This window comes from Bradyrhizobium nanningense, from assembly GCF_004114535.1.
In the GTDB taxonomy this organism is placed as follows: Bacteria; Pseudomonadota; Alphaproteobacteria; order Rhizobiales; family Xanthobacteraceae; genus Bradyrhizobium; species Bradyrhizobium nanningense.
In genome coordinates this window covers 186,361-244,031 of sequence record NZ_LBJC01000031.1, presented here as the reverse complement: position 1 = coordinate 244,031, position 57,671 = coordinate 186,361, and the positions used below count along the sequence as shown (strand labels likewise).

Genomic DNA, 57,671 nt, shown 5'->3' with positions numbered 1-57,671 from the left:
TTCACGCCGGCCGGACGCAAATGGCTCGACGCGTTTCGCGACGCAGTCGACATCGCCGAGCAGGAGATGCGCACCGAGCTCGGCAAGGCCACGATGGACGCGATCCTGAAGGGGCTGGCGGTCTATGGCGCGAAGTTCGACACGTTGGACGACGTCGAATAGTCAGGTTACTTGACTATATCGTCAGGCTTCCTTACCATGCAAGATAATGCTGGTAGGGAGAAGGGTCTTGGAAACACGTCTGACAGCGTCGGTGCTCATCGTGGGCGGGGGGCCTTGCGGGCTGATGCTGGCCAACGAACTCGGCCGGCGCGGCGTGTCCGCGCTCCTGGTCGACGAGAAGCCGGGTACCGCGTTCAATCCGCAAGCCAACGCGACGCAGGCGCGCTCGATGGAGCACTATCGGCGGCTGGGTTTTGCGGACGAGATCAGGCGGGAGGGCTTGCCGGCGGACTACCCGACCGACGTTGCGTATTTCACTCGCTATGCCGGTCACGAACTGGCGCGCTTTGCGCTGCCGTCGTCGTCGCGCGCGGGTGAGCTCATCAAGGGCCTATCCGGCTCCTGGAGCGCGGCAGAGCTGCCGCATCGCGTCTCGCAGAAATATGTCGAGGCGGTGCTGCGCCGCCATGCCGAGCGGCTTGCCGGAATCCAGCTCCACTATGGCCACCGGCTCGCCGGTTACACCGAAAGCAATGACGGCATCGTCGGCGAGGTCGAATGTCTCGATGACGGCAGCCGCTTTCAGGTCCAAGCCGACTTCCTGGTCGGTGCGGACGGACCGCGCTCGATCGTCCGCCAATCGCTCGGCATCGTCTATGGCGGCGAGACCGGGACGCAGCGCGATTTCATGGGCGGCCGCATGCTGGCGGTGTATCTCCGCGCGCCGGACTTCTATGCGAGCATCCCGCACGCCAAAGCGTGGATGTACAATTGCTTCAACGGCGACCGCCGCGCCTTCATGGCGTCGGTGAACGGGTGCGACGAATTCGCGTTTCACACGCAGCTTCGGCCGGGTGAAGACGAGAGCGCAATCACCATCAACGAAGCCAAGGCTGCGTTCCAGCGTGCCTGCGGCGCGCCGATTGATTGCGAGGTGCTGTCGTTCCTGACCTGGACCGCCGGTCACGCGCTGGTCGCGAACGCGATGCAGCGGGGCAGGGTCTTCCTCGGCGGCGACGCGGCGCATCTGTTCACGCCGACCGGCGGTCTCGGCTACAACACCGCGATCGAGGATGCAGTCAATCTCGGCTGGAAGCTCGCAAGTGTCGTCAAGGGCGTGAGTCCGGCGACGCTGCTCGACAGCTACGAGATCGAGCGGCGGCCGGTGGCGCTCCGCAACACCGACTACGCACGGCGGTTCGCGGACTCCCTTGGTCTCTTCGCGCCGGCGCCGGAGATCGAGGACGCCACGGACGAGGGCAGCGAGGCGCGGCGGGCGGCAGGCCTCTATCTCGAGCAGCACGCCCGGGCCGAATTCAACATCCCCGGCATCACCTTCGGCGGGCGTTACGACGGATCTCCGATCATCGTCTCCGATGGCAGCCAGCCGCCGCCCGATGCTGCGAATGTCTACGTTCCCAGCGCCTGTCCCGGCGGCCGCGCGCCGCATGCGTGGCTGGAAGACGGCGCCTCCTTGTATGACCTGTTCGGGTTCGAATGGACACTGCTCCAGTTCGGCGACACTGCGTCGGCTCACGCAGGCATGACTGATGCCGTCCGTGGGCTCGGGGTCGACTTGAAGCTCGTCACGCTGCCGGCGTCCTTGCGCGACCTCTATGACGCCGACCTCGCTTTGATCCGACCGGACCAGATCGTCGCTTGGCGCGGCAGTGCGTCGCAGGCCGGGACGATCGGGCGCGTCCTTGCCCGCGCGCTCGGACGCGATGCGAACGACGGCGCGCGGCTGGCAAGCTGACCGATTTCCGCCGCCGCACTCAACGCGGCGGTGCGCCAACGATAACAAGACGACGACAACACCGGAGGAGGACAACATGGCGACAAGAGCATTTGAGGATTACGACGATCATGCCGCCACTGCTCTCGGCGTCGAGCAGACGGCGAGCAGCCGCCGGCGCATCCTGATCGCCGGCACCATCGGCACCGCGATCGAATGGTACGATTTCTTCATCTACGGCTTGATTGCGCCGCTGGTGTTCGATCAGCTTTTCTTCCCCAAGTTCGACCAGCTCACGGCCACGATTGCGGTGTTCGCGACATTTGCCGTCGGATTCTTGGCGCGTCCGCTTGGCGGGCTCGTGTTCGGCCATTTCGGCGATCGCTTGGGACGCAAATCCGTCCTGTTGTGCACGCTGCTCCTGATGGGACTTGCGACCATGTCGATCGGACTGTTGCCAACCTACGCCAGCGCAGGCGTTATCGCGAGCGTCGCGCTCGTCGCATTGCGCTTCCTGCAGGGCTTTGCGCTCGGCGGCGAGTCCACCGCGGCAATCCTCATGGCCATCGAGACGGCGCCCGGACACCGGCGCGGCTTCTCGGCGGCGGTGATCCAGGCCGCGGGCCCCATCGGCGTCGTGCTCGCCTCGTTTGCCGCGCTCGCGATCTCGCGGCTGCCGGAGGCGGATCTGCTGTCATGGGGCTGGCGCGTTCCGTTTCTGATCAGCGCGGTGCTGGTCGCGCTCGGCGTCTATATGCGCTGGCGCATCGAGGAGAGCGCGACGTTTCGCGAGGCGGAGGAGTCCGGGGCGGTGCCGGCCGTCGAGGCCATCAGGGGACATTGGCGGCCGATCCTCATCGTGTTCTTCGCGGAGATGGCGCAGACCTCCTATTTCTACCTGACGGCCATCTTCACCATCTCTTTCGCGACACGTCAGCTCGGTGTTCAGAAGGACGTGATCACGCAAGCCGTGTTGTTCGCCAACCTCGTCGGGCTCGTGGCCATGCCGCTGATCGGGGCGTGGTCGGACCGGATCGGACGCAAGCGTCTGTTCCTGGCGGGCGTCGTGCTCGCGGCCGCCTCGATGTTCGCGTTCTACGGCATGGTCGCGAGCCGCGACACGCTGCTGATAACGGGTGCGGTGGTCCTGGCTGCGGGCGTAATCCATCCCCTGATGTTCAGCACCGAAGGGAGCTATTTCCCGGAACTGTTTCCAACCCGCATCCGCTTCACCGGCGTGTCGATCGGAAAACAGCTCGGCACGGTGCTCGGCGGCGGTATCGCACCGCTCGTCGCCACCAGCCTGTTCGCGCAGACGGGCTCGACTTACGCAATCACCGGATACTACGTCGCGCTCGCGCTCGCGGCGATGATCGCGCTCGGCTTCGCGCACGAAACCAGCAAATCGCGGCTGCTCGGCTGAGCTCGGCCAAGGCAGCAGAAGGTCATCAGGGAGGTTCTCATGGACGTCAGTCTTCTCATCAACGGACAAGATCAGGCCGCTTCGACCGGCAAGGTGTTCGAGCGGCGCAATCCGCTTTCGCAGGAGGTCGCAACCCGTGCGGCCGCCGCGACGGCTTCGGATGCAGACGCCGCGGTGGCGTCGGCTGCCGCCGCATTGCCGGGGTGGTCGGCGCTCGGCCCGAACGCAAGGCGCGCTCTGCTGCTGAGGGCGGCCGATGCGCTGGACGCCAAGCGCGACGCCTTCATCAAGATCATGATGGCCGAGATCGGCACGACCGAGGTCTGGTCAGCCTTCAACGTCAAGCTCGCATCCGGCATGCTGCGCGAGGCGGCGGCGCTGACGACGCAGATCGCGGGCGAAGTGATCCCGTCCGACAAGCCGGGATGCCTCGCGATGTCCGTTCGCCAGCCCGCCGGCGTCTGCCTCGGCATCGCGCCGTGGAATGCACCGATCATTCTCGGCGTCCGCGCCGTGGCGGCGCCGCTCGCCTGCGGCAACACGGTGGTGCTCAAGGCGTCCGAGATCTGTCCGGGAACGCACCGGCTGGTCGGTGAGGTATTCAAGGACGCAGGCTTCCCGCCCGGCGTCGTCAACGTTCTGACCAATGCGCCGGCCGACGCGCCCGCATTGGTCGAGCGCCTCATCGCCAATCCCGCGGTACGGCGGATCAACTTCACCGGGTCGACGCGCGTCGGCCGCGTCATCGCCGAACTCGCCGGACGCCACCTCAAGCCGGTGCTGCTCGAGCTCGGCGGCAAGGCGCCGCTGGTCGTGCTCGACGATGCCGATCTCGACGCAGCCGTCGCGGCCGTCGCGTTCGGCGCCTTCATCAACCAGGGGCAGGTCTGCATGTCGACCGAGCGCGTGATCGTCGATGAAGCGGTGGCGGCATCCTTTGTCGAGAAGCTCGCGAAGAAGGCGAGCGCGCTTCCGGCCGGGGATCCGCGCTCCGGTCCGGTCGTCGTCGGCTCGATGATCGACGAAGCTCCGGCCAGGCACGTCGTCGCACTGATCGACGACGCCATCGGCAAGGGCGCGGTCAAGCTCGCGGGTGGCGAGCGCGCCGGCACGGTCGTTCCGGCAACCGTGCTCGACCGGGTCGCGCCCGGCATGCGCATCTATACCGAGGAGAGCTTTGGACCCGTCGTCTCCGTGATCCGCGCGCGCGGCGTCGACGAGGCGGTGCGGCTCGCCAATGACACCGAATACGGCCTCTCGGCCGCCGTGTTCGGACGCGACGTCGCCCGTGCATTGACGGTGGCGCAGCGCATCGAGAGCGGCATCTGCCACGTCAATGGCCCGACCGTGCATGACGAGGCGCAGATGCCGTTCGGTGGCGTGAAGGGATCGGGCTACGGCCGCTTCGGCGGCCAGGCCGGGATCGCCGAGTTCACCGATCTGCGCTGGATCACCATCGAGACGCAGCCCCAGCACTATCCGTTCTGATGGGCCTGAAAGCGAAGCACCCAAGGAAATCTTCCAATGAACTCCAAAACCCTGACGGTCCGGGAGGCGACTCTCGGCGTGCTTCGCTCCTTTGGCGTCGACCGCGTCTTCGGTAATCCCGGCTCGACGGAGCTCGCCTTTCTCGGCGACTGGCCCGATGACATCGACTATGTCCTCGGCTTGCAGGAAGGCTGCGTCGTCGGCATGGCCGATGGCTACGCCCAGGCCACGGGGCGGCCGGCTTTCGTCAATCTGCATTCGGCGGCCGGGCTCGGCCACGCGCTCGGCAATCTCTTCACGGCGTTCCGCAACAAGACGCCGATGGTGGTGACGGCGGGGCAGCAGGCGCGCAGCCTGCTGCGAATGCGGCCTTATCTGTTTGCCGAGGACGCCGAGCAGTTTCCAAAGCCCTATGTGAAATGGAGTGCGGAACCTGCGCGCGCAGAGGATGTCCCAGCAGCGATCGCGCAGGCCTTCCTCATCGCCATGCAGCATCCACGCGGTCCGACCTTCGTGTCGGTGCCGTCGGACGATTGGGCGCGGCCGGCGGCCGCTCCGCCGGTCCGTTATATCGCGACGGAATTTGCGCCTGACCCGGCGGCGATCGTTCGGCTCGGTGCGGCCATCGCAGCGGCCCGGAAACCTGCCTTCGTCGTCGGCCCCGACATCGATCGCAACGCCTGCGTCGGGGCGATGGTCGCGGTTGCCGAACAGGCGAGGGCGGCCGTGTGGGCAAGCCCGATGTCGAGCCGTTCGAGCTTTCCGGAATTGCATCCACAATTCGCCGGCTTCCTTCCGGCAGCTCCCGGTGGGCTCGCGCGCGCCTTGCGCGGGGCCGATCTGATCGTCGTGGTCGGAGCGCCCGTGTTCACCTTCCATGTCGAGGGACAATGCGATCTGCTGGACAACGGAACCCCGGTTTGGCAGATCACCGACGATCCGACTGAAGCCGCGTCCGCGGCCGTGGGTAATAGCATCATCAGCACGCTTCCAAAGGCGCTCATCGCGCTTCAGTCGGCGCTGCCCGACATCGCGAACCGCGAGATGCCGGCCGCGCGGGCACGGCCCGGCGCGCCTCCCGCACAAAATCCGATTCCGCCGGCCTATGCGCTCAGCCGGTTGTCGGCGCTGATGCCGCCGGATGCGATCGTTGTCGAGGAGGCGCCATCGCATCGGCCCGCAATTCAGCAATTCATGCCGCGGCCGGGCACGGACAGTTTCTACACGATGGCGAGTGGCGGACTTGGCTACAGCCTGCCGGCTTCGGTCGGCGTGGCGCTGGCGCGGCCCGGTCGCCGCATCGTTGCCTTGATCGGCGACGGTTCGGCGATGTACTGCATCCAGGCGATCTGGACGGCGGCGCAGCGCAGCTTGCCGGTCACCTTCGTGATCATGAACAATTCGGGCTATGGCGCAATGCGCGCCTTCAGCCAGCTCATGCAGGCGCATCGCCCGCCCGGAATCGATCTGCCCGGGCTCGACTTCGTCGCGCTCGCCAAGGGAATGGGCTGCGTAGGGCAGCGCATAACCGATGCCGGCGATGTCGACCGCATCTTGAGCGAAGCGCTGGCCTCACGCGGTCCCGCGCTGGTCGAGATCGCGGTCAACGACGCCACGACGGATCTGTTCAGCCACCCGCGCTAGCCGGCGGTGTATGGGCTGGTTCGCGGAGACGAGGTGGCCGATGGAAATCTGGTCGTGAAGGCGCGGGTCTTGAGTTGGACGTGCGAGCCGTCGATCAGCTCGAGCCGGCCGCAGCGGTTCAGGGTGTGGAGCTTCCTGCCGGGCCATACCGGTCCGGGCTTCAACGAATGGCGCACGATCTGCCTGAAGGCCGTCGGCGACAGTTCGACCACTTCCGCCAGCGCGAGCGCCGCGCCGTATCCGTCGGTGCAGTTCTGGACCGGGCGCCACAATTTGTCGTTGATCGTGATGAAATTCCCCGCCGGCCGCGTGCTCGCGCGGTCGATCAGGACCGGATTGCTGGCATGGGGCAACCAGGGCCCCAGGAGGTGCTCCGCGTAATAGATCGCCAGCGAATCCGAGTAGCCGGCGGTCCCGTCGCGCCAGGCGCCGAACAGATAATGAAGGCCGTTGTGTCGCGTGATCGTCACGTCAGCCAGCTCGAGGCCTGACAGTAGCGTCGCGTGCCGCTCCCATTTGTCCGGGAACCGGACGCATTTGTAGAGGGCGACGTCGCCGTGGGTCGAGCTCTCCGGGATCATCCACAACGCGCCGCCGTCTTCGATCAGAAACGGATAGGAGAGGTGCCAGGGCTCCTCAAGCACCGGCACGGCCTCGCCGACCGGTCCGTTGTCGCCGAACTCGATCGCCGAAATGATGCCTTTTCCGACGCGGTGGTCGAGGTCTTCGAAGAAGACGAATGTTCGCCCCTGCCACGTGATCGGAAAGGGATCGGCGTAGAAGTGGTTTCCGGGATCTTCCAGGACGTTCCAGCTCGGACCCGATAGATCGCCGGTTTGACAGACGCCCGCGCCGTCATTGAAGCGCCATCCGATATGCCAATGCGGGGCATAGCAGCAGAGACGATAGATCTCCTTGGCAATCGATACGGCCAGGCCGCGCGCGACGTAGCCAACCGGTCCGCGGTGCGGGCCGTTTTCAGCGGGGCGCGCCAGCTGCGGCACAATACGCGGCCTTCCCGACAGGATCGCCGCCACCATGGTCAGGGTTCGCGCCATGACGGTTTCGAGTGCGCCGCTGAGACCGGCGGCAATTTCGCCGGATGGATGGCCGCGATCCATGATAGAGCCGTCGGCCTCGTTGACGATGTCGATCACCGGCAGGTCGCCGGCCAGAATGGCGGCAAGGGCGGCGTTTTCGCCTGCAACGCCGTTGAACAGCGGACGGAGATACAGCCGGGCGGAGCTGCTCGGATCGCGCGCGCCGCCGGTGAAATCGACGATCACGTCGGGGGTTTCGGTATGAACCTGCGTCCGCTGCGGAATGATGTCGAGCCTGTTGCCGCCGCTGGGCTTGCCCTTGTGCAACACCACGCGTTCGAGCTCGAACAGGGCGTCGAGACCCGCGGGCCGCGGCTCGGCCGTGGCCGCCCACGCGATCTGAACCGGAACATCCCGGCCGTCGATCGTCAGCGTCTCGCGGTCCATCCACCGCCGCGCGTACTCTCGTTCACAGCGAAACTCGATGATCATGTCGAGCCCATTCCAACGTGTCAGGTCAAATGACCTGGCCGAGAATACGAACGTATTCCTCCACCATGGCATCTACCGAATAGCGCAGCCTCAGGCCTTTGGCGTTTTGTCGCAGTGCCTCGCTCAGATGTTGGTCCGTCAGCAGCCTGGAGACGGCTGCCGAGAGCTTCGCAGGATCGGAGGCATCAACGAAGAGCGCAGTCGGCTTGCCTTCGCAGGACAGCACTTCGCGCAGGACGGGAAGATCGGTCACGACGGAGGGAACACCGGCATTTGCAGCCTCGACCGCGGCCAGACCGAAGGTTTCGGCCTGTGTCGGGAACACGAACACGTCCAGACAGGCGAGAAAGTCCGCCATTCGGCTGGGGGGAATTTCCCCGAGCAAATGCAGTCTGTCCGACACCTTCAACTCGTCCGCCAGTTGCCTCAGCCGGGCCTCGTCGGCGCCCTGGCCGGCGAGCGCAAGGTGCCAGGACGGCTGATCCGGTAACAGGCGTATCGCCATGTCGAGCCGCTTGTGCGGATGCAGCCGCGCCGCGCAGCCGAGCAAGACGCGATCCGGCGGCAGATTGAACTTCTGTCGTGCGGCGTCCTTCGACAGGGTGAGGGCCTTGTCATCGAAGCCGTGCGGCACATGCACCATGCGCGAACGGTAGGCCGCGGGGTAACGCGAATACTCGCGTTCCATGTCCTGCGAATTGAGCGTGATGCTGTCGAAGAAGCCGAGGCTGCCCATGACGATGTCGGCGGTGCGGACCGGCCAGCTCATCGCCAACGCGGATGAAACCTGATTGGCGACCACAGGTGCGCGGCTGACGAGGCGCGTCACGCCGGCGCCGATGACGTTGCCGAAATGCTGGAATGTCAGGACGGCGTCGGGCCTGATGGTCCTGATATGGCGAGCGAGCGTCCACAGCATCCGCAGCAGCGCGAATGGATTGCCCGGCCGGCTCGGCGCGCAGTACAGCGTATCGGGGGGCTCGTCGAAGGAATCCGATTTGCGGAAGAAGAACAGATTGGTGACGCGATAGCCGCGCGCGGTCAGCCCGGCGCCGAGCAGCCTGGAGATCTCCTGCGCACCGGCGTTCTCGGCCTGCGTTTGCGCGAGAAGCACATGCGGCTTCCGTTCGCTGCCGTTTGACCACGCGGATGCTGCCGCGGTCGTCTCGCCCAATTCCTTGTTCGGCTGATAATGCAGCACGGATCCCGACCCGCTAGAGAAACGAAATCTTCACCTTCTTAACTCCGTACCTATCATGCGGGCATCGCGTGGACACCGACTAGCCACAAACGGAGTTAATGCGGGGTCGACCGTCGACATCATTCGTGCAGCTATTTCGCTGGTTCCCCGGATGGTGCGCAGCGAGCGTGTTAACCAAGCGATCTTGCGCGCCGCCGACGCGTGAACGCCGGCTAGTCACCGGAGTCGGCGCCGCGAACTGCATAATTGCCGCGCTTCATGGCGGTGAAGCGCAAAAGCACGAGAATTGAGGGATCGACCCCTGACCGCCGGCGGCAGAGCACGTTCAGGGCTATGGTCGCGAGCGCCAGAGATACTGTGGCTGAAATCGCCGCGCCAAGCACGCCGAGCCAGGGAATGAGGACGAGAAATCCCGCGAGACGCAGCGCGACATTGGCGGCAACGACGGGAACATAAATTCGTTCATGGCCGGTCAGCTGCAGGATCGCAGCGGAAGGGCCGCCTGCGGCCTGGATCGCCGTTCCGATTGCAAGGACGATGAGGACCGAATGCTGTTCGGTGAAATGAGGTCCAAACAGGTTGAGGAGATAGGGGCCGCCGATCCAGATCGTGGCGAGCCCGGCGGCCACGCATAGCGCGGTCACCTCCGCCATCAACCGCAAGGTTCGCTCGAACTCACGATGGTTCTTGCTGAAATACAGCGAGGGGAGCCGGCGCGCGCCGAACGTATACAGCGCCGCGGACACCATGGCGAAGATGTTGGCCAGGCGCGAGGCGGCAAAGTAGATACCGGCCGTCGCCGGATCCAGCATCCAGTAGACCAGGATGACGTCGAAATACTGGTTTGCGACTTCAAGGATGGATGCGATCCAGAAGTGAAGGGCGCTCGACCGCCAGCGCGACGTTTCGGAGCGGGCCGCGGTGCCGCGCAAATCAGGCAGCACGCGCGCAATCGAAATGATCTGCGCAGCCAGGCCGACCGACATCGCAATTGTCATCACCGCGATCAACTCGGCGGGATCGAGTTGCCGGTGAGCGAACAGCATGGCGACCAGGAAGAGGACGACGATGACCCGCCAGAACAGCTCGCGGTTTCCTTCGCCCATGAGAATGCTGACCAGCGAACGTGCGATCTGGCTGCCAAGCATCACGCCGGCGTTGACGGCCGTGTACACGGACACCGCAAGTATGAGCAGCCACCAGTCGCCCCTCATGTTGGCCGCGATGGCGATCCCCGCGATCACAATCAGCATGGCGACCGAGGTAATCTTGAAGCTCGATAGCAGGACACCTTTGATCAGGTCTGGCCTGTTGCCGACTTGATACTCGTTCAGGAAGCGCACCAGCAACGATTCCTGACCGACCAGTCCCACGACGGCGGCGATCTGGGCCACCGAAAGCCAGGTCGCAAAGATACCGAAGCCATCGGGCGACATCGTTCGTGCCGCCAGCGAGAACAACGCAAACGCAAGCGCGCCGCTACCAACCTTGAGGAGGATGGTCCCGACCACACCGCGCGTGACGTCGCGCCGCAACAACTGGAGGATGGATTCGATCATGGAAGCTTAAGGAGCTGCTCTCTCTCCTGAAGAGACATGTTCCGGTACGGGCGGCAACCTAGCATGCCGAAAAACCGCGAGTGTTAATCGGCGGCGTCCAGGATCCCGGCGGCGGCGACATCGCGGTGATGCCGGTTGCTTCACTGTGGAACATCGTCGTCCTCATTGTCTCAAATAGAGCAAGGCCCGGCCCGGACCGAATGACGGCGTAGCACCGCATCGACGGCTGAGAACGGCGAGATCGGCCGTTTGAATGCGGGTTGGCTCGCCCGTATCGGCCCTCAAGCTGCCAGAAACCGGAATCTACCGAGAATCCTCAGCAAGAGGCGTGCCGGTTATGTCGGGACAACCGGCTCTCCGCTCCGTTAACCTCGATATCGAGAAATGATCGCGTTTGGTCCGGCGCTGCGACATCAGGCCAGAGAATTGCACGTGCGACTTTAGTTGACCGTGGGAGCCTGGATCATGACGGCGGACAGAACTGTGACCGAGCCGATCGCCACAGCTGGCACTTCGAGAACCGTCGCGGATATCGCGATCGTCGGCGGCGGCCTTGCGGGATCGCTCGCGGCGGCCGTGCTGGCGCGGGCGGGGCATCGTATTGCCCTGATCGACAAGAGGGCGGTCTATCCGGACGAATTCAGGGTCGAAAAGATCGGCGGCCATCAATTGGCGATGCTGCGCAAGCTGGGCTTCCTCGATGCGCTTGAGAAGGTTGCCTGTCGATATGATCAGGTGCTCAACATCCGGGAAGGCAAGGTGGTCGATGTCAGCGTCGGCCAGGCCTACGGATTTCCCTATGCCGATCTCGTGGCCATGGCGCGCAGCCAGATGCCCGATCCATCCAGCCTGATCGTCGACGAGGTCACCGCGATCAGCTGCAGCGACGGCGTCCAGCATCTCGAGCTGGCCTCCGGACGGCACGTGACTGCGCGCCTCGTCGTTCTGGCCACGGGTATGGCGGGAGCTCTTGCTTACAAACTCGGTATCCGGCGCCGCGTGCTCGCCGAGCGCCACTCGGTCTCGTTCGGCTTCACGATTGCCCGCCGAGATAGTCGCCCGTTCGATTTCGAGGCGCTGACCTGCTATGGCGAGCGGACGGCTGACGGCATCGATTATCTCAGCCTGTTTCCTGTCCGCGGCGGCATGCGGGCCAATCTCTTCATGTTCCGCGACCCGACCGATCCGATCATGCGCGAGCTGCGTCGCGAGCCGGAAGCGACGGTCTTGCGTTTGCTGCCGGGATTGCAGCCCTATCTCGGCGATTTCCGCGTCACCGACCGGGTCCAGAACTGGGTGATGGATCTGACCGTGGTTGAAGGACATCTCCAGCCCGGAATCGTGCTCATTGGCGATGCGTTCCAGACCAATTGCCCCGCCGCCGGCACGGGTGTCGCGCGCCTGCTGGTGGACGTCGATCGTCTTTGCACCGAATATGTGCCGCGATGGCTCACGACCGCCGGCATGGGCCAGGAGAAGATCTCTCAGTTCTATTCCGATCGCGACAAGATCGCGGCGGACCAGCAGTCCCTGAAGATGGCGCGCTTCCGTCAGGCCCTGACGTCTCGCAACGATATTGGCTGGGATGTACGGCGGCGGTTGCACTTCCTGCGGCGCAGCCTGACACACCGTGTCGATCAAATGCATCCGGGCTGGCTTGGACGTGTTCGCGGCGCGCTGCGTGCCTGAGCTCTGTAGCGCTTCGCCCGCCGTCGGTCAGCGCGTGGGCGTCGGGGTGCGGGCGGGCAGGAGCCGCAAGTCCGATAGCCGCTTGGCCGCCAGCTTCAGCCAGGGCGCCTGATTCAGCGCGAACAGGGCGACGGCGCCCGCGGCGCTGCCGACCTGCGTGACCGCCCACATCGGCGACGGCTGTCCACCGAACAATTTCTTGTAGGGCTCGTCACCAATGGTGAAATCGAGCATCTGATCGCCGCGCTCGATACAATCGCGCGCCACCTGCTCGAACATCAGCGCGCCCAAGGACTGGCTCTTGTACCCGGCAATGTCGAAGGCGCTCATGATGATGAGGAAGCTGTCCCGATGGCACAGTCCGAGCACGGCGGCAATCACTTCGCCGTCCATCTTCATGGCGTAGAGGCGGACAAAGGTGCCGAGACCACGAAGGGCCACGTCGGAATAGAAGCCGAAATATTCCGGACGCTGGAGCAGGTCTCCGTCGCCTTGGGCCTGAAACCGCGGACCACGAAACTTCTTCATCACCTCCAGTGCCTCCAGCACGGCGGCGCTGTCGTCGCAGCATGAGAAGCTCAGCGCGCCCTTTTTCAGCAGCTGGCGATATTTCTTTGCGAGCTCCTTCTGATAGGAGCGATCGAGCGCGCTGGCCCGCCATTGCTCGAACGGCGCGACGAGAACCGTGGCGTAGGCATTGGTGTCCATCGATACGCGGCGGGATGCAGCCAGGAGATTTTCGATCGGAAGCCGGCTGTCGGGCAGCTTGGTCATTCGGAGCAGATCGAAAGGGCGAACGAGGCGCCGAATCTGCGCGCATGCACCCGCGTCATCGAGCAGTTGCGAAAATACGTCGGAGCTACAAACCGGTGCCAGATAGTCGGAGACGCGCAGGTCGGCGAATTCGACCGTTCGGATCGGACCGCGCCGGATCCGGAGCAGGGGCAGCACCATCGCAAGAGCTCCCGTCGCGCGGTGGCGGACGACGACGACCAGCGGTGTTGCGCCGGCATCCGAGGCGAGCCTGGTGTAGAGACTGTGCAACCAGATCGGATGCTGGAACGCGGTCGCGACCGAGCGATCAAACAGCTCGGCATATTCCGGGGACAGAAAGTCGAACGCCGGCTCGATGACGATGTCGAACGTGTTGCTGAGCTTGTTCATGCGCAATCAAGGAAACCAGGCATTCGCGACGATCGACCGACCGGTCGCTGCGTTCTATAGCAGGGTCGTTGCGGGCGAAACATCGGCGGCGTGCGATTTGCATTATTGCGCTCAACCGCGTTTGTATCGTTACCAATTTCTTAAAGTCCTCATTCGTGCAACATGGTCAGCACGATCCGGAATACGAAAGACGATGCCCCTCTTCTCACGGCGAGAATTGCTCGATGCGGCGGCGCGGGTCGCGGCGCTGGCCGCCTGGCCCGCTGGCGCGGCCGCGGATGAATACCCCTCCCGGCCCATCAGGCTGGTCATTCCCTATACGGCCGGCGCCGCGGGCGATCAGATCGGCCGTCCCTGGGCCGACAGGACGGCCTCGCTGCTGGGACCGATCTATGTCGAGAATATCGGCGGCGCCGGCGGCGCCATCGGCTCCGCCGCGGTGGCGCAGAGCGCACCTGACGGCTATTCGCTTCTGCTCGGCAATGGCAGCACGCAGGTGATGATTCCGTTGTCCTCGGCGCAGTCGGCCTATGACGGGGTTCGCGATTTCCGCGCCATCTACCGACTGATCATCAGCACGCTCGCATTCGCGGTTCATCCTTCCTTGCCGGTCAGGGACCTGCGGGAGCTGATAGCTTTCGCCAAGGCCAATCCGGGCACGCTTTCCTACGGTACTCCGGGCATCGGCACCGGCAATCATCTCGTCGGGGAGATGTTCAGACAGCAATCGGGCCTTGCCGCGGATTTCGTCCACGTCCCTTATCGGGGCATGGGGCCCGCGACCAACGACCTCGTGAGTGGCCAGATCTCTTCGGTCATTGCCGTGGTCTCAAGCCAGATCCTGCAATTGCATCATGCGGGCAAGTTGCGGTTGATTGCCGTGACGAGCGATCGGCGGTTGAGCGGCGCGCCGGACATTCCGACGGTGATTGAGGCCGGCATGCCCGGCCTCGGATACGCCGGCTGGTTCGGCTTGTTCGCTCCAAGAGCGACCCCGGATACGATCGTGGAGCGGATCGCGGCTGCGACCCGTACGGCGATGGCTGATCCAAAGCTGCAGGAAAGCTATCGTTCGCAAGGTCTGGAGCCGGACGTCGATTCAGGTCCCGACAAGTTTCAGCGCCTGGTCGAGGAGGAGCTGGCCCGCCTCGCTCCCATCGTCAAGGCGCTCGGGCTGAAGCGCGACTGAGATCACGCCGGGCTGGCTCGCTTCCGTCGAGCCCGATTGGGATGGCCGTCAGAGACGCACGCCGGTCGTAGCAAACGCCTGGGCGACGGGCTCCTGGACTCTATTCAAGATCACCATCCCCGCAATCGCGATCAATACGGCCGCGACACAGCCAAGCAGAAAGGCCTTCATCTTCAGACTCCGTCGATCGGAACATTAAGCCATCTATACGACACATCCTTGACGTGAGCAGTCAGAAACGAGCGTCCGTCCGAGCTTTGTCGGCGTTCAAGCGACGAATGCGTAAATTGATTATTGCGGTGCACGCTTCGGAACGGAAGGCGGCCCGGCCCAGTTCAGTATGAATATGGGAGGATCCCGCGTGAAATTGCTGACAACGACTTTGTGCTTCGCGGCACTTTGCCTTTCCGGAAGCGTCTGCGCGCAACCCGCACAGCCCGGTCCATCGGCTGCGCAAACCCCGCCCGAGGACAAGGGCCAGGCACAGCCGCAAGGCTGGACCGGCCCAATCAATACAGGATCGGGTGGCGCGCCCGCCGAAAGTCCCCAAGGTCAGAGTCCGCCTGGAATGCAGGCTGCGCCAGAGGGATCGTCGAAGACCACCACGGCGCCGGCCAAATAGGCCGGTTCGGATATTCATCTCTGCCGGCTGTTCTGGCAATCTTGCGAGCGTGAATGTGACCAGGACCGGCCAGGAATGACCAGATCATCTTTGTGCGCGAAGATGGCCGCCGCGCTGTGGGTCATCTTTGCCGTCGCATCCGCGCGTGCCGAGATGGCGGGACACGGCGGCCCCGTACGGGCGCTTGCCGTCTCCCCCGACGGGGACGAGCTTCTGTCCGGGAGCTTCGACACGACGGCGATCCATTGGTCACTCAAGGCGGATACCGCAGAGCAAGTGCTGCGGTATCACGCTGATGGCATCAACGCGGTCGTCCTTCTGAAGGACCGCCGCATGATCACGGCCGGTGCGGATGCACGGATCGCGGTTTGGACGGCGGGCCGGCCTCAGCCGGACCGCGTCCTGGAGGGACATGTCGCGCCGATCGTGGCGCTTGCCGTGTCGCCCGATGGCTCGCTCCTCGCATCGGCGTCGTGGGATCGGACGGTGCGGCTCTGGTCGCTTTCGGATGGCACCTCGCGTGTGCTCGAAGGGCATTCGCAGAACGTCAACGGCGTCGCCTTCACCCCGCACGGCAGGCTTGTCAGCGTCGGCTACGATCTTACGCTGCGCATCTGGCATTTGCCGGATGGCCAGCCCGAAATCGTGACGTTGCCGGCGCCGCTGAACGCCGTGGCCGTGGCGCCAGATGGCGAAATCATCACGGCTGCGGTCGATGGCAGGCTGCGCATGCTGACCGGGGAGGGCAAAGTCAGCGGCGAGGTCGCGGCCAGTCCGACGCCGGTGGTGGCTTTGGCAATGTCGGCGGACGGCACGTTGATTGCTGCGGCCGGCATCGGCGGCACGGTGGCGATCATCGATCGCAAGTCGCGTAGCCTGCTGCGAACATTGGCTGGACCTGGTCCGCCGGTGTGGTCGGTCGCATTCCTCCCGGATGGCGCGACGCTGCTGACGGGGGGCGCGGACGGCAAGATCAGACGCTGGAATGCGCGCACCGGCGACCCCGTCGGCTCGAACCTGGCAGGATCACCGCCCGATCCGCTCGCCGCCTATGCCGGCGATCATGGTGCCGATGTGTTTCGGGCGTGTGTTGCCTGTCATACGTTGTCGGAGAAGGAGGTGCAGCGCGCAGGGCCGACGCTTGCCGGGCTGTATGGCCGGAAGATTGCATCGCTCCCGGGCTACCGTTTCTCCGATGCCCTGAAGACGATGGACATCATCTGGACGCCGGAGACGGTCGCGAAGCTGTTCGAGGTTGGGCCGAACGCCTACACCCCTGGCACCAAGATGCCGGAGCAGCGAATCGGCTCGGCCGAGGACCGCCGCGCGCTCACCGATTTCCTTGGCCGTGTGACCTCGCGATAGCCGCCGCTCAGATCGAATCCCAATTGTCCATCGGAAGATCCCTCATCTCCGGATGTTGCTTGAGAATGTGAATGACGTCGATGCCGGGGTGCTCCTTGAGCGCTTCCGCGACACAATGGTTGACGTATTTGCGGCGCGACAGCCAAGCGATCTTCTTGCCTTTTGCTTCGGCTTTGCAGCTGACGATCGCCTGCTTAACGGCGACCTTTTGTGTCTTGGTGAGCGGAGGAGCGGCAGCTTCGGCCGCTCCGCCGGCGAGAGCGATGGAGATCATGCACGTCGACAGAGCTGTGATCAAACGAGACATGGTGATGCTTCCCTGGTTTCCTGCCCCTGCGTAGACGTCTTGTGGTCTTGTCTAGTCCTTGCCCTCGCGCTGACGTAGATAGTCGTCCGTCGTCCGCGGCGGTGTTCGTTCCGGAACGCCCTTGAACGGATCGAATTGCTGCTCGCTCGTGACGATGACGCGGCAGTCGGCGCACATCCTGAGCGTCTCGATCCGCTTGTTGCCGGCCGGGTACATCCAATGGCGGCCTTCGAGCTTCGCAGCGATGCGGTCGATCGTGCTCTTCACTCCAAATGGTGTGCCACAGCGGACGCAGAGCGCCGGCTCCTCCTCCTTGAGAACAGCGGCGGGCGCGCGGGCCGCGCGGAAATCAATTTGCGGCGCGAGGCTGATGACCTTTTCCGGACAGGTGCTCTGGCACAGGCCGCATTGCACGCAGGCATCCTCGATGAATTTCAGCACGGGCCGCTCGGGGTCGTCGCGTAGCGCGCCGGTCGGGCAGGCCGAGACGCAGGAGAGGCACAGCGTGCAGCCGCTGGCGTCGACGCGGATCGCACCGATCGGCGCGCCTTTCGGCAGCGCGATCACGTCGACCGGATTCGGCGCCAGACGATGCAGCTCGCTCAGTCCGAAGCGTAAGAGGTCGCGCCGCTTGCCTACGGTCTTGAAGGTCGCCGGCGTTGCGACGGCCGCGAGGGTGCCGATGTCAGCCAAATGTTCGCCGAGCGCATCGGGATCATCCGTTTCGATGGTGGCGAGGCGGCGGCCGGCAAATCCGAGACCGCCAAGGATCGCCTCGGCCGTGCCGATCGTCTGCGACAGTCCGGTCACATCGTGGCGCGGCTTTGCGCGAAGCAGATAGCGCACGGCGGATACGCCATAGGCGAAGGCACCGACGATCGCCTCCAGCCCGAGCTGCGTGAGCTCGTTGACGGCAAAGGGAAGGACGTTCGCCGGCAAGCCGTCGCCGTGACGCGCCAGGGCATCGATCAGCGGCGTGCCATGCGGGCTGTCGTGAAAGAGCAGCACGGCATTTGCGCCGCCGGCCTCGCGATAGGCGAGCAGCATGGCGCGAATTCGCTGCAGCTGCGTATCGGCGGGCGGCAGCGTGTAAGATGCGGCGCCAGTCGGGCAGGCGGCCGCGCATTGGCCGCAGCCGGCGCAGATGTTCGGGTCGATCGCGACATGATCGCCGACGGGCGTGATCGCCCCGGTCGGGCAGAGATCGAGGCACCGATGACAGCCTGTGCGCTTCGAGCGCGAATGGGCGCAAAGAGCGGGCGCAACATCGACATATTTCGGCTTGTCGAAGCTGCCGACGAGATCGCGGGCGATCAGCACGGCGCGCAAGACCGCGGCGGGGTCATTCGTGTCGGCGCGAAGATAGCCATCGCGTAAGTCGTGGGCGGGAAACAGCGGCATATCGCCGGAAAGGTCAAGCACAATGTCGCAGCGCGAGGTGACCCCGCTTCGCGCCGCATCCACCACGAAGCGATCGCGCGAGGAGGGGCGGGGACGCGCATAGTTGTCGATAGCAAGCTCGAAGGCGCCGAAATGCCCCTTCGCGGAGCGGATCGTACCCTTCACGATCGGGAAGACCGTTGCCGCAGGCGGCGTTATGTCGTCGAGCTGCTTCAGCATCACCGTGACGTCGAGATGATCCGCAAGCAGGCGGCCGGCCTCGATCGCGGCCTCGTCGCGTCCGTAGATCAGGATTACGCCCTGGCTCGACAAGGTGACGAGCGGATAGTCCGGGGCCGGAACGGACGCGGATGCGAGCAGGGCGGCCATTTTCGCGCCAGCACGCGCGCCGTCGCGCGACCAGCCGGCCGTTTCGCGGACATTGACGAAATTGATCGCATCAAGCCGGTTGCCGGCCTCGTCCGAGAACTGCGCCGCCTGCTGCGTGCAGGCAACGGTCAAGGCTCCTTCTGCTGCCGCGATCTTGCGGAAATGATCGAGCTCCGCACCGCAGAGATGGCTAAAGCTCTTGATCTCGCTGCTCGGACATCCGCGCCGGATCGCGGCCACGTCGAGGCGCATCGTGCCTTCGCACGAGCAGATCAGGATGGTTTTCGCTGGTTGCTCCAGGTTAACCCCTCCGCCGTTCGGGCGCCGACGATGGACTCGCGCCGACCCCTTGTCTCGTATAGACATTATCCATCGGGAAGAAAAGGAAAGCGGAGGACGGCCTGCCGTCGACCCCAGTGAGCCATGTTTCCCTGGCGGAACCGATTCACCTGCCGCCGCCGTTCACATTGGTGCGGCTGCGCGAGAGTGGCGACGCTTTTGCCCACGCATGCCGCATTGCACCGGAAAGCGGCGCCGGCACGCTCGTCTATGTCGGCCGCTTCGACCTCGCGGAGTTCGCCGTCGTGCTCGAGCCGGCCGAGCCCTTGCGCAGCGCGCGGCGTGCGTTTTACGCCGGCATGGTCGCTCTCACCGATGCGCTTCGCGCCTATGCGCCCCCGAGCAAGCCGATCACGATCGGCTGGCCGGATGCCGTCAGGATCGACGGCGGGCTGGTCGGCGGCGGACGCATGGCTTGGCCTTCCGATGCCGACGAGGATGCGCCGCCGCCGTGGCTGGTGTTCGGCGCCATGATCCGGACAATTGCCATGAGCGATGATGATCCCGGCGTTCACCCGCTGGTCTCGGCACTGGATCACGAAGGCTTTGGCGAGGTCGGCGCCGCGCAGATCACCGAGAGCTTTGCCCGGCACCTGATGCTGGCGCTCGATAGCTGGCGGGTTGATGGCTTTGATAGCCTTGCGCGCGATTATCTCACCCGGATGCCGCGTGAAAGGCAGACGATTCAGCGCATCGACGATCGCGGCGATGTTCTGACACGCCGCATCGGAACGGATCGGGTCGAACGAAGCGATCTCATGCAGGCGCTCGCGACGCCGTCCTGGCTTGATCCCTCCCTTGGAGGACCGCGCCTGTGAAGCTCCTGCGCACCATCGCGCTCGATCCCTCCGATACCTTCGTGTTCGACGTGGCCGCGGAGCCGGGCGAATGGGCCGTCTCCGGCGCGTTCCGCTTCTGGGATCGCGACGGCGCCCGGCTCGAGGGCAAGGAGCGAGCGGCGTTTCGCGGCGGCTTCCTCGGGGTGCAATCCTGGGGCTGGTCGACATTGGCGCAGATCGTTCCGGCCACCGCGGACGACTACCATGGTTTGATCGATCTCCTAGCCGGGCAGCTCGTCGACCGCTTCGGCGCGCCGGATATGCCTGTTGCCAAGATGGCTGCGGAAGAGGAGGTCGCATTCGCGCAGTCGCTCTGCAGCCATCCGATCAGCTCGCTTATTGCAGTGCACCGGACCTCAAGCGATGGCGAGGTGCGCGAGTCCTTCCGCCGCCTGCAGCTCCGCGAAGGGCAGGGGCATAGCAAGGCGTTCTCGTTCATGGAAATGGAGGACGACGTCGAGCCCGGCGGCGCTCTCAAGCTTGCGGATCTGGGCCGGGAGCCAACCGTCAGATGAACGATTTCTGGATCGCGTGTGGCCATCACCTGCTCGATCGCGACGAGGGCGGCGGGCTCCGCGTCACCGATGAGTTCCTCAAGGCCTATTTTGCCCGTCCAGAACTGATGCCGCCGGAGGACGCGTGCCCCGTCGAACGCCGGCTGCACCGCGAGCTGCTCGCCGAGCCGCGTCGCATGGTCAGCGCGGAGGAAGTCGCCGCGATCGTCGATGCCGATGCGAGGGAGAATTGGCGCTTCGTGCTGGCGTTTCGCGATCTCCTGGTGCGGCATCCGACGCTCGAAGCCGCCTATCTTGCATCGGTACGGTCCGGAGCGAACGATCTGCCGCCGCTGTTCGTCAACCAGCTCGTGCACGTCATCCTGCGGAATGCGCTCGACGGTTGCGACGACCCGTTCGTGCTGCGCGCGGCCGAGCTGTTCTTCCGGATCCAGCGCATCCTGCCACATGAGCAGGCCCTGTTGCTCGGCGACGAGGAGATTGTCGGCGGCCGGAGCCCGACCCCGGTGCTCTCTCTGATGTCGATGCTGGGGGCGGCCCTTGATGCGACGATCGAGGTGTTGAGCGAGGAGAATGCGCAGGCCTATTGGCAGCGCAGCGACCAGTTCGACATGGCTCTCGACCTCACGCCCGATGGGCGTGGACCCGCGGCGCTGGCTCTGGCGATGACGCGTTGGGTATCCCATCTGCTCGGTATCAACGTGACGATCGAGCCGCTGCGGGCGCTGCAGGACGCCAAGCTGAGCTGGTATGTCGGGCTCGACGCCGACGCCACCAGGCTCGGCGACCGTCTTTGGCGCGGCGAAGAACTCGACGAGCGGACCGCGGACCGCGTGCTCGCGCTGTTCCGGCTGACCTTTGCGGATTCCAGCCACGCGCTCGACGATGTCGGGAATGAGCCCGTCTACTTGATCCTGTCGATGACGCCCGATCAGAAGCTTCGGTTGAAGCCGCAGAATCTGCTGACCGGGCTGCCGGTGAAACGTCTGGAGATGGCGACATGAGCCCTGCTGCGCTGCCGTCCCTCTCGATTCCTGTCGGCGTCGTGGTCGAGCGGCGCAAGGCGGCCTCGCCTTGGGCCGATTTCGTCTGGCGCGGGATTGCCGTCCTGCCGGACGAGCCGGCCACAACACCCTGGACGGTGCTTCGCGAGCAGGACGACACGACCCTGTTCTATGCCGGAAGCGCCGCCATCGAACTTTATCCGTCCGAAACGGCGCGCTATCGTGACAATCTGGCTTCAAGCAATCCAAGCCTGTGGACTGTGCTGACGCCATCGGAAGGCGTCTGGCCCTATGCGGTTGCGGCGGTGACCGCCGATCCTGCGGAGGGCGAGGGCTTTACCGAAGCCGCCGACAATCTCGTCGAGGCGGTGCCGATGCCGGAGGCCCTGCTTGAGGTCATTGAAAAGTTCGTTGCCGAGCATCATGTCGAGCGGGAGTTCGTCAAGCGTACGCGGCGCCGAGCCGACCCGGAGGCGTTGGCGCGGCGCGAACATGAAGGCGGACAGGAATGAGCGAGGAGGAGTTCCTTTCGCGTTGGTCCCGCCGCAAGCGCGAATCGCGAGCGGAGCCGGCGAAGCCTGCCGAGGCACAGCCCACGCCCGCGTCCGAGAGCAGGGACGTCGAGAGCGAGTTTGACCTCTCCAGCCTGCCGTCGATCGACGACATCAACGCGGTGACCGACATCACTGCCTTCCTGAGCAAGAATATTCCCCGGGAATTGAGCCGTGCGGCTCTTCGCCGCGCCTGGGCGACCGATCCCGCCATTCGCGACTTCATCGGGCTTGCGGAGAATGCATGGGACTTCAACGACCCGACGGCGATGCCGGGCTTTGGACCCCTCGATTGCTCCTCGGAGGAATTGGCCGCGCTTGTCGATCGCGTCGTCGGCGGGGTGCGTGAGGCGGTCGAGTCTCTCCCAGAGGCGTTGATTGAAGCAGTGGATTCCCCCGTGGAATTGCATCAAGCGGATGCGACGGTCGCATCCGATGCTGTCGAGCAGTCGAACGCGACGGAATGCGCGGCAAGCCCTGCTGCAGTGCAACCGACGGTCTCAGGCAGATCTGCGGATCTTGCGGAGCCCGTCGGGCCCCGCACCCACGGTGGTGCACTGCCGCGCTGAGCAGCACGACCAAAGGCTATAGGTCCGGGCTATGGGCGGCAATTGACCAGCTCTGGAACCGGGATTACGCTCCCCTAGTGCTTTGAAACAAAGACAATAATCAAGCAGACGGGACTCTTGGATGGGAGGTCCACGTGCGTGATGACGGGCTCGAACGCGCGATCGGTGCCGCAGGCGGCATAGCTCAGCTTGCGCGGAAAATCGGCATCAGCCAGCCCTCCATCTCGAACTGGACCCGCGTGCCCGCACAACGGGTGATTGCAGTCGAAACCGCGACGGGTGTTCCCCGCAACGACTTACGGCCCGATCTCTACGAACAGGCCACGCCCGCAGAACTGGTCGACCCCGTCGATGCCGCGCGTGCGCAGGAATACGCGCTGCTGGCGACACTGCTGTCTGCGCCTCCGTCGAAACGTCTGCTCGATCGGCTCGCTGCGCTGGCCGGTGACGCGACGCCGCTCGGGCGTGCGCATGCGGCGCTGGCCGATGCCGCCGCGAGCGCGGTCGCAGCGCAAGTCGAGCGGCAGTATTTCGATCTGTTCGTCGGGCTGGGCCGTGGCGAATTGTTGCCCTACGCCTCCTATTACCTGACAGGTTTTCTGAACGAACGGCCCTTGTCGCGCCTGCGCGCGGATCTGACGCGCCTCGGCATTGAGCGGATTGCCAACAATTCCGAACCTGAGGATCACGCCGCCATCCTGTGCGAGACCATGTCGGGTCTTGCCGACGGCAGCTTCAATGCTTCGCCCGAGGCGCAGCACGCGTTCTTCGAAAAGCATGTGTCACCTTGGATGGGGCGGTTGTTCGCCGACATGGAGAGTGCCGGCAACGTCCACTTCTATCGGGCGGTCGGCGCGGTCGGCCGCACCTTCATCGAGATCGAGACGGAAGCATTCACATTCGCCAACTGACCGAGGTGCCTTGGTCCAGGAGAGATGCGATGAGTGACGAGACGAAAGCAAAGGTCGGACGCCGCGACTTCCTTCGCAAGGTCGGCATCGGCACGGTCGGCGCCGGCGCGACGCTTGCGACGCCGCTCGTCGGGTCCGCGCAGGCGGACAGCGAAAACAACGATGAAAAGCGCAAGGCCCGCTACAAGGAATCCGATCACGTGAAGACGTATTACCGCGTCAATCGTTATCCGGCCAAGGGAGGCTGACCGTGCTGATCAAGCGAACATACCAGCATTCCCTGCGCCGGGGCTCCGTCATGGAGTCTCTTGCGGGACAGGCCGGCGGTCTCGACCGCCGCAGCTTCCTGCGCAAATCCGGTGTTGCCGGCGGCGCGCTTGCTGCGCTTGGTACCATGCCGCTCGGCAGCGTGCGTAAGGCGGAAGCAGCCAAGGCCGGTCCGCTCACCGAAGGCGCGACCATCCGCAAGAGCATCTGCACGCATTGCTCGGTTGGCTGTACGGTGACTGCCGAAGTCTTGAACGGCGTATGGATCGGCCAGGAGCCCAGCTGGGATTCGCCGATCAATCGAGGCTCGCATTGCGCCAAGGGCGCGTCGGTGCGCGAACTCGTGCACAGCGAGCGGAGGCTGCGCTATCCGATGAAGCTCGTGGGCGGGCAGTGGACACGCGTGTCCTGGGACACCGCGATCAACGAGGTCGGCGACAAGCTTCAAGCCGTACGCGAGAAGTCGGGCCCCGATTCCGTCTATTGGCTCGGCTCGGCCAAGATGACCAACGAAGGCGCCTACCTGTTCCGCAAGCTCGGCGCGTTCTGGGGGACCAACAACACCGATCACCAGGCTCGCATCTGCCATTCGACTACCGTCACCGGCGTCGCCAATACCTGGGGCTACGGCGCGATGACCAACAGCTACAATGATATCCGCAATGCGAAGACACAGGTCGTCTTGGGCGGCAATCCGGCCGAAGCGCATCCGGTATCGCTGCAACATCTGCTCGAGGGCAAGGAGCTGCAAAAGGCCAACTTTGTCGTCATCGACCCGCGCCTGACGCGCACGGCCGCGCATGCAACCGAATATGTGCGGATGCGGCCGGGCACCGACATCCCGGTGCTCTACGGCATGATGTGGCACATTCTCCAGAACGGGTGGGAGGACAAGGAGTTCATCCGTCAGCGCGTCTACGGTTTCGACGACATCAAGAAAGAGGTTGAGAAGTGGCCTCCGGAAGAAGTCGAGCGCGTCACCGGCATTCCCGGCGAGCAGCTCAAGCGCGTCGCCAAGATGTTCGCCACCGAGAAGCCGGCAACCCTCATCTGGGCCATGGGCCAGACCCAGAAGACCGTCGGCACCGCCAATGTGCGGGCGAGCTGCATCGCGCTCCTGATGACCGGCAATGTCGGTAAGGCCGGCGCTGGCGCCAACATCTTCCGCGGCCATGACAACGTGCAGGGTGCGACCGATGTCGGGCTCGATATCGTCACGCTGCCGTTCTACTACGGCCTCGCCGAAGGCGCCTGGAAGCATTGGTCGCGGGTCTGGGAGGTCGACTACGACTTCCTGAAGTCCCGCTTCGACTCCAAGCAGATCATGGAAACCCCGGGCATTCCGCTGACCCGTTGGTTCGACGCGGTGACGCTGCCCAAGGATCAGGTCGCGCAGAGAGATAATGTGAAGGCGGTGTTCGTGCAGGGACACGCCTCCAACAGCATCACCCGCATTCCTGAGTCCCTCAATGGTCTGAAGGCGCTCGAGCTGCTCGTCATTGCCGACCCGCATCCGACGACCTGGGCCTCGCTCGCCGTCGAGGCGGGCCGCAAGGATGGCGTCTACATTCTGCCGGTCGCCACCCAATTCGAATGCAAGGGGTCCCGCGTCGCCTCCAACCGCTCGCTGCAATGGGGCGAGCAGATCGTGAAGCCAATCTTTGAATCGAAGGATGATCTCGAGGTCATCTACCTGATGGCGAAGAAGCTCGGTTTCGCCGACCAGATGTTCAAGAAAATCAAGGTCGAGAACAATCTTCCTGAAGCGGAGGATGTGCTGCGCGAGATGAACCGCGGCAGCTGGTCGACCGGCTATTGCGGGCAATCGCCCGAGCGCCTCAAGGCGCACATGAAGAACCAGGCCAAGTTCGATATGCTATCGATGCGGGCACCGAAGGACGATCCCGAGGTCGGAGGCGACTATTACGGTCTGCCCTGGCCGTGCTGGGGGGCACCGGAGGTCAAGCATCCCGGCACGCCGCTGCTCTACAACACCAATCTGCACGTGATGGACGGCGGCGGCACGTTCCGGCCGCGGTTCGGCATCGAGCGCGAAGAGAAGTTGCCGGACGGCACGACCCGGAAGGTGAGCCTGCTGGCGGACGGCTCGTACTCGTTGGGGTCGGGAATTCAGGACGGCTACCCGGAGTTCACGCTGGCGAGCCTGAAGAAGCTCGGCTGGGACACCGAGCTCACCGAAGCGGAAATAGCTGTGATCAACAAGGTCAATCCGGCCAATCCGGACGCGGTGTCGTGGGCGCTCGACCTGTCGGGCGGGATCCAGCGGGTGGCGCTGGCCCATGGCTGTGTGCCTTACGGCAACGGCAAGGCACGCATGAATGCCTTCGGCTTGCCGGATCCGATTCCTGTTCACCGCGAGCCGATCTACACGCCGCGCGTCGACCTCGTCGCCAAATATCCGACGCTGCCCGACGCCAAGCAGTTCCGCATGCCCAATATCGGGTTCTCCGTGCAGAAGGCGGCGGTGGAGAAGGGGATTGCAAAACAGTTCCCGCTCATCCTGTCGTCCGGCCGCCTGGTCGAATATGAGGGCGGCGGCGAGGAGACCCGAACCAACCCGTGGCTCGCTGAATTGCAGCAGGACATGTTTATCGAGATCAATCCTGCCGATGCCGCCGAGCGCGGTGTCAAGGACGGTGGCTGGGTTTGGGTCACCGGTGCCGAGAACAATTCCAGGGCGAAGATGAAAGCGCTCGTCACCGAGCGCGTGGGCAAGGGCGTTGCCTGGATGCCATTCCACTTCGGCGGCTGGTTCGCAGGCAAGGATCTTCGCGGCAATTACCCGAAGGGCACCGACCCGATCGTGCTCGGCGAAAGCGCCAACACGATCACGACCTACGGATACGACCCCGCGACGGGCATGCAGGAGCCCAAGGTCACTCTCTGCCAAATCGCGGCGGCTTAGGAGTAACGACGATGGCTCGGATGAAATTTCTCTGCGACGCCGATCGCTGCATCGAGTGCAACGCCTGCGTCACCGCCTGCAAGAACGAGCACGAGGTGCCATGGGGCATCAACCGGCGCCGCGTCGTCACCATCAACGACGGCAAGCCGGGCGAGCGATCGATCTCGATGGCCTGCATGCACTGCACGGACGCGCCCTGCGCGGCCGTGTGCCCGGTGAACTGCTTCTACACCACCGCCGACGGCGTCGTGCTGCATTCCAAGGATCTCTGCATCGGCTGCGGCTATTGTTTCTACGCCTGCCCGTTCGGTGCTCCGCAATATCCGAAGGTCGGCAACTTCGGCTCTCGCGGCAAGATGGACAAATGCACCTATTGCGCCGGCGGCCCCGAGGCCGACGGCAGCAAGGAGGAATACGAGAAATACGGCGCGAACCGGCTGGCCGAAGGCAAGCTGCCGCTGTGTGCCGAAATGTGCTCGACCAAGTCGTTGCTTGCAGGCGACGGCGAGATCATCGCGCAGATCTACAAGGAGCGCGTCATGAAGCGCGGCTATGGCTCGGGCGCATGGGGCTGGAAGACCGCATATCGCGAGACAATCGAGTCCTGACATGGGCAGTCGAAGGGCGCGCAATACCGGGGAGGACGTCATGGCGTCGTTTGGAAGGTTCATTCGTCTGGCGCTGGGCGCCTTCGCGCTGCTTCTCTTGGTCGTGGCGGTGCCCGCGAGCGCACAACAGGTCAATCCGACGGCAAGCTCGGTCAAGGAGCAGCAGCTTCTGCAGGAGTTCAACCGGATTCAGGGACGCGTCAGCATTCCCGATCAACGTTCCGGCGTTCTCGAGCAGCCGCAGGGCCGTGAGTGGCGGGAATTCCGCAACGTGACGCTGCGTTGGATCGGTGGCATTGCCATCCTCGGCATGATTGCGGCCATCGTGATCTTCTATCTGACCGTCGGGATGGTGCGTCTTGAAGCCGGACGGTCGGGGCGCACCATCGTGCGCTTCAACGCGTTTGAGCGTTTCGTGCACTGGCTGACGGCAACCTGCTTCATCGTCCTGGCGATTTCCGGGCTGAACATCACGTTTGGCCGGCCGTTGCTGTTGCCGCTGATCGGCTTCGAGGCTTTCTCGGAATGGTCGCAATGGGCGAAGTTTGCCCACAATTATCTGAGCTTCCCGTTCACTCTCGGTGTCATTCTGATTTTCCTGATGTGGATCGGTGGCAATATCCCGAACAAGGTGGATGTCGAGTGGGCGAAGCGCGGCGGGGGCTTGATCGGGCATGACCATCCGCCGGCCTATCGCTTCAACGGCGGCCAGAAGATGATCTACTGGATCGTCGTGATCGGCGGCGGGCTGGTCGCGACGAGTGGCTATGCGCTGATGTTCCCGTTCTACGGGACGGGAATCGAGGGCATGCAAATGGCCCAGATCGTCCACTCGATCGTGGCGGTCCTGTTTGTTGCGGCGATGATCGCGCACATCTATATCGGCACCATCGGGATGGAAGGTGCGTTCGAGGCCATGGGCTCGGGCGAGGTCGACGTCAACTGGGCTCGCGAGCACCACAGGCTCTGGCTCGACGAGCAGAACGCGCGAACCGGGCCGAACGACGGACAACCGCAGCCTGCAACCGCCGCGGCGGAGTAGGACGCGCAGCCTGAAGCGGCCGGCCTTATGGTGCCGGCTCTTTGCCAAACAAGACGGAGCGGTCCTGGATGTCCTGTTCGGGCAGCCGGGCCGTTTGACCTGTCTGCATGTCCTGAATGGACGCCATGCCGCTCTGACCGGAGCGGAGCAGGGCATGCGATTTGAGTATAGTGCTGGCTGCACCGGCCAGAACCAGGGCTGCAATGAGCGAGAGCATGAGGCGTTTCACGCGCATCTCCGTCTGTCATTTCCACCCGGCACGACGAATACATCCGGATTGTCCTTTTGGATGTGAGCCACTTCACAGCCATCGGTTCCATGTTCGTTGAGACGTCCAACATGCTCCGCACGTCGCATGAGGATTCGAGCTTGCGATGCAGACGAAAGCCAACTCGAATTCACGGCAGACAAGCGTCGAATGCCGGACTTGAGCTCCAGCCTCAGAGGAGGTCGCTCAGGCTGAGAGCGAGAGAGACCATTCTTGACGATCGCGCTCTCTATTCTCTCTGCCAAATTTCAACAGCACTGATTGGAATTGTTTGAAAAACGCTTTGGAATCTTTCCAGATTTTAGCTGCGCCACATCGCGGATGATCGAGACATTCTAAATCGCTGCGCACGCATTTGCGTTGCCGTCACGCGAGCGTCTTCCTAAAGAGGCGATGCAGATTGCTGGCAATCGGATGTGGCTGACAAGACAAAAGCCACCAACGCGAAGTGCGAGCCTGCAAAGAAGTTGAATGACGGGCCATGCGCGTCGAGCTCGGATGCGAAGAGGGGATCTTCGATCCGTGATCGCCGCTGGCTGCGCGTGAGCCGCTTCACGGCGACCACGTGCATTGAGGAAGGGCTTCCTTGAAATGCGACGTACGGGTGGGGTTGGTGCGGTGGCTCGCTTTGCTGCGGCGCTGGTAGGTGGTGTGGCGTTGCTGGCGTGGTTCGGATCGCCTGCTCGATCTCAAGCACCGCAAGGCGGCAACTCCCTTCCACCGGTGACTGTCGAAGCGCCGGCCAAACAGTCGGCCCGCCGTGCGCCACCCAGGCGAAACGACGCCCGGGCCCGATCGACGCCGCGGCGCGCCCCGCAGGCCCCAACCGTCACCGTGCAATCGCAACCGAGTGTCGTTCCCACCTTTGCCGGCGGTCAGGTCGCGCAAGGCGCGCGGCTGGGACTACTCGGAAATACCAGCACGATGAAGTCGCCGTTCAACGTGACGAGCTACACGGAAAAGTTCATTCGGGATCAACAGGCGGCAACGGGTGCGGACGCCTTGATCCTCGATCCATCGGTGCGAAGTTCCCACCCGACGGGCGGCGTGGTGGACTCCTTCAACATTCGTGGATTTCCGATCAACGAAGGCAACAACGGTGAATTCGCCTTCGAGGGCCTTTATGGAATAGCGCCGACATATCGCATCTTCACGGACTACGTCGAGCGCATCGAGGTGCTCAAAGGTCCCTCAGCCGCGCTCTCCGGCATGGCGCCCAATGGCGGCGTCGGCGGGGTCATCAACGTCGTGCCCAAACGTGCGGAGGAGGACCTGACCCGCCTGACCGCAAGCTACGGTTCGGCTGCACGCTTTGGCGGTCACTGGGACGTTGCGCGGCGCTACGGCGACGGCAAGGAATGGGGTGTACGGGCCAGCGGGAGCCTCCGCGACGGCGACACGCCCATCGATCGTCAATCCGAGACGACGGGTGTCGGATCGCTGGCTCTCGACTATCGGGGGGAACGGTTCAGGTCCTGGCTCTATCTGATCGCGCAGACCGACCGGTTCGATGCTCCGTCGCGTCCCTTTCTGATGGCTCCCGGCCTGCAGGTGCCAAAGGCGCCGGACGGCCGGCTGAACGTGACCCAGCCCTGGGAATGGTCGCGCATCAACGACCAATCCGCCTTGCTGCGGACCGAATACGATGTCAGCGATCAGGTCACGCTGTTTGCGGATGTCGGCGGCTCCAGGACCAATGTCGAGCCGTTCTTCGGTCTTCCGACGATCGTCAACACGCGCGGCGACACCACCTCGACGCCCCAGTTCTTCGGACTCAGCATCGATCGAACCACCTATGATGGCGGCCTTCGCGCTCGCTTCGATACCGGCTTCGTCCATCACGCCGTCGCCTTCCAGGCCTCGGTCTATCATGACGCTCTGTACCGGCGGCTGACCAATGGCAGCCTGGTCGGGTCGAACATCTACGATCCGACCGTTGCGCCGACCCAGTTCGCCAACGAGATCAGCGATCGCCCGCGGCTCTCGGACAGCGAACTCACGGGGCTCTCGATCGCCGACACCTTGTCCGTGCTCGACGAGCGGGCGCTGTTGACTTTGGGTGTCCGGCGCCAGGGCATCGAGGCGAACAACTACCTGTCCAATGTCGGGACGCTGACGTCGTCCTATGACAAGAGCGCGGTCACCCCGGTGGTCGGCCTCGTCGTCCGGCCTCTGGACAATGTCTCTCTTTACGCGAACTACGTCGAAGGTCTCGCGAGGGGCGACGTTGCTCCTCAGAACGCGTCCAATTTCGGCGAAGTGCTGCAACCCTACGTCGCCAAGCAGTACGAGGCCGGCATCAAGGTGGACTTCGGCCGGATCGCGACCACCTTCAGCGCCTTCGAGATATCGAAGGCGAGCGGCGAACTGTCCGCCGGGCGTTTCGCGGCGACAGCCGAACAACAAGTCCGCGGGCTCGAGCTCAACGTCTACGGCGAGCTCATGCCGGATGTTCGTGTTCTCGGAGGCGTTTCGCTGCTGGATGGCACCCTGACGAAGACGGCCGTTGCGGCCAATGTGGGCAACACGCCAATCGGCGTTCCGAGCATCCAGGCCAATATTGGCGTGGAGTGGGACCTGCCGTGGATGAGAGATCTTACTTTGAATGGAGCCGTCATCTACACCGGCAGGCAGTTCATCGACACCGCGAACAAGCAGCCGATCCCTGATTGGACACGGCTCGATCTCGGCGCCCGTTACACCACGGCGATCAACGGCAGGAAGACGGTCTTCCGCGCAAACATCCAGAATGTGACCGGTGAGAGCTACTGGTCCAGCGTGGCCTCGTTCGGAACCTTCTTCCTGGGTCGATGACTGTGGACATGTGAACCACCTGCGCGCCTTCGTGAAGGCGCGGTGGTGGAAGCAGTTGGCGGCAACGCATCCGCGGACCGTCAACTTGGTCGGCAAAGTGGATAGTTGCTTGCCAATCGAAGCACCGCATGCCGCTCCCGCACCCGTGCGGAGGGCGACCAAAAATCCCCCATTGAATCAATGAGGTGACTTTCCTTTCCGTGTGCCTTTCGGCCGCCAGGTTGAAAGTGGCGCGGCTCTTGCTCTTGCCAGTATGAGGGTTCTTGATAAACGTCATACTGCGGGATGAGGCGGATGGAGCAAGCGGTGAGGCGGAGTTTGCGGGCGATCGAATCCGGCACGATGGTGCTGTTCGGCGGGCTCGTTGCCGCCAACATCGCCGCATGGGTTTGGGCCTTCGCCCTGTTCGGTGACCGGCCGACGGTGCTGGCGACTGCGCTGCTGGCCTGGGTGTTCGGTCTGCGCCACGCCGTCGATGCCGATCACATCGCCGCCATCGACAATGTCGTGCGCAAGTTGATGCAGGCAGGTGGCGCGCCGCAAAGCGTCGGCCTCTATTTTGCGCTCGGCCATTCCACAATTGTCGTGGTCGCGACCATATTGCTTGCGTTCGGCGTGGTCAGCCTTGGCGGCGACAGCCTGCTCAGGGAGATCGGCGGCCTCATCGGCACATCGGTGTCGGCGCTGTTCCTGCTCGTGATCGCGGCCATCAATCTCGTCATTTTCACCGGCCTGTGGCGGACGTTTCGCGCCGCACGGGAGCAGGGTGTTCACGACGCCGAAGGGCTCGAGGCGCTGCTCGCCAATCGCGGCTTCCTCGCGCGACTGCTCGGGCCGCTATTCCGCCTGGTCACAAGACCCTGGCACATGTATCCGCTCGGATTCCTGTTTGGGCTCGGCTTCGACACGGCGACCGAGATCGGCCTGCTCAGCATCTCTGCGACCGAAGCCGCGCGCGGCGCTTCGGTTGCAGATATCCTGGTTTTCCCTGCGCTGTTCGCCTCCGGCATGGCGCTGGTCGACACTGCCGATTCCGCGCTGATGGTGAGCGCCTATCGATGGGCGTTCGTCGATCCCCTGCGAAAGCTCTGGTACAACCTCACGATCACCGGTGCCTCGGTGACGGTTGCCCTGTTGATCGGCGGCATCGAGGCGCTCGGGCTCGCCGCCGACCGTCTCGGCCTGTCCGGGGGCGTGTGGACGCTGGTCGACGGTCTCAACGAGTCGCTCGCCAATGTCGGCTTCGCCGTGATCGCGCTGTTCGCGATCGCCTGGTTCGTCTCGGTCGTGCTCTATCGTCGCATCTTCGAGGGCGGTCGGCACCCCGCTGCAACGGAGGCTCTGGAATGCGCCGATGCGACCGAAGCGGCGTGAGCCCGGTCGTGGCGGCGGCGCGCTGACGGCACTCTCGGCTCTGGTCCTGCTCGCGGATGACGGCCGCGCCTTCGCGCAGAGCAGCCCTACCTCACGCGAGCTGCCGGCGATCCAGATCGATGGCAGCGAAACGCCGAGGCGCAAGAGGCCAGTTGCACCGCGCCGCACCGCCAGGCCGCCCGCGGCCGGCCACCGCATCTTTGTGTATCCAGCGGCAGCGCAGGCCTCGGATGTGCGCAGCGTTGCCGCGGGTGCAAAGGACCAGCCTGGCATGGCCAGCGAGATCACCATCTCTGGCGAAAAGCTCAACGCCCACCCTTTCATACGGCCGGGCGAAGCGCTCGAAGCCGTGCCGGGCCTCATCGTGACGCAGCATTCCGGCGAAGGCAAAGCCAACCAGTATTTCTTGCGCGGCTACAATCTCGACCATGGGACCGACCTTGCCATCACCGTCGACGGCGTCCCCGTCAACATGCGCACCCACGCGCACGGCCAGGGCTATGCCGATCTCAACTGGCTGATTCCGGAAACGATCGCCGAAGTGGATGTGCGCAAGGGTCCGTACTTCGCCGACGAAGGCGATTTCGCCTCGGTCGGCAGCGTCCATGTCGGTTTGATCGACCGCACCAAGGGACTGGCGCAGGTCACCGCCGGCAGCTTCGGCTATCGCCGTCTGCTCGGCATGGACTCCGCCAAGGTTGGTGATGGTGCGTTGCTCGTGGCCGGCGAGATCGGCACCTACAATGGCCCGTGGGACAATCCGGACAATGTGCGGAAGCTCAACGGTCTCGTGCGCTACAGCCAGGGCACCGCGACCGATGGCGTGTCCGTCACCGGCATGGCCTACGCGAACACATGGAATTCCACCGATCAGGTGCCGCTGCGCGCCATCACGGGCGGCTTGCTCGATCGGTTCGGTTCGGAAGACCCGAGCGACGGCGGCAACGCCAACCGTTTCGCACTGTCAGGCCGCATCGCGCAGACTGACGAGGTCGGTTCGTGGAGAGCAAACACCTATGTGGTGAAGAGCCAGCTCGATCTCTTCAACAACTTCACCTATTTCCTCAGCGATCCCGTGCTCGGCGATCAGTTTCACCAGCACGACGATCGCCTGATGGCAGGCGCCAACATCTCGCGCACGCTGGACAGTTCGTTTGCCGGCCTGCCGATGCAGACCACCTTCGGCCTGCAATCGCGCTATGATGCGATCGATCTCGCGCTCACCAACACCCTCCGGCGCGGCTTTCTCTCCAACGTCCGCGGCGACAAGGTCGGCGAGGGCAGCGTCGGCCTCTATGCCGAGAATACCGTGCGCTGGACTGACTGGCTTAGAACGACAGTGGGGTGGCGCGGCGACTATTATGCCGCCGACGTCACGTCGCGGTTCAATGCCAACAATTCGGGCCGAATTGATGCCGCGCTCGGCAGCCCGAAATTCAGGATGATGCTCGGCCCATTCAATCAGACCGAGTTCTTCCTCGGCGCCGGCTACGGCATGCACTCCAACGACGCCCGCGGCGCGACCACGACGGAGGATCCCCGCGATCCCGTGACGAGGCTGACGCCATCGCCGCTGCTGGTGCGGACCAAGGGGGCGGAGGTCGGCGTGCGCAGCAGGATCGTTCCCGGCCTGGATAGCTCGCTCAGCGTCTTCATCCTGGATCAGGATTCCGAAATCCTGTTCTCCGGCGACGCCGGCGACACGTCGGCGACCCGCGCCAGCCGCCGCTACGGCTTTGAATGGACCAACCATTATCGGCCGAGATCGTGGATCGACATCGACGCCGATCTCGCCATGACCCATGCGCGCCTCCGCGGCTATGACAGCGAGCAGGCGGCGGTCTATGTCTCGCTTGCCGGCTATCCCGAGGCGCAAGTAGGCAACGCGCCCGGCAACTACGTTCCGAACGCGCCGGCGATGGTGGCATCGGCCGGCATCACGCTCGGCGAGAAGACCGGCTGGTTCGGAACCTTGCGCTGGCGCTATCTGGCATCGAGCCCGCTGACGGAGGACAACGCGTTCCGCTCCTCTGCGATCAGCATCTTCAACGGCCGTCTTGGCTATCGCATCGACAATGGTTGGCGCCTCCAGCTCGACGTGTTCAACCTTTTCAACACGAAGGCGAACCAGATCACCTATGCCTATCGATCGCTGCTCAAGACCGATACGCTCTATAACCTCTGCACGTCAGGCACCGCGCCAACTTCAGTCTGTCAGAATGGCGTGATGGACTACGTGCTGCATCCCGTGGAGCCGTTGACGGTTCGGGTCACCATCGCCGGGGCGTTCTAGCTTTGCTTGGGTCGCAGGTGGTTTCCGCCATCCTGGGATTGCTAGAACATGGGTGTGTTGTGGTAGTGAACGGTCAGGTTGGCGGCACATCGCGGCCTGAAAGCGTAGCAGGGAACCGTCGATGAACCGTGACCTCGATCTCGCCAACTTTGAATTGCATCCGCAACGTGGCGCGGTGCTGGCCGAGGTGCATGCTCGCCCTTTCACCCGGTTGACGGCGCCGGTCACTGTGCTCCGCTTTGCTTTTCTCAGCCAGGGCGAGGTCGCTGCCGCGGACCGGCAGAAGTTCGTGGCGTTCTGTTTGTCGCACGGGCAGGCGCCGCCGGACGCCGGGACCAAGCATCACCAGGTGACGATCGATGCGGCTCAGCTGCGCTGGGAGCAACATTCGGAGTTCAGCACCTTCACCTGGATCCTGGGCGGTTCCGAGACGTCCGCTCGCCGGTTCGGCGAGATCGGCGAGGAGTCCGCCGCGCTGATCCGGTCGCTGCGGCAGTCCGGCCAGTTGCTGGTGGCGGTCAAGCTCGAGGTCGAGCAGACCTCGGCGGCCCTGGAACGTGCGCAGCAGCTGTTCGAAAGAGGCAGCCTCGCCGTCGCCGCGGTGCGCAGCGGACCCGCGGTCGTCGCATCCGATTTTCGCACGGACGATCAGGGCTTCGTTCGTATCCTTGTTTGCAACGACGGTTTGTCGCCGGGGCGGCTCGGCGCCCTCGTGCAGCGCGTGCTGGAGATCGAGACCTATCGCACGCTGGCGCTGCTCGGTCTGCCTGCTGCGCTCGAGCTTTCGCCTTCCGTCGATCATATCGGCCGGCGGCTCGTCGAGGTGCTCGAGGAGATGCAACGCGCCGAAGACCTCCAGCTCAACAACCATCTCTTGACGGAACTGACCGCATTGGCGGCTTCGCTCGAAAAGGGCGCGGCCGGCAGCCTGTTTCGGTTCGGCGCCAGTCGGGCCTACAACGAGATCGTGCAGGCTCGCCTCGCCGTAATCGAAGGCGGCGAGATCGCGGGCTATCCGACCTGGTCCTCCTTCCTCGCCCGCCGGATGGCACCCGCGATGCGCACCTGTGCGACGATGGAGGACCGGCAGGCCGACCTGTCGATCAAGCTCGCGCGCGCGGCCGACTTGTTGCGGACACGCGTCGACGTCGAGCTCGAGGAGCAGAATCGCGACCTGCTGCGCTCGATGAACGACCGCACCCGGTTGCAATTGAGGCTTCAGAGCACGGTCGAAGGCTTGTCGGTGGCGGCCATCGGTTACTACGTCGTCAGCCTGTTCGGCTATCTCGCCAAGGGCGCCCATGACGGCGGCCTGCATGTCGAGCCTTCGCTGGCAACCGCAATCTTCGTGCCGATCGCCGTCGCCGTGATCTGGATCGTCACCCGCAATATCCGCAGGCGGCACTTGAAGCATGACGAAGCATCCGGCGCTCACGACTGAGGCGCGAACGAGCCTCTTGCGCTTCGTCGATGAGCGGTTGAAGCTAGGGCGACCGGGAGACATCAGATGAGCCGATCCGATGCAATGACCAACGTGCTTTGGCTGCAGGGCGCCAGTTGCGGTGGCTGCACCATGTCGATCCTCGAAAGCGGCGCCTCCGGCTGGTTCGACGAACTCCGTCAGTTCGGCGTCAATCTGCTGTGGCATCCGTCCGTCAGCGAGGAGACCGGCGAGGAGGCGGTCGAAATCCTGCAATCCGTGCTCGAGGGCAAGGTACGGCTCGACCTTCTCCTGCTGGAAGGGTCCGTCGCTCGTGGACCGAGTGACACCGGCCGCTTCAACATGCTCGCGGGCACCAACCGTTCCGTCTATCGCTGGATGCTGGATCTCGCGCCGCACGCCGGCTATGTGATCGCGGTCGGAAGTTGCGCGGCCTATGGTGGCGTACCGGCCGCAGGATCGAATCCGACCGATGCCGTCGGCCTGCAGTTCGAGGGAACCGATAGTGGTGGCGCGCTGGGGGCGGCGTTCCGCTCCCGGCTCGGTCTTCCCGTCATCAATGTCGCCGGCTGTGCGCCGCATCCGGGCTGGATGATGGAAACCATCTTGGCACTGACCACCAAGGATATCGCAGCGAGCGATCTTGACGGATACGGGCGGCCGAAATTCGTCGCCGATCATCTCGCCCATCATGGCTGCTCCCGCAACGAGTTCTACGAGTTCAAGGCCAGTGCGGAGACCATGTCGGAGCGCGGCTGCCTGATGGAGCATCTCGGGTGCAAGGCGACGCAGGCGGTGGGCGACTGCAACCAGCGCTCCTGGAACGGTGGCGGCTCCTGCACCAAGGGCGGCTATGCCTGCATCGCCTGCACGTCGCCGGGGTTCGAGGGCGCCCAGAACTTCTTGCAGACCGCGAAGCTCGCCGGCATTCCGGTCGGCTTGCCGACCGACATGCCGAAGGCCTGGTTCGTCGCGCTCGCCGCATTGTCGAAGTCCGCGACGCCGCGACGCGTGCGGCTGAATGCAACCGCCGATCATATCGTTGTGCCGCCGGGCCGCGCGACGACCAAGACCAAGCCATGACACGGATCACGATCGGCCCGTTCAACCGCGTCGAGGGCGATCTCGAAGTTCGGCTCGACGTCGAGAGCGGACGTGTCATGCGCGCCGAGGTGACGGCGCCGCTCTACCGCGGGTTCGAGCAGATTTTGGAGGGGCGCCCCCCGCTTGACGCGCTGGCGCTGGCGCCGCGGATCTGCGGCATCTGCTCGGTCTCGCAATCGGTGGCCGCAGCCGCGGCCCTGCGCGACGCCATGGCGATTGAGGCCGTGCCCAATGGATTGCTCGCCACCAACATCGCGCATGCCGCGGAGAACGCGGCCGACCACCTGACCCATTTCTACATCTTCTTCATGCCGGACTTTGCCCGCGAAGCCTACGCCAGGCATGACTGGCACGCGGCGACGCGCGAGCGCTTTGCCGCGACCCGCGGCAGCGCGGCGCGCGACGCCTTGCCGGCGCGGGCGCGGCTGCTCGAGACCATGGGCATCATCGCCGGGAAATGGCCGCATAGCCTCGCGTTCCAGCCCGGCGGCACGACGCGCGCCATCGATCTCGGCGAACGCGTCCGGCTGCTGTCGATCGCGACGGCGTTCCGAAGCTTCCTCGAGCGCATCGTGTTCGCGGATTCGCTGGAGAATGTGCTGGCGATTGCCAGTGCGGACGAGCTCGATCGTTGGCGTGATGGCCGCGGCGGCGACTTTGCCCATTTCCTGCGGCTTGCGGACAGTCTCGCGTTGAGCAAGCTCGGCAGGGGCACGGGCCTGATGATGAGCTACGGCGCCTATCATGGCATCGACGGCGAGTTGTTTCCGCGCGGCCTGTTCGGCCCGCGCGCTGCGATCGAGCCGCTGCCTCTGGCGCAGATTACGGAAGATGTCTCGCACGCCTGGATGCGGGATTCCTCCGCGGATCCCGCCCACAGCAGCACGGTCCCCGATCCCGACAAGCCGGCTGCCTATAGCTGGTGCAAGGCGCCGCGGCTGTCCGGTCAGCCGATCGAGGTCGGCGCCATCGCGCGCCAGACGGTGGCGGGACAGGCGCTGATTGCGGATCTCGTATCGGTCAGCGGGACCAATGTGCGCAACCGCGTGATCGCGCGGCTGATCGAAACGGCGCGCATCGCGCTTGCCATGGAGCAGTGGACGCGCGCGCTCCGCCTATCGGAGCCGTTCTGCCACAATTCACGCGACATCCCCAACGGCAGCTATGTCGGATTGGTCGAGGCCGCGCGCGGCAGTCTCGGGCACTGGATGGCGGTACGGGACGGCAGGATCGAGCGCTACCAGATCATTGCACCGACCACCTGGAATTTTTCGCCGCGCGATTCCTTCGACGTTGGCGGGCCGCTGGAGCAGGCGCTGGTCGGCACCGATGTCGGCGATGCCGGCGCGCGCGCGGTTGCGATCCAGCACATCGTGCGTTCGTTCGATCCCTGCATGGTGTGCACCGCGCACTAGCCGGAAACTTTCTTGCCGACTGCAAATCGAGTTGTTTCCGCTTCTCGTCCTTTTGGTGTCCTTCCCACCAGCCGTGAGAGCAATTCCAATACGTAACGTTTTGGAATCTCTCTACATTTGAATCGCTCCAGGCTGTTGGCCTGCTTCTTGCTGTCTTTGGCGTCATCGAAAAGTCAAAGCCGAAGGCGGGAGGATTCATGGGCACGGCGACGGAAACGTTTTACAGCGTGATCAGGCGGCAAGGCATCACGCGGCGGAGCTTTCACAAGTTCTGCAGCCTGACGGCGACGAGCCTCGGGCTCGGGCCGCTGGCGGCGAGCCGCATCGCGAACGCGCTCGAGACCAAGCCGCGCGTACCCGTCATCTGGATGCATGGGCTCGAATGCACCTGCTGTTCGGAGAGCTTCATCCGGTCCGCGCATCCACTGGTGAAGGATGCGGTGCTGTCGATGATCTCGCTCGACTATGACGACACCATCATGGCGGCGGCGGGCCACCAGGCGGAAGCCATTCTCGATGAGACCCGCGCCAAGCACAAAGGCCAGTACATCCTCGCGGTGGAAGGCAATCCGCCGTTGAACGAGGGCGGCATGTTTTGCATCGACGGCGGCAAGCCGTTCGTCGAGAAGCTGAAGTTGATGGCCGAGGACGCGATGGCGATCATCGCCTGGGGCGCCTGCGCGTCCTGGGGCTGCGTGCAGGCGGCAAAGCCAAATCCGACGCAAGCAACGCCGATCGACAAGGTGATCACCAACAAGCCCATCATCAAGGTGCCGGGATGCCCCCCGATCGCCGAGGTGATGACCGGTGTCGTCACCTTCATCACCACCTTCGGCAAATTGCCCGAGCTCGACCGCCAGGGGCGGCCGAAGATGTTCTACTCGCAGCGCATTCACGACAAGTGCTACCGGCGGCCGCATTTCGATGCCGGCCAGTTCGTCGAGGAATGGGACGACGAGGCCGCTCGCAAGGGCTACTGCCTCTACAAGATGGGCTGCAAGGGCCCGACCACCTACAACGCCTGCTCGACCGTGCGCTGGAACGGCGGCGTCTCGTTCCCGATCCAGTCCGGTCATGGCTGCATCGGCTGCTCGGAGGACGGCTTCTGGGACAAGGGCTCGTTCTACGACCGTCTCACCACCATCAAGCAGTTCGGCATCGAGAAGAACGCCGATCAGATCGGCATGGCGGCCGCCGGCGCGGTCGGTGCCGCGGTGGCCGCACATGCGGCAGTGACGGCGGTGAAGCGGCTCGCGTCGAAGCGCGAAGACGTCGACCACAACAGCTGAGCAAAGAGACACACTAGGGTAGGGCAATCATGGGCATCCAGACTCCCAACGGCTTCAATCTCGACAATTCCGGCAAACGCATCGTCGTCGATCCAGTGACCCGTATCGAAGGTCACATGCGGGTCGAGGTCAACGTCGATGCCGACAACGTCATCCGCAACGCGGTCTCGACCGGCACGATGTGGCGCGGCATCGAGGTGATTCTGAAGAACCGTGACCCGCGCGACGCCTGGGCGTTCACCGAGCGGATCTGCGGCGTCTGCACCGGCACGCACGCGCTGACATCGGTGCGCGCGGTCGAGAACGCGCTCGGAATCACCATTCCGGAGAATGCCAATTCGATCCGCAACCTGATGCAGCTCGCCCTGCAGGTGCACGACCACATCGTCCATTTCTATCACCTTCACGCGCTGGACTGGGTCGATGTCGTCTCCGCGCTCTCGGCGGACCCGCGCGCGACCTCGACGTTGGCGCAGTCCATTTCGAACTGGCCGCTGTCCTCACCCGGCTACTTCAAGGATTTGCAGACCCGGTTGAAGAAGTTCGTCGAGTCCGGGCAATTGGGACCGTTCAAGAACGGCTATTGGGGCAGCAAGGCCTACAAGCTGCCGCCTGAGGCCAACTTGATCGCCGTGGCGCACTATCTTGAAGCGCTCGATTTCCAGAAAGATATTGTCAAGATCCATACCATCTTCGGCGGCAAGAACCCGCATCCGAACTGGCTCGTCGGGGGTGTGCCCTGTCCGATCAACGTCGACGGGACCGGCGCGGTCGGCGCCATCAACATGGAGCGGTTGAACCTGATCTCCTCGATCATCGATCGCCTGATCGAGTTCAACGAGATGGTCTATCTGCCCGACGTGGCGGCGATCGGCTCGTTCTACAAGGACTGGCTGTATGGTGGCGGCCTGTCCGGCAAGAGCGTGCTCTCTTATGGCGACGTGCCCGAGCATGCCAACGACTATTCCGCCAAGAGCCTGAAGCTGCCGCGCGGGGCCATCATCAACGGAAATCTGTCCGAGGTGTTTCCGGTCGATCACGCCAATCCGGATGAGATCCAGGAATTCGTGGTGCACTCCTGGTACAAATATCCTGATGAGACCAAGGGCCTGCATCCCTGGGACGGCGTCACCGAGCCCAACTACGTGCTGGGCGCCAATGCGAAGGGCACCAAGACCGCGATCGAGCAGCTCGACGAGGCCGGCAAATATTCGTGGATCAAGGCGCCGCGCTGGAGGGGACACGCCATGGAGGTCGGTCCCCTGGCGCGCTGGATCGTCGGTTACGCGCAGAACAAGGCCGAGTTCAAAGATCCCGTCGACAAGTTCTTGAAGGATCTGAACCTGCCGACGTCGGCGCTGTTCTCGACGCTCGGCCGCACCGCGGCGCGCGCGCTGGAATCCGTCTGGGCCGGCCGCCAGATGCGCTACTTCCAGGACAAGCTCGTCGCCAACATCAAGGCCGGCGATTCTTCGACCGCCAACGTCGACAAATGGAAGCCGGGGAGCTGGCCCAAAGAGGCCAAGGGCGTCGGTTTCACCGAGGCGCCGCGCGGCGCGCTCGCGCACTGGATCAAGATCAAGGACACCAAGATCGACAATTACCAGTGCGTGGTGCCGACCACCTGGAACGGCTCGCCGCGCGATCCCAAGGGCAACATCGGTGCCTTCGAGGCGTCGTTGATGAACACGCCGATGGTCAATCCGGAGCAGCCGCTCGAGATCCTGCGCACGATCCATTCTTTCGATCCGTGCCTTGCCTGTTCGACTCACGTCATGAGCCCGGACGGCCAGGAACTCGCCAAGGTCAAGGTCAGGTAGGAGGAAGCCATGATGGACGCCATTGCTCCCGGCCCGGACACAGGGCCGGATCTCGCGGCGCTCGCAGCCGATGCTTCCGGAGAACGGGCGGTGGGCCGACCCACCGTCTATGTCTACGAAGCGCCGGTGCGGATCTGCCACTGGGTGAACGCGTTCTCGATTCTCGTGCTGATGGTGACCGGTTATTTGATTGGAACGCCGCTGCCGACGGTCGCAGGCGAGGCGTCCGACAACTTCGTGATGGGCTACATCCGCTTCGCCCATTTCGCCGCCGGACAAGTGCTCGCGGTCTTCTTCCTCACGCGTATCCTGTGGGCCTTCGTCGGCAATCACCACTCCCGGCAGATCTTCTACCTTCCGGTTCATCGCAAGCAGTTCTGGAAGGAAGTGCTGCATGAGATCCGCTGGTACGCGTTTCTTGAGCGGGAGCCGAAGATGTATGTCGGCCATAACCCGTTGGCGCAAACCGCAATGTTCACGGGTTTCACGCTGTTCGTGGCCTTCATGATCGTCACCGGCTTTGCGCTCTATTCGGAAGGCGCGGGGATCGACAGCTGGCAGCACAAGCTGTTCGGCTGGGTGTTTGCGATCTGGCCGAACAGCCAGGACGTTCACACCTGGCACCATCTCGGCATGTGGGCGCTGGTCGTGTTCGTGATGGTGCACATCTACGCCGCGGTCCGCGAAGACATCATGTCGCGCCAGAGCATCATCTCCTCGATGGTCTCCGGCGAGCGGCAATTCCGCGATTGAAAACGGGAACCTGACCGATGCCGACATCTTCGCAACGCGACCGCATCCTGGTGCTCGGCATCGGCAATATCCTATGGGCCGACGAAGGCTTCGGCGTGCGCACGGTGGAGGAGTTCCACCGCCGCTATGCCGTGCCTGACAACGTCACCATCCTCGACGGCGGTACGCAAGGTCTCTACCTCGTGAACTATCTGGAAGAGGCCGACCGCCTGATCGTGTTCGACGCCATCGACTATGGCCTCGAGCCCGGTGAATTGAAGCTGGTGCGCGACGACGAGGTTCCGCGTTTCACCGGAGCCAAGAAAATGAGCCTGCATCAGACCGGTTTCCAGGAAGTGATCAGTGCGGCCGATCTGCTCGGCAGATGCCCGAAGCAACTGGTGCTGATCGGCTGCCAGCCGCTCGATCTCGAAGACTGGGGCGGGCCGCTGACGCCTCCAGTGCGCGACCAGATCGCGCCCGCGATCGATCTGGCCTGCCAGATATTGGCCGAGTGGGACGTCACGGTGAGCCGCCGCAGCGTGCCGTTGGCGGACACCGAGCGGTTGCTCGCCAATGACATCGACCACGCCAATTACGAGATGCGGCTGGCCTGACCGGCTGGCCTTTGGAGAAAGCGCGATGTGCCTCGGCCTGCCGATGACGATCGTCGAGACCGACGGAACGTCGGCGCTGTGCGAATTTCGCGGCGAGCAGCGCCGCGTCTCCATGTTGCTGCTCTCCAATCCGCCGGCCGGCGCGCATGTGCTCGTCTTTATCGATACCGCGATCCGGCTTCTGGAAGAGGACGAGGCGCGCCTGATTGGCGCTGCGATCGACGGGCTTGGTGCCGCGCTCGACGGCGAGGATTGCGACCGCTTCTTCGCGGACCTGATCGACCGCGAGCCGCAACTGCCCGCTCATCTCCGGTCGGAATAAACGAACCTCCTTTAGCTGTGACCGCCCCTCCGCCGCCGGATCGGTCTCGCGGCGCCGAGGCGCTGCCTGGAAGTCATCTTTCCAGCTGCCAAGATAGATTCCATCCAGATCGGAAAGTAGCTTATCATTGATGGATGTGCGGTTCCGGGCGCCTGAGAATCAATGATCTAAATCAAATAGATAGCTCTTTAGACCTGCTGGAATGTCCCTGGCATGTGCCTTGCTAATCCTATCCCGACCAAAATCATAAGCTTGTCAGGGGAGGTCTGATGGAATTCCAGGTGGCGAAGCAGGATCTGACGCGGCACGGCCTGCCTGAGGTCAGTGTTGCGACGGTCGATCATTTTCTTGGCGCGGCCGACGAGGCCGGCGCGGTCGCGGTGCTGCTGTCGGCGGGCGATCCCAACCGGTTCCCAGAGGCGATCGACGTCGCCGTGGTGCTGCCGGAGTTGATCACCGCGTTCAATGGCCGCCTGCGCGGTGCGGTCATCGCCCGCGGCGACGAGAGCGCACTTGGCCAACGTTTCGGCGTGCGCGTGCAGCCGTCGCTGATCCTCGTGGCCAAGGGCGAGACGCTGGGTCTGATCGCCAAGATCCAGGACTGGTCGGTCTACATCGACCGCATCACCAAGCTGATCGACCGTCCGCGCGGCCAGGCCGCCGCAATCGCCGTCACCATCGTTCCCCAGCATCGCGCGCAAGGTGTCGAGCTATGAAGGTCGGATTCTGGGATGCGCCCGAAGGCGCCGAGCAACCGGTCAGCGTGTTTCCGATCGGCGAGGAGAGTCTCAATGCATCGCAAGGCAGCCTGACGGCGGCCGGCGCGCTGGCAAAGCTAGCAACGCTCGACAGCATTGAACTTGCCAAGCGCTGCCCGAACGCGGTTGCGCTGCTCTCGACGATCGCGCAAGCCATCGCGGGCCAAAAGGCCGATGCTCCGACGCAGCTGTTCCGGCTCGCCAATCTCAACGAGCTCGAGAGCAAACTCATAGCCGACGTGCTCGGCGAAGGGGAGGTCGGCGGGGTCGTCGCGTTGCCCGACGGGTCGCTGGCCCAGATCCAGGAATCGGTGTTGGCGGGAATCTGGCGCGTGCGGCTCGAGACCGACGCTGCTTCCGAATATCTCGAGATCGGCGCCGTCCCGGAGATCGTCAAGCGAGCGGCCGCGGACCTGACGTCCGCCGATTTCGAGATCGGGCCGGTGCCGGAAGGCGCCATGAACGTGCTGCCGGTGCTCGCCGAAATCCGCGAGCGCGCGCTGGCCTGGCGGCCCGGCATCCGCTCGCAGATCATCAATTTCACGCTGCTGCCGATGAGCCCGGTCGACATGAGCTTCCTGCAGGACACGATCCGCAACGGACCGATCCAGCTGGTGTCGCGCGGCTATGGCACCTGCCGGGTGCTGTCGACGGGCATCCGCAATGTCTGGTCGGTGCAGTTCTTCAACGCCATGGACACCATCATTCTCGATACGCTCGAAGTCGGCGGCGTGCCGACCGTCGCGCTGGCCGCGGACGAAGATTTCGAGGACTCCGCCGAGCGGCTGCAGGAAATCATCGAGGCCTATTTCAAATGAGCGCCTTCGAGAATTTTGGCGTGCGTCAGGACGTCACCGAGGCCACCCGGCTGGAATGCGGCATCTGCTGGACCGTCTACGATCCCGTCGACGGCGACGAGGTGGCCCAGATCGCGCCTGGCACGCCATTCGCGGCGCTGCCGGAGGAGTGGCGTTGCCCGAACTGCGATGCTCCGAAATCCAAATTCATGGCGATCGAAGCATGACGGGGGCCGCGCCAAATCCCGACGCCGACGCCGTGGCGTGGGGCGAGCTTCTGGCCGGAAGCTATCGGGATATCGGCGATCGCGCGATGCGCGATCTGCCGATCTACAATGATGCGCTCGGCGTCGAGGCGGTCGGTTTTCGCCGGTTCAATGGCACGATCGTCGGCATCATGGTCACGCCATGGTTCATGAACGTCGTGATGCCGGCGAGTGCTACGCGGGAGAATTCGGGCACGACCCTGCAGATCCGTTTTCCCGCAGGCGATATCGAGCTCACCCTGAGCGAGGTCGGACAGATGGGCCGCATCGCAAGCTGCTCGCTGTTCTCGCCGATGTTCCAGTTCGCCGACATGGCCGCCGCGCGGGCGACGGCCGAAGCGGCAATCGCCGAGCTGATGCTGCCGGCAGACAGCGAGGAGGCGGTTCGTCGCCGCGAGCCCGCGACAACCCCGATCGATCGGCGTAACTTCCTGCGCGGTGCTTTGACGGAGCGGCGCGGATGACCCTGGCCTTCCGCAACGAGATCGACATCACGGTGTGGCTTGCCGGCGGCACGATTGCTGACGTCGCGATCCGGCCACGCAGCCGGCCGCCGTTGACACGACTGTTTGCGGGAAAGCCGGCGGAGTCCCTGCTTCCGGTGCTGCCGCGGCTGTTCTCGCTTTGCTCGGTCGCGCATCAGGTGGCGTTCCTGTCGGCGGTCGAGGCCGCGCAGGGGCAGCAGGCGACGCAAGCTGCGGCGCGCCGCCGCATCACGGCCGTCGTTGCCGAGCGGCTGACCGAGTTGTTGCGGAGCCTGTTCGTCGGCCGGCTCGCGCTCGATAGCGCGAGCGCTGCCGCCGTGCGCGCCATGATGCAGGCGAGCACGGTCCTCGGCGGCGCCAGCGAAGGCGTGTCGGAGACCTTGCGGCGGGAGGCCGTGGCACAGATCAAGGCGGCGCTCGCAGCGCTCGGGATTGCCGGTGAAGGTGGGGCTCTCGCGCCGGGCAGCGCGCTCGCTGTCCATGTCGAACGCTGCGAGGGCGAGGACTTGTCGCCGTTATCGACCGAGCAATCCTTCCTGACGGCGGCTGACGATGTCGACGTCGTTACGCGCCTGCTTGCCGGCGGGGCCGCCTATTCCGACGCGCCGGAGCTTTGCGGTAAAGTTCCGGAAACCGGTGTCTGGGCGCGATGGGCGCGGCGCGAACCCGCCTTGCCGGCGGCGGGCTCGGCCGCGCGCCTCGCAGCGCGCATCGCCGAGGTCGCGCGGCTCTGCGCCTGGCTCGACCGAGGCGCCGAAGATCTCGACGATGGCGTCGTCGCGAGCTATCGGCTCGGCACAGGCAGGGCGGCGGCCGCGGTCGAATGTGCGCGGGGCCGGCTCTACCACGCCGTGGTGCTCGACCAGGACGACCGCCTCGTCAATTTTGAATTCCTGGCGCCGACCGAGTGGAATTTTCACGCCCGCGGACCGCTGGTCCGGAACCTCAAGGGAGCGATGCTGACCGCCGGCCGGCGCGGCCAGGACGCGGTGCGCGCGCTGGTCGGCTCGTTCGACCCCTGCGTCGGTTTCAAGCTCGATTTTCGCGAGGTGGGCCATGCATGAGATGGCGCTCTGCGAAGGCATCATCGGGATCGTGGAGGAGGAAGCGCGCAAGCGTTCCTTCACCAAGGTGAACGTCGTCTGCCTCGAAATCGGTGCGCTCAGTCATGTCGCGCCGGAGGCGATGAAATTCTGCTTCGAGGCGGTCGCAGCACGGACCATCGCGCGAGGTGCAAGGCTCGAGATCGTCGAGACGCCGGGAATGGCCTGGTGCATGGCCTGTTCAGAGAGCGTCGAGATCAAGCAGCGTTACGAGCCATGCCCCTCCTGTGGCGGCTATCAATTGCAGGTGACGGGCGGGGAAGAGATGCGCGTAAGGGAACTGGAGGTCGACTGATGTGTACGGTGTGCGGCTGCAGCGACGGCAAGGCGTCTATCGAACACGCGCCTGACCATCATCATGATCATGACCATGGTCACGCTGGGCACCATCATCATCACGGTCATGGGCACAGTCACGATCATGCTCACCCTCACCACCATGATCATGCGCCCGATGAGGCGGGGTTGCTCGATTGCGGCGCCAATCCGGCAGGTCAAGAGATCGCCGGCATGAGCAGCGACCGCATCATCCAGGTCGAGCGCGACATTCTCGGCAAGAACGACAGGCTCGCCGCCGACAATCGTGCGCGCTTCCATGCCGACGAGGTGCTTGCCTTCAACCTGGTGTCGAGCCCGGGCGCCGGAAAGACCTCGCTGCTGGTTCGCGCGGTCTCGGAATTGAAGGATAGCTTTCCGATTGGCGTGATCGAGGGCGACCAGCAGACCTCCAACGATGCCGAACGTATCCGCGCCACCGGCGTGGCGGCGATCCAGGTCAATACCGGAAAAGGCTGTCACCTCGATGCCGCCATGGTCGGCCAGGCCTATGACCGGCTGCCCTGGCTGAACGGCGGCATTCTCTTCATCGAGAATGTCGGCAACCTCGTTTGTCCCGCGGCATTCGACCTCGGCGAAGCCTGCAAGATCGTGGTGTTCTCGACCACCGAGGGCGAGGACAAGCCGCTGAAATACCCCGATATGTTTGCGGCAGCGTCCTTGATGCTGATCAACAAGATCGATCTCGCGCCGGTGCTTGATTTCGACCTTGCCAAGACCGTCGAATATGCGCGGCGGGTCAACCCCGACATCGAGGTGATGACGGTGTCGGCGCGTACGGGCGAGGGATTTTCGGCGTTCTATGCCTGGATCCGCAGGCGCTGGGCGAAGGCGAAGCAGGCCGAGATGGCTATGCAAGGATGACGATGAACGGTGGGACGAGCGCGCCCGAGGTGAGGAGACTGCGTTTGCACGTGCGCGGCGCCGTGCAGGGCGTCGGGTTTCGTCCCTATGTCTACGGTCTCGCCACGCGTTATCGTCTCGGCGGATTCGTCGCCAACGATCCCCACGGGGTCATCATAGAGGTCGAGGGTGAGCGCGCCGCCGACTTCATCACGGCGCTGCCGCTCGAAAAGCCGCCGCTTGCCCGGATCGACGAAATCTCGGTGCACCCGGTCGGGGCGGTGGCGAGCGAGGGATTTTGCATCCGCGCCAGCGAGCAGGGCAGGGTGTCGACGCGCATCGTCGCCGACGCCGCCACCTGCAAGGAATGCCTGCGCGAGCTGTTCGACCCGAACAGCCGCTTCTATCGCTATCCGTTCATCAACTGCACGCATTGCGGCCCGCGCTACACCATTGCCGAGCGGCTGCCCTATGATCGCTCGGCCACGGCCATGAAGGGCTTTGCGATGTGCAGAGCCTGTGCGGACGACTATGCCAACCCCAGCAGCCGCCGTTTCCATGCCGAGGCGATTGCCTGCCCGGCTTGCGGCCCGAGGCTCAGCCGTGGGATCGCGGATATTGCGGCCGCGATTGCCGGGGGCAAAATCGTCGCGATCAAGGGGCTCGGCGGCTATCAGCTGCTCTGTGATGCGCGCGACGATGGCGTCGTGCGGCGGCTGCGGCAGCGCAAGCAGCGCGACCAAAAGCCCTTTGCCGTCATGGTCGGATCGGTGGACGCGGTTGCGGATATCGCAGACGCCAATAGTGCCGAGCTCGCGTTGCTCGAGAGCTCGCCGCGGCCCATCGTCCTGATGCGATCGCGCGATCGGCTCGCGCCGGCCATCGCACCGGAGCTGTCTCGTCTCGGCGTCATGCTGCCGGTGGCGCCGCTGCATCACCTGATCTTCGGCGCACTGAACGTGGCGCACGCGCGGGTCGGCGACAGCTGGGCGATCGTCACCACCAGCGCCAATCCCGGCGGCGAGCCGCTCCTGATCGACAATCGGCAAGCCGAGCGACGCCTTGCCGGCATTGCCGACCTCGTCGTCACGCACGACCGCGACATCGTCACCCGTGCTGACGATTCCGTGGCGGCAGTCATCGGGGGCCGGACGCAATTCATCCGCCGCGCCCGCGGTTACGTGCCCGAGCCGGTTCGCTTGGCGCGGTCCGTGCCGCCGATCCTGGCGGTCGGCGGCGCCTTGAAATCGACCGTGACGGTCACGCGCGGCAACGAGGCGTTCGTCTCCCAGCACATCGGGGACCTCGACACTGCGGAGGGCGTCCGCTTCTTCGAGGAGACGGTGGACCATCTGCTTTCGACCCTGGACATTGAGCCGGTCGTCGTCGCCCATGATTTGCATCCGAACATGGCCTCGACGCTCTTTGCCGAGGCGAGCAGGAAGCGGCTGATCGCGGTCCAGCACCATCATGCCCATGCGGCCTCCGTGATGGCTGAACATGGCACCGCAGGCCCGGCGCTGGCCCTGGTGCTCGACGGCTTCGGCCATGGCTCCGACGGGGGCAATTGGGGCGGCGAGCTCCTCGCATGCGATGGCGCTCGCTTCCGGCGGCTCGGACATCTGGCGCCGATGAAGATGCCGGGTGGCGATCGCGCCGCGCGCGAACCATGGCGCATGGGCGCGAGCGTGCTGCATGGCCTCGGGCGAGGTGATGCGATCGCGACGCGGTTCACCGCACAGGCGCAGGCCTCACGCGTTGGCGCCATGCTGGACCAGCCGGGCGTGCCGACGACGACCAGCGCCGGCCGGATGTTCGATGCGGCGGCGGGGCTGTTGGGCCTCTGCCCGGTGCAGAGCTACGAGGGCGAAGCTGCGATGAAGCTGGAAGCGCTGGTGCGCACGCCGCGCATCGCGCAAGACGGCTGGATCATCGAGCACGGCGTGCTGTCCTTGGCTCCGCTGTTCGGGCGCCTGGCCAGTGCGACCACCGATCGGGTCGAAGGCGCCGAGCTGTTCCACGGCACGCTGGCCGCGGCCTGCGTCGACTGGATCGGCCGGGCCGCGCGCGCGACGGGCATCACCATTGTTGCCTTAAGCGGCGGCTGCTTCCTCAATGCGATCCTGTCGGACGAGATCGAGCGCGGCTGCATCGCGGCCGGCCTCTCGCCGTTGCTGCCGCGCCAGATGCCGCCCAACGACGGCGGCCTCAGCCTGGGCCAGGCCTGGATTGCCGCGCTAACACTCCTCGAACAGCAAGATCTGGAAGGAACCGCCTGATGTGTCTCGCGATACCGGCCGAGGTCACAAAACTCCTGCCCGACGAGATGGCCATCGTCTCGATTGATGGCGTCAGCAAGGAGATCTCGGTCGCCCTGATCGAGAACCTTGCGGTGGGAGATTACGTGATCATCCATGTCGGCTATGCCCTGACCAAGATCGATCCGGAAGAGGCGCGGCGTACGCTCGAATTGTTGCGCGAGCTGAGCGTCGAGGGACAGGGAGCGGCGCCATGAAATATGCCGACGAGTTTCGCGACAAGGAGATCGCGCTGGGGCTCGCGAGGGCGATTCGCGCGGAGACCCATCCGGAAAGGGCGTATCGTTTCATGGAGTTCTGCGGCGGCCACACGCATGCGATCTCGCGCTACGGCCTGGAAGACATGCTGCCGAAGAACGTGCGGATGATCCATGGACCCGGTTGCCCGGTCTGCGTGCTGCCGGCCGGGCGCATCGATATGGCAATCCGGCTTTCCGAGCGGAGCGAGGTGATCCTGTGCGTCTACGGTGATCTGATGCGCGTTCCCGGATCGCAAGGCGCCTCGCTCCTGAAGGCGAAGGCACGGGGCGCCGACATCCGCATGGTCTATTCCACGATCGACGCCGTCAGGATCGCTGAGGAGAACCTGGAGCGCGAAGTCGTGTTCTTCGCCATCGGCTTCGAGACCACCACGCCGCCGACCGCGGTGATGATCCGGCTGGCCGAGAAGAAGCAGCTTTCGAACTTCAGCGTATTCTGCAATCACGTGCTGACCCCGCCGGCCATGCAGAACATTCTGGAGAGTCCCGATATCCGCAACATCGGCCGCGTCGAGATCGACGGCTTCGTCGGGCCGGCGCACGTCTCGACCATCATCGGCACGGCGCCTTACGAGTTCTTCGCGGAAGAGTTCGGCAAGCCGGTGGTCATCTCGGGCTTCGAGCCACTCGACATGATGCAGGCAATCCTGATGCTGGTGCGCCAGGTCAACGAGAACAGGCACGAGGTCGAGAACCAGTATAGCCGTGCGGTCACGCGCGACGGCAATCTGCGCGCCAAGGAGGAGGTCTCCGACATCTTCGAGCTGCGCGACCAGTTCGAATGGCGCGGGCTCGGCCAGGTTCCCTATAGCGGGCTGAAGCTGAAGCGCTCATACGCGAAATACGACGCCGAGGTCCGCTTCGGCATGAACGAGCTTCGCGTCGACGACAATCCGGCGTGCGAATGCGGCGCCATCCTGCGCGGGGTGAAGAAGCCGGTCGACTGCAAGCTGTTCGGCACCGTCTGCACGCCGGAGACGGCGATGGGATCCTGCATGGTGTCCTCGGAAGGCGCCTGCGCGGCGCATTGGACCTACGGCCGTTTCCGCGACCATCAGCAGAGGCGGGCGTCATGAAGGCCTATCAGCGCAAGCTCGATATCAAGAACGGCTGCGTCGACCTGTCCCACGGCTCGGGCGGCCGGGCCATGGCGCAGTTGATTTCGGGGCTGTTCCACGAAGCCTTTGGCAATGAATGGCTGGCGCGCGGTAACGACCAGTCGGCCTTCGATGTCGGCGCTGGGCGCATGGTGATGACGACCGACGGCTATGTGGTCTCGCCGCTGTTCTTTCCCGGCGGCAACATCGGTTCTCTCGCGGTTCACGGCACGGTCAACGACATCGCCATGGCCGGTGCAAAGCCGCTTTATCTCTCGGCGAGCTTCATCATCGAGGAGGGGTTTCGTTTCGCCGACCTCAAGACGATTGCGGAATCGATGGGTGAGGCGGCGCGCACGGCCGGCGTCCACATCATTACCGGCGATACCAAGGTGGTCGAGCGCGGCAAGGCCGACGGCCTGTTCATCTCGACATCGGCGGTCGGAATTGTGCCTGACGGGCTCGATCTGTCGGCCGAGAACGCGCGCGTCGGCGATCACGTTCTGATCTCGGGCACCCTGGGCGATCACGGTGTGGCGATCATGTCGAAGCGGCAAAATCTCGCCTTCGAGACCGAGATCGTCTCGGACTCGGCGGCACTGAACGATCTCGTCGCCGAGATGGTCGAAGCCGGTGGCGCCGGTATCCGGCTGATGCGTGATCCCACCCGCGGCGGGCTCGCCGCCACGCTCAATGAGATCGCCCAGCAATCGAGGCTCGGCTTTCATCTCGTCGAGGAGGAGATCCCGGTCAAGCCGGGCGTGGCGGCGGCCTGCGAACTGCTCGGGCTCGATCCGCTTCATGTTGCCAACGAGGGCAAGCTGGTTGCGATTGTCGCGCCCGACGTCGCCGGTGCCGTGCTCGCCGCCATGCGGCGCCACCCGCTCGGCCGCGATGCCGCCGACATCGGCGAAGCCGTCGCCGACGACCATCATTTCGTGCAGATGGCGACGAGTTTCGGCGGAGGCCGGATCGTCGATTGGCTGTCGGGCGAGCAATTGCCGCGGATTTGTTGAGGGATCCTGATGCGTATCCTGCTGCTATCGCATTCCTTCAACAGCCTGACGCAGCGCCTGCATGTCGAGCTCCGCGAGCGCGACCATGAGGTCTCGGTTGAGCTCGACATCCACGCCGACGTCACGCGGGAAAGCGTGGCGCTGTACCAGCCGGACCTGGTGATCGCGCCGTTCCTCAAGCGGGCAATTCCCGAAGATGTCTGGCGCAACGTGCGCTGCCTGATCGTGCATCCTGGTCCGCCCGGCGACCGCGGCCCGGCGGCGCTCGACTGGGCGATTCTCCAGGGAACGACGGAGTGGGGCGTCACCGTGTTGCAGGCGGATGGCGAGTTCGATGCCGGTCCGATCTGGGCGTTCCGCACGTTTCCGATGCGCCGTGCCGCGAAATCCAGCGTCTATCGCAACGAGGTGACCCAATGCGCGGTCGAAGCGGTGCTGGAGGCCGTCGCCGCGATCGAAGCGGGCCGGCCGACGCCGCAGCCGATGCGTGCGAACGACGCGCGCATTCGCGTGCGCGGTCCCTGCCGCCAGTCGGACCGGGCGATCGACTGGCAGCACGACACGACCGAGACCGTGCTGCGCAAGATCAACAGTGCCGACGGTATGCCGGGCCTGGTCGACAGTCTGTTCTTCCAGGACGTGAGGCTGTTCGACGTCCACGAAGCGCGGGAGATCTCCGGCGTTCCCGGCACGGTCGTGGCACAATGCGATGGTGCTTTGGCCCGTGCGACGGTTGATGGAGCAGTCTGGATCGGCCATGTGCGGCCGCTTGCCCCGAAGAGCTTGAAGCGATCCGCGGCAAAGGTTTTCGCCGAGCAAGCCGCCAGCCTGCCGCGGCGGCCGGATTGCGGCTATGCTCCGATTCAATATCGCGAGCATGGCGAGGTCGGCGAGTTGCAGTTCTCCTTCTATAATGGCGCCATGGCGAGCAGTGACTGCGAAGCGCTGCTGAACGCCTACCGGGCCGCGCTGGCGCGCCCGACCAAGGTGCTGCTCCTGACCGGTGGTTTCGACTATTGGTCGAACGGCATTCATCTGGCCGAGATCGAGGCCGCCGACAGTGCCGCCGATGAATCCTGGCGTAACATCAACGCGATCGACGATCTTGCGCGCGCGATCATCGAGACGACGGACCGGCTGGTGATATCGGTCATTCGCGGCAACGCGGGAGCGGGAGGCGTATTCTTGAGCCTCGCCGCCGACGCGGTCTGGGCCAGCGATCAGATCGTGCTCAATCCGCATTACAAGGACATGGGCAATCTGTTCGGCTCCGAATATTGGACCTATCTGTTGCCGCGTCGCGCGGGCGCCGAGAACGCAACCCGGATCACGCAATGCCGGCTGCCAATGGGCGTCGCCGAGGCACAGCGCCTCGGGATCGTTGATCGGGTCCTCGCAAGCGAGGAGCTGGCACGCGAAAGTCTTGTGAAACTTGCGACTGGTGCAACGTCGGAGCAAGGCTTTGCGGCGCGTCTCGCCGATAAGAAGAGGTCCCGCGCGGCGGACGAGGCCGAAAAGCCCCTGCAGGCCTATCGTGACGAGGAGCTGCGGCGGATGAGGCTCAATTTCTACGGCTTTGATCCGAGCTACCACGTCGCGCGCTACAACTTCATCCACAAGGTGCCGAAGTCGCGTACGCCGCTGACCATCGCCAATCATCGGGCGCGGCGTGCGACCGACCGGCCGAGAGCCATGGTGGTGCCCTCATGAGCGTTCTAGGGACCATTCTCGTCGTCGACGACGAAGTCCGTTCGCAGGAAGCGCTGCGGCGCGTTCTCAGGGAGGATTTCGAGGTGCTTTGCGCCGGCAATGCAGCCGATGCGGAAAAGCTGCTGGAAGGCGAGATCGTCCACGCCATCCTCTGCGACCAGCGCATGCCGCATGAATCGGGCGTAAGCTTCTTGAAACGCGTGCGGGAGCTGTGGCCCGATCCGGTGCGGATGATCATCTCCGGCTATTCCGATTCCGAGGATATCATTGCGGGCCTCAACGAGGCCGGCATCTATCAGTACATCACGAAACCCTGGCAGCCGGAACGGCTGGTCGATATCGTCAAGGAGGCGGTGCAACTCTATCGCCTGCAGAAGGAGACGGAAACCGCCGGTGTCGATGTCAAGGCGACGCCGGGGCATATCAAGAAGGTCGTCTCGGTCAAGCGCGGGGTTGCCAAGCAGCTCTATGATTTCGACCGCATCGTGCATTCGTCCGAAAGTCCGATGCACAAGGTGATCGAGCTCGGCAAGCGCGCCGCAGACTACGACATCTCCGTGTTGATCACGGGCGAATCCGGGACCGGAAAGGAGCTGCTTGCACGCGCGATTCACTACGGCTCGGCGCGCGCCAACAAGGCCTTCGTGGTCGAGAATTGCGGCGCATTGCCGGACGAGCTGCTCGAAAGCGAGCTGTTCGGCTGCAAGAAGGGCGCCTTTACCGGCGCCTATCAGGATAGGATCGGCCTGTTCGAGGTCGCCGACGGCGGAACCATCTTCCTCGACGAGATCGGCGAGACCTCGCCGGCATTCCAGGTCAAGCTCTTACGCGTCCTGCAGGAGAGCGAGATCAGGCCGCTCGGTGCGCAGCGGGTGCGCAAGGTCGACGTCCGAGTCGTGGCGGCGACCAACCGGGATCTCGAGGCCGAGGTCGAGGCGGGCCGCTTCCGGCGCGATCTCTACTATCGCCTGGCGGCGTTTCCCGTCCACATGCCGGCATTGCGCGACCGCCCGATGGATGTCACGTTGATTGCCGAAGGGGTGCTGTCGTCGGTGAAGACCTCGTTCAACCGGCCGGGCCTGCGCTTTGCCGCTTCCGCGCTCGAGGCGTTCGCCAGGTACCATTGGCCCGGCAATGTCCGCGAGCTGCAGAACGAGATCCAGCGTATGGTGGTGCTGGCGGACGCGGATGAATTGCAGGCCCCGCCGTTGCTGGGCCGGCGCAACGGCAAGCAGCCCGTGGCCGCGATCCCCGGCAAGTTGAACGGCTCGGCGACCCTCAAGGACAAGGTCGAAGACCTCGAGAAGGCGGTTATCATCAGCACGCTAGAGCGATATGATGGCAATATCAGCAGGGTCGCCAACGAGCTCGGGCTGTCGCGCGTCGGTCTCAGGAACAAGCTGTCCAGGTATGATTTGAGAAAGAATGCCTGAGGTGACGCACCCTCCTGAAGCCGGCGAGACCGAAACGCTGCTCAAGATGATCACCAAGCGCGGCGCGCTGGAGCTTGATCAAGAGCGCGAGGGCGCCTGGATCGAGGTCATCCGCAAGATGGACGAGGTCTATTCCGACCTCCTGCGCTATGAGGTCGACCTCGAGCACAAGAATGCGGAGTTGGAGGAGGCGCAGGCCTTCGTCACCAACGTCATCGAGTCGGTCTCCGACATCCTGATCGTCTGCGATGCGAAGGGGCTGGTGCAGCAGGTCAATTCCGCCTTCCAGCACACGCTCGGCTGCGGCGTCGCCGACATCGTCGGCAGGAACATCGCCGACGTCATCGATGCCCAGGACAAGGCCAAGCTGGTCCCGCTCCTGAAGCCGCGCAGCGCCTCCGATGTCGTCGACGGCGAGCTGCGGTTTTCGCGCGAGGGCGGCAGCTCGGATCTGTTCGCCATCAACGCATCCCCCCGCCACGATCATCGCGGCCGCTTCATCGGCGTGGTGCTGACGGGACGTCCGATCGGAGAGCTTCGCCGTGCCTATGAGGAGCTGCACAAGGCGCATCACGAGTTGCAGCGCGCCCAGCGGCAGCTGGTCGAGCAGGAGAAGATGGCAAGCCTCGGCCGTCTGGTTGCAGGCGTCGCGCACGAGCTGAACAACCCCATCAGCTTCGTCTATGGCAACGTCCACACCCTGATGCGCTATCGCACCGCGATCGCCGCCTATCTCGATGCGGTTCATGGCGAGGCCAAGGAGGGGGAGCTCGCAGCTCAACGACGGAGCCTGCGCATCGATGAGATTTTGGAGGATTTCGGTCCGCTAATCGAAGGCACTTTGGAAGGCGCGGTCCGCATCAGCGAGATCGTGAAGAATCTGCGCCGGCTGTCCTTCAGCAAGCTCGGTGAGGTCGAACGCGTCGACATCGAGCGGCTCATCAACACCGCGGTACTGTGGGCCGTGCGCACCAAGCAGGTGCGCATCGACGTGCAGTTGGAAATCGAGCCGGAGCTCTGGGTCTGCGGCAACGAGGGGCAATTGCACCAGGTGATCGTCAATCTCGTGGAGAATGCGATCGACGCAATGCGCGGCACGGAAGCGCCGCGGCTGGTCGTCTCGGCGGTACGCAAGGGCAACGAAATCCTGTTCCGGATCTCTGACAACGGACCGGGAATCGACAAGGATCACATCGGCCACATCTTCGAGCCGTTCTTCACGACCAAGCGGGTCGGCGAGGGGACGGGACTTGGCCTCTGGATCAGCTATGGCATTGTGCGCGAGCACGGCGGCGAGCTGGTCGCGGGATATGGGCCGGAGGGTGGCGCGACATTCTCG

Annotated in this window: 51 protein-coding genes (2 of these 51 only partly in view); 43 read left to right on the top strand and 8 right to left on the bottom strand. The window is 64.3% G+C overall.

The window, feature by feature from the left end; translation table 11 throughout:
• The 5 genes from XH84_RS27200 to mdlC all read left to right on the top strand — a co-directional run.
• Positions 1–162 carry the final stretch of a MarR family winged helix-turn-helix transcriptional regulator gene (locus XH84_RS27200; RefSeq protein ID WP_128922549.1) on the top strand. 306 nt of this gene lie to the left of the window's left edge, so 162 of the gene's 468 nt are visible here — the last part of the coding sequence; the start codon falls outside the window, past its left edge; its stop codon occupies positions 160–162.
• Between the two features lie 46 nt (positions 163–208).
• Positions 209–1,918, top strand: coding sequence for an FAD-dependent oxidoreductase (locus XH84_RS27195; protein ID WP_128922548.1), 1,710 nt, complete (start codon positions 209–211; stop codon positions 1,916–1,918).
• 76 nt (positions 1,919–1,994) lie between these two features.
• On the top strand, positions 1,995–3,320 hold the full coding sequence (locus XH84_RS27190; RefSeq protein ID WP_128922547.1) for an MFS transporter: 1,326 nt from the start codon (positions 1,995–1,997) through the stop codon (positions 3,318–3,320).
• A gap of 39 nt (positions 3,321–3,359) precedes the next feature.
• Complete coding sequence (locus XH84_RS27185; protein WP_128922546.1) at positions 3,360–4,808, top strand: aldehyde dehydrogenase; 1,449 nt, start codon at positions 3,360–3,362, stop codon at positions 4,806–4,808.
• 36 nt (positions 4,809–4,844) lie between these two features.
• Positions 4,845–6,452, top strand: a complete 1,608-nt coding sequence (mdlC, locus tag XH84_RS27180; protein WP_128922545.1) for a benzoylformate decarboxylase — start codon at positions 4,845–4,847, stop codon at positions 6,450–6,452.
• On the opposite strand, the gene XH84_RS27175 is transcribed toward mdlC, so the two are convergent.
• The 3 genes from XH84_RS27175 to XH84_RS27165 form a co-directional block, all read right to left on the bottom strand.
• Positions 6,449–7,984, bottom strand: a complete 1,536-nt coding sequence (locus XH84_RS27175) for a glucosamine inositolphosphorylceramide transferase family protein (protein WP_128922544.1) — start codon at positions 7,982–7,984, stop codon at positions 6,449–6,451. The genes mdlC and XH84_RS27175 overlap by 4 nt on opposite strands.
• A 25-nt stretch (positions 7,985–8,009) precedes the next feature.
• Positions 8,010–9,185: a glycosyltransferase family 4 protein gene (locus XH84_RS27170; protein ID WP_128922543.1), complete on the bottom strand. Its 1,176-nt coding sequence runs from the start codon at positions 9,183–9,185 to the stop codon at positions 8,010–8,012.
• 212 nt (positions 9,186–9,397) lie between these two features.
• Positions 9,398–10,744 (bottom strand): lipopolysaccharide biosynthesis protein, encoded by a 1,347-nt coding sequence (locus tag XH84_RS27165; protein WP_128922542.1) that lies wholly within the window; start codon positions 10,742–10,744, stop codon positions 9,398–9,400.
• A gap of 465 nt (positions 10,745–11,209) precedes the next feature.
• Between XH84_RS27165 and XH84_RS27160 the strand changes: the two genes are divergently transcribed.
• A complete protein-coding gene (locus XH84_RS27160) occupies positions 11,210–12,433 on the top strand; it encodes an FAD-dependent oxidoreductase (protein ID WP_128922541.1) in 1,224 nt (407 codons plus the stop codon).
• Positions 12,434–12,460: 27 nt separating this feature from the next.
• Here XH84_RS27160 and XH84_RS27155 read toward each other — a convergent pair whose 3' ends face one another.
• Positions 12,461–13,597, bottom strand: coding sequence for a GNAT family N-acetyltransferase (locus XH84_RS27155; RefSeq protein ID WP_128922540.1), 1,137 nt, complete (start codon positions 13,595–13,597; stop codon positions 12,461–12,463).
• A gap of 193 nt (positions 13,598–13,790) precedes the next feature.
• Between XH84_RS27155 and XH84_RS27150 the strand changes: the two genes are divergently transcribed.
• Positions 13,791–14,786 carry a Bug family tripartite tricarboxylate transporter substrate binding protein gene (locus tag XH84_RS27150; protein ID WP_128922539.1) on the top strand — a complete coding sequence of 332 codons (996 nt, stop codon included), beginning with the start codon at positions 13,791–13,793 and terminating at the stop codon, positions 14,784–14,786.
• A gap of 48 nt (positions 14,787–14,834) precedes the next feature.
• On the opposite strand, the gene XH84_RS41470 is transcribed toward XH84_RS27150, so the two are convergent.
• Entirely contained in the window at positions 14,835–14,957 is a 123-nt protein-coding gene (locus tag XH84_RS41470; protein WP_283810252.1) for a hypothetical protein, read from the bottom strand.
• A 526-nt stretch (positions 14,958–15,483) separates the two neighbouring features.
• On the opposite strand from XH84_RS41470, the gene XH84_RS27145 reads away from it, so the two are divergent.
• Positions 15,484–16,773 carry a c-type cytochrome gene (locus XH84_RS27145; protein ID WP_128922538.1) on the top strand — a complete coding sequence of 430 codons (1,290 nt, stop codon included), beginning with the start codon at positions 15,484–15,486 and terminating at the stop codon, positions 16,771–16,773.
• A 7-nt stretch (positions 16,774–16,780) separates the two neighbouring features.
• On the opposite strand, the gene XH84_RS27140 is transcribed toward XH84_RS27145, so the two are convergent.
• Positions 16,781–17,080, bottom strand: a complete 300-nt coding sequence (locus XH84_RS27140; RefSeq protein WP_245471868.1) for a hypothetical protein — start codon at positions 17,078–17,080, stop codon at positions 16,781–16,783.
• A gap of 51 nt (positions 17,081–17,131) precedes the next feature.
• Entirely contained in the window at positions 17,132–19,102 is a 1,971-nt protein-coding gene (locus XH84_RS27135) for a 4Fe-4S binding protein (protein ID WP_128922537.1), read from the bottom strand.
• 164 nt (positions 19,103–19,266) lie between these two features.
• Between XH84_RS27135 and XH84_RS27130 the strand changes: the two genes are divergently transcribed.
• The 10 genes from XH84_RS27130 to XH84_RS27085 all read left to right on the top strand — a co-directional run bounded on the left by XH84_RS27130 (position 19,267) and on the right by XH84_RS27085 (position 28,421).
• Positions 19,267–20,007 (top strand): biotin/lipoate--protein ligase family protein, encoded by a 741-nt coding sequence (locus XH84_RS27130; RefSeq protein WP_245471867.1) that lies wholly within the window; start codon positions 19,267–19,269, stop codon positions 20,005–20,007.
• Complete coding sequence (locus XH84_RS27125; RefSeq protein ID WP_128922536.1) at positions 20,004–20,543, top strand: DUF6505 family protein; 540 nt, start codon at positions 20,004–20,006, stop codon at positions 20,541–20,543. The genes XH84_RS27130 and XH84_RS27125 overlap by 4 nt, the downstream gene beginning before the upstream one ends.
• Positions 20,540–21,547, top strand: a complete 1,008-nt coding sequence (locus tag XH84_RS27120; protein ID WP_128922535.1) for a DUF6352 family protein — start codon at positions 20,540–20,542, stop codon at positions 21,545–21,547. Before XH84_RS27125 ends, XH84_RS27120 begins: the two co-directional genes overlap by 4 nt.
• On the top strand, positions 21,544–22,059 hold the full coding sequence (locus XH84_RS27115; protein ID WP_128922534.1) for a DUF3305 domain-containing protein: 516 nt from the start codon (positions 21,544–21,546) through the stop codon (positions 22,057–22,059). The genes XH84_RS27120 and XH84_RS27115 overlap by 4 nt, the downstream gene beginning before the upstream one ends.
• Entirely contained in the window at positions 22,056–22,667 is a 612-nt protein-coding gene (locus XH84_RS27110; protein WP_128922533.1) for a DUF3306 domain-containing protein, read from the top strand. The genes XH84_RS27115 and XH84_RS27110 overlap by 4 nt, the downstream gene beginning before the upstream one ends.
• 134 nt (positions 22,668–22,801) lie before the next feature.
• A complete protein-coding gene (locus XH84_RS27105) occupies positions 22,802–23,578 on the top strand; it encodes a molecular chaperone TorD family protein (RefSeq protein ID WP_128922532.1) in 777 nt (258 codons plus the stop codon).
• Between the two features lie 29 nt (positions 23,579–23,607).
• A complete protein-coding gene (locus tag XH84_RS27100; protein ID WP_128922531.1) occupies positions 23,608–23,826 on the top strand; it encodes a twin-arginine translocation signal domain-containing protein in 219 nt (72 codons plus the stop codon).
• Positions 23,827–23,876: 50 nt separating this feature from the next.
• A complete protein-coding gene (locus XH84_RS27095) occupies positions 23,877–26,771 on the top strand; it encodes a formate dehydrogenase subunit alpha (protein WP_430641965.1) in 2,895 nt (964 codons plus the stop codon).
• An 11-nt stretch (positions 26,772–26,782) separates the two neighbouring features.
• Positions 26,783–27,379, top strand: a complete 597-nt coding sequence (fdh3B, locus tag XH84_RS27090) for a formate dehydrogenase FDH3 subunit beta (protein WP_007592757.1) — start codon at positions 26,783–26,785, stop codon at positions 27,377–27,379.
• Between the two features lie 40 nt (positions 27,380–27,419).
• A complete protein-coding gene (locus tag XH84_RS27085) occupies positions 27,420–28,421 on the top strand; it encodes a formate dehydrogenase subunit gamma (protein WP_128922529.1) in 1,002 nt (333 codons plus the stop codon).
• 25 nt (positions 28,422–28,446) lie between these two features.
• Here XH84_RS27085 and XH84_RS27080 read toward each other — a convergent pair whose 3' ends face one another.
• Positions 28,447–28,656 (bottom strand): hypothetical protein, encoded by a 210-nt coding sequence (locus XH84_RS27080; RefSeq protein WP_128922528.1) that lies wholly within the window; start codon positions 28,654–28,656, stop codon positions 28,447–28,449.
• A 624-nt stretch (positions 28,657–29,280) separates the two neighbouring features.
• Here XH84_RS27080 and XH84_RS27075 point away from each other — a divergent pair.
• From XH84_RS27075 to XH84_RS26955, 25 genes are all read left to right on the top strand, one after another.
• On the top strand, positions 29,281–31,503 hold the full coding sequence (locus XH84_RS27075) for a TonB-dependent receptor (RefSeq protein WP_128922527.1): 2,223 nt from the start codon (positions 29,281–29,283) through the stop codon (positions 31,501–31,503).
• A 294-nt stretch (positions 31,504–31,797) separates the two neighbouring features.
• Positions 31,798–32,877, top strand: coding sequence for a HoxN/HupN/NixA family nickel/cobalt transporter (locus XH84_RS27070; RefSeq protein WP_128922526.1), 1,080 nt, complete (start codon positions 31,798–31,800; stop codon positions 32,875–32,877).
• The gene (locus tag XH84_RS27065; protein ID WP_128922525.1) at positions 32,858–35,170 is read left to right on the top strand and encodes a TonB-dependent receptor; all 2,313 of its coding nucleotides are present in this window, start codon (positions 32,858–32,860) and stop codon (positions 35,168–35,170) included. Before XH84_RS27070 ends, XH84_RS27065 begins: the two co-directional genes overlap by 20 nt.
• A gap of 121 nt (positions 35,171–35,291) precedes the next feature.
• Positions 35,292–36,611 (top strand): DUF3422 domain-containing protein, encoded by a 1,320-nt coding sequence (locus XH84_RS27060; RefSeq protein WP_128922524.1) that lies wholly within the window; start codon positions 35,292–35,294, stop codon positions 36,609–36,611.
• Positions 36,612–36,677: 66 nt separating this feature from the next.
• A complete protein-coding gene (locus tag XH84_RS27055) occupies positions 36,678–37,694 on the top strand; it encodes an NADH-quinone oxidoreductase subunit B family protein (protein ID WP_128922523.1) in 1,017 nt (338 codons plus the stop codon).
• Positions 37,691–39,130 (top strand): nickel-dependent hydrogenase large subunit, encoded by a 1,440-nt coding sequence (locus XH84_RS27050; RefSeq protein WP_128922522.1) that lies wholly within the window; start codon positions 37,691–37,693, stop codon positions 39,128–39,130. Before XH84_RS27055 ends, XH84_RS27050 begins: the two co-directional genes overlap by 4 nt.
• Positions 39,131–39,327: 197 nt before the next feature.
• The gene (locus XH84_RS27045; RefSeq protein ID WP_128922521.1) at positions 39,328–40,419 is read left to right on the top strand and encodes a hydrogenase small subunit; all 1,092 of its coding nucleotides are present in this window, start codon (positions 39,328–39,330) and stop codon (positions 40,417–40,419) included.
• Between the two features lie 29 nt (positions 40,420–40,448).
• A complete protein-coding gene (locus XH84_RS27040; protein WP_128922520.1) occupies positions 40,449–42,239 on the top strand; it encodes a nickel-dependent hydrogenase large subunit in 1,791 nt (596 codons plus the stop codon).
• A 9-nt stretch (positions 42,240–42,248) separates the two neighbouring features.
• On the top strand, positions 42,249–42,992 hold the full coding sequence (cybH, locus tag XH84_RS27035) for a Ni/Fe-hydrogenase, b-type cytochrome subunit (RefSeq protein WP_128922519.1): 744 nt from the start codon (positions 42,249–42,251) through the stop codon (positions 42,990–42,992).
• A 17-nt stretch (positions 42,993–43,009) separates the two neighbouring features.
• Positions 43,010–43,588 carry a HyaD/HybD family hydrogenase maturation endopeptidase gene (locus XH84_RS27030; protein WP_128922518.1) on the top strand — a complete coding sequence of 193 codons (579 nt, stop codon included), beginning with the start codon at positions 43,010–43,012 and terminating at the stop codon, positions 43,586–43,588.
• Positions 43,589–43,613: 25 nt separating this feature from the next.
• Positions 43,614–43,910 (top strand): HypC/HybG/HupF family hydrogenase formation chaperone, encoded by a 297-nt coding sequence (locus tag XH84_RS27025; protein ID WP_128922517.1) that lies wholly within the window; start codon positions 43,614–43,616, stop codon positions 43,908–43,910.
• Between the two features lie 269 nt (positions 43,911–44,179).
• Positions 44,180–44,626 (top strand): thioredoxin domain-containing protein, encoded by a 447-nt coding sequence (locus XH84_RS27020; RefSeq protein ID WP_128922516.1) that lies wholly within the window; start codon positions 44,180–44,182, stop codon positions 44,624–44,626.
• Positions 44,623–45,486, top strand: coding sequence for a hydrogenase expression/formation protein (locus XH84_RS27015; protein WP_128922515.1), 864 nt, complete (start codon positions 44,623–44,625; stop codon positions 45,484–45,486). The genes XH84_RS27020 and XH84_RS27015 overlap by 4 nt, the downstream gene beginning before the upstream one ends.
• On the top strand, positions 45,483–45,692 hold the full coding sequence (locus XH84_RS27010) for a rubredoxin (protein WP_028135612.1): 210 nt from the start codon (positions 45,483–45,485) through the stop codon (positions 45,690–45,692). The genes XH84_RS27015 and XH84_RS27010 overlap by 4 nt, the downstream gene beginning before the upstream one ends.
• Positions 45,689–46,195: a [NiFe]-hydrogenase assembly chaperone HybE gene (gene hybE / locus XH84_RS27005; RefSeq protein ID WP_128922514.1), complete on the top strand. Its 507-nt coding sequence runs from the start codon at positions 45,689–45,691 to the stop codon at positions 46,193–46,195. Before XH84_RS27010 ends, hybE begins: the two co-directional genes overlap by 4 nt.
• Positions 46,192–47,280: a hypothetical protein gene (locus XH84_RS27000; protein ID WP_128922513.1), complete on the top strand. Its 1,089-nt coding sequence runs from the start codon at positions 46,192–46,194 to the stop codon at positions 47,278–47,280. Before hybE ends, XH84_RS27000 begins: the two co-directional genes overlap by 4 nt.
• Positions 47,273–47,614, top strand: a complete 342-nt coding sequence (hypA, locus tag XH84_RS26995) for a hydrogenase maturation nickel metallochaperone HypA (RefSeq protein ID WP_128922512.1) — start codon at positions 47,273–47,275, stop codon at positions 47,612–47,614. The genes XH84_RS27000 and hypA overlap by 8 nt, the downstream gene beginning before the upstream one ends.
• The gene (gene hypB, locus XH84_RS26990) at positions 47,614–48,519 is read left to right on the top strand and encodes a hydrogenase nickel incorporation protein HypB (RefSeq protein WP_128922511.1); all 906 of its coding nucleotides are present in this window, start codon (positions 47,614–47,616) and stop codon (positions 48,517–48,519) included. Before hypA ends, hypB begins: the two co-directional genes overlap by 1 nt.
• A complete protein-coding gene (gene hypF / locus XH84_RS26985; RefSeq protein WP_128922510.1) occupies positions 48,516–50,777 on the top strand; it encodes a carbamoyltransferase HypF in 2,262 nt (753 codons plus the stop codon). Before hypB ends, hypF begins: the two co-directional genes overlap by 4 nt.
• Positions 50,777–51,013: a HypC/HybG/HupF family hydrogenase formation chaperone gene (locus XH84_RS26980; protein WP_128922509.1), complete on the top strand. Its 237-nt coding sequence runs from the start codon at positions 50,777–50,779 to the stop codon at positions 51,011–51,013. Before hypF ends, XH84_RS26980 begins: the two co-directional genes overlap by 1 nt.
• Complete coding sequence (gene hypD / locus XH84_RS26975) at positions 51,010–52,152, top strand: hydrogenase formation protein HypD (protein ID WP_128922508.1); 1,143 nt, start codon at positions 51,010–51,012, stop codon at positions 52,150–52,152. Before XH84_RS26980 ends, hypD begins: the two co-directional genes overlap by 4 nt.
• Positions 52,149–53,189 carry a hydrogenase expression/formation protein HypE gene (gene hypE / locus XH84_RS26970; protein ID WP_128922507.1) on the top strand — a complete coding sequence of 347 codons (1,041 nt, stop codon included), beginning with the start codon at positions 52,149–52,151 and terminating at the stop codon, positions 53,187–53,189. The genes hypD and hypE overlap by 4 nt, the downstream gene beginning before the upstream one ends.
• 9 nt (positions 53,190–53,198) lie before the next feature.
• Positions 53,199–54,899, top strand: a complete 1,701-nt coding sequence (locus tag XH84_RS26965; protein WP_128922506.1) for a hydrogenase maturation protein — start codon at positions 53,199–53,201, stop codon at positions 54,897–54,899.
• Positions 54,896–56,332 (top strand): sigma-54-dependent transcriptional regulator, encoded by a 1,437-nt coding sequence (locus tag XH84_RS26960; protein ID WP_128922505.1) that lies wholly within the window; start codon positions 54,896–54,898, stop codon positions 56,330–56,332. The genes XH84_RS26965 and XH84_RS26960 overlap by 4 nt, the downstream gene beginning before the upstream one ends.
• Positions 56,325–57,671, top strand: partial view of a sensor histidine kinase gene (locus XH84_RS26955; RefSeq protein ID WP_128922504.1) — the 5' portion only. It continues 21 nt past the right edge of the window; only the first 1,347 of its 1,368 coding nucleotides appear in the window; its start codon is at positions 56,325–56,327; its stop codon lies beyond the right edge, outside the window. The genes XH84_RS26960 and XH84_RS26955 overlap by 8 nt, the downstream gene beginning before the upstream one ends.

Bases quoted from the DNA above. Each gene is read 5' to 3' on its own strand.
- hypB (WP_128922511.1), top strand. From the start codon at position 47,614: ATGTGTACGGTGTGCGGCTGCAGCGACGGCAAGGCGTCTATCGAACAC.
- hypF (WP_128922510.1), top strand. From the start codon at position 48,516: ATGACGATGAACGGTGGGACGAGCGCGCCCGAGGTGAGGAGACTGCGT.
- XH84_RS27050 (WP_128922522.1), top strand. From the start codon at position 37,691: ATGACACGGATCACGATCGGCCCGTTCAACCGCGTCGAGGGCGATCTC.
- XH84_RS27190 (WP_128922547.1), top strand. From the start codon at position 1,995: ATGGCGACAAGAGCATTTGAGGATTACGACGATCATGCCGCCACTGCT.
- XH84_RS27015 (WP_128922515.1), top strand. From the start codon at position 44,623: ATGAAGGTCGGATTCTGGGATGCGCCCGAAGGCGCCGAGCAACCGGTC.
- XH84_RS27145 (WP_128922538.1), top strand. From the start codon at position 15,484: ATGACCAGATCATCTTTGTGCGCGAAGATGGCCGCCGCGCTGTGGGTC.
- hybE (WP_128922514.1), top strand. From the start codon at position 45,689: ATGACGGGGGCCGCGCCAAATCCCGACGCCGACGCCGTGGCGTGGGGC.
- XH84_RS27110 (WP_128922533.1), top strand. From the start codon at position 22,056: ATGAGCGAGGAGGAGTTCCTTTCGCGTTGGTCCCGCCGCAAGCGCGAA.
- XH84_RS27030 (WP_128922518.1), top strand. From the start codon at position 43,010: ATGCCGACATCTTCGCAACGCGACCGCATCCTGGTGCTCGGCATCGGC.
- XH84_RS27020 (WP_128922516.1), top strand. From the start codon at position 44,180: ATGGAATTCCAGGTGGCGAAGCAGGATCTGACGCGGCACGGCCTGCCT.
- mdlC (WP_128922545.1), top strand. From the start codon at position 4,845: ATGAACTCCAAAACCCTGACGGTCCGGGAGGCGACTCTCGGCGTGCTT.
- XH84_RS27120 (WP_128922535.1), top strand. From the start codon at position 20,540: ATGAACGATTTCTGGATCGCGTGTGGCCATCACCTGCTCGATCGCGAC.
- XH84_RS27115 (WP_128922534.1), top strand. From the start codon at position 21,544: ATGAGCCCTGCTGCGCTGCCGTCCCTCTCGATTCCTGTCGGCGTCGTG.
- XH84_RS27055 (WP_128922523.1), top strand. From the start codon at position 36,678: ATGAGCCGATCCGATGCAATGACCAACGTGCTTTGGCTGCAGGGCGCC.
- XH84_RS27160 (WP_128922541.1), top strand. From the start codon at position 11,210: ATGACGGCGGACAGAACTGTGACCGAGCCGATCGCCACAGCTGGCACT.
- XH84_RS27040 (WP_128922520.1), top strand. From the start codon at position 40,449: ATGGGCATCCAGACTCCCAACGGCTTCAATCTCGACAATTCCGGCAAA.
- XH84_RS27060 (WP_128922524.1), top strand. From the start codon at position 35,292: ATGAACCGTGACCTCGATCTCGCCAACTTTGAATTGCATCCGCAACGT.
- XH84_RS27100 (WP_128922531.1), top strand. From the start codon at position 23,608: ATGAGTGACGAGACGAAAGCAAAGGTCGGACGCCGCGACTTCCTTCGC.
- XH84_RS27175 (WP_128922544.1), bottom strand. From the start codon at position 7,984: ATGATCATCGAGTTTCGCTGTGAACGAGAGTACGCGCGGCGGTGGATG.
- XH84_RS27025 (WP_128922517.1), top strand. From the start codon at position 43,614: ATGTGCCTCGGCCTGCCGATGACGATCGTCGAGACCGACGGAACGTCG.
- XH84_RS27195 (WP_128922548.1), top strand. From the start codon at position 209: ATGCTGGTAGGGAGAAGGGTCTTGGAAACACGTCTGACAGCGTCGGTG.
- XH84_RS26980 (WP_128922509.1), top strand. From the start codon at position 50,777: ATGTGTCTCGCGATACCGGCCGAGGTCACAAAACTCCTGCCCGACGAG.
- XH84_RS27095 (WP_430641965.1), top strand. From the start codon at position 23,877: ATGGAGTCTCTTGCGGGACAGGCCGGCGGTCTCGACCGCCGCAGCTTC.
- XH84_RS27000 (WP_128922513.1), top strand. From the start codon at position 46,192: ATGACCCTGGCCTTCCGCAACGAGATCGACATCACGGTGTGGCTTGCC.
- XH84_RS27045 (WP_128922521.1), top strand. From the start codon at position 39,328: ATGGGCACGGCGACGGAAACGTTTTACAGCGTGATCAGGCGGCAAGGC.
- XH84_RS41470 (WP_283810252.1), bottom strand. From the start codon at position 14,957: ATGAAGGCCTTTCTGCTTGGCTGTGTCGCGGCCGTATTGATCGCGATT.
- hypE (WP_128922507.1), top strand. From the start codon at position 52,149: ATGAAGGCCTATCAGCGCAAGCTCGATATCAAGAACGGCTGCGTCGAC.
- XH84_RS27185 (WP_128922546.1), top strand. From the start codon at position 3,360: ATGGACGTCAGTCTTCTCATCAACGGACAAGATCAGGCCGCTTCGACC.
- XH84_RS27075 (WP_128922527.1), top strand. From the start codon at position 29,281: ATGCGACGTACGGGTGGGGTTGGTGCGGTGGCTCGCTTTGCTGCGGCG.
- cybH (WP_128922519.1), top strand. From the start codon at position 42,249: ATGATGGACGCCATTGCTCCCGGCCCGGACACAGGGCCGGATCTCGCG.
- XH84_RS27085 (WP_128922529.1), top strand. From the start codon at position 27,420: ATGGCGTCGTTTGGAAGGTTCATTCGTCTGGCGCTGGGCGCCTTCGCG.
- fdh3B (WP_007592757.1), top strand. From the start codon at position 26,783: ATGGCTCGGATGAAATTTCTCTGCGACGCCGATCGCTGCATCGAGTGC.
- XH84_RS27155 (WP_128922540.1), bottom strand. From the start codon at position 13,597: ATGAACAAGCTCAGCAACACGTTCGACATCGTCATCGAGCCGGCGTTC.
- XH84_RS27150 (WP_128922539.1), top strand. From the start codon at position 13,791: ATGCCCCTCTTCTCACGGCGAGAATTGCTCGATGCGGCGGCGCGGGTC.
- XH84_RS27080 (WP_128922528.1), bottom strand. From the start codon at position 28,656: ATGCGCGTGAAACGCCTCATGCTCTCGCTCATTGCAGCCCTGGTTCTG.
- hypD (WP_128922508.1), top strand. From the start codon at position 51,010: ATGAAATATGCCGACGAGTTTCGCGACAAGGAGATCGCGCTGGGGCTC.
- XH84_RS27070 (WP_128922526.1), top strand. From the start codon at position 31,798: ATGGAGCAAGCGGTGAGGCGGAGTTTGCGGGCGATCGAATCCGGCACG.
- XH84_RS27065 (WP_128922525.1), top strand. From the start codon at position 32,858: ATGCGACCGAAGCGGCGTGAGCCCGGTCGTGGCGGCGGCGCGCTGACG.
- XH84_RS27165 (WP_128922542.1), bottom strand. From the start codon at position 10,744: ATGATCGAATCCATCCTCCAGTTGTTGCGGCGCGACGTCACGCGCGGT.
- XH84_RS27135 (WP_128922537.1), bottom strand. From the start codon at position 19,102: ATGCGCCTCGACGTGGCCGCGATCCGGCGCGGATGTCCGAGCAGCGAG.
- hypA (WP_128922512.1), top strand. From the start codon at position 47,273: ATGCATGAGATGGCGCTCTGCGAAGGCATCATCGGGATCGTGGAGGAG.
- XH84_RS27010 (WP_028135612.1), top strand. From the start codon at position 45,483: ATGAGCGCCTTCGAGAATTTTGGCGTGCGTCAGGACGTCACCGAGGCC.
- XH84_RS26965 (WP_128922506.1), top strand. From the start codon at position 53,199: ATGCGTATCCTGCTGCTATCGCATTCCTTCAACAGCCTGACGCAGCGC.
- XH84_RS26960 (WP_128922505.1), top strand. From the start codon at position 54,896: ATGAGCGTTCTAGGGACCATTCTCGTCGTCGACGACGAAGTCCGTTCG.
- XH84_RS27140 (WP_245471868.1), bottom strand. From the start codon at position 17,080: ATGTCTCGTTTGATCACAGCTCTGTCGACGTGCATGATCTCCATCGCT.